Below are 57,671 nucleotides of genomic sequence, written 5' to 3'. Positions count from 1 at the left end.
TAGTGCTCAATAAAGCTATTGAAAAAGCTACAAACGTAAATGAAGCTGAACTGGCTGCTGTAGCCAAACAAGGTATGCCGAACATTCCGGGTTTGGATATGTTTAAATAAAATGAACCTGCGTTTCAGTTTTTTATTTTGGGCGCTCATCGCTGAAATCATCGGAACCATTGGCGGTTTTGGCTCGTCTGTTTTCTTTGTGCCGATTGGAAACTTTTACTTTGATTTTTATTCGGTTTTGGGCATGACGGCCGTTTTTCATCTGTCGAGCAACTTAAGTAAAATAGCTTTATTCCGGAAAGGTTTAGATAGAAAAATGTTGCTCAATATCGGTTTGCCTTCGGTGGTTTTTGTGATATTAGGCGCGCATGAGTCGGGCAAACTCGATCCGAAAATCTTAGAAATTTTACTCGGTATTTTTTTGGTGGCCTTGAGTTTATTTTTCCTTGTCAAAAAGAATTTTTCATTTGCGCCTACGCGGGATAACGCAACGGTGGGCGGGATTTTATCGGGCTTTTCGGCCGGATTATTGGGCACCGGCGGCGCTATTCGCGGACTCACGATGGCTGCTTTCAATATGGAGAAAAGCGCTTTTATTGCCACTTCGGCAGCGATTGATTTGATGATTGATTTAACCCGAACACTTGTTTATTACGATCAAGGTTATGTACATGAAAGCCAAATGATTTATGTGCCTTTTTTGTTTGCTATAGGATTGATCGGTTCCTATATTGGCAAGCGAATTTTGAATCATATTCCGCAAGAGAGATTCAAGAAAATATCACTGTTGTTGATTTTACTCATCGGAATCATCAGCATGGCCAAACAAATTGTTTTTTAAAAAGTGATTTTGCGCAAATGCTCAGCTACATATTCATGCATGACTTGTCGGTAATCTAAATGTGTAACCATGCGCAATTTTCCGTGCCCCATAGAGCTAATCATAATGCCTTTGGACTTGAGTTTTTCAATCACGGTTTTTTCGTCTAATGGCGCTCGAACAGAGAATATCAGGATGTTGGTCTCAGGCTCTTCAACTGAATCAACCCAAGAAAGTTCTTTGAGCATTTGACCGAGTTCAAAAGCTCTTCGATGATCATCAGCCAAACGAACAATGTTGTTTTTGAGCGCATACAAACCGGCCGCTGCCAAATAACCTGACTGCCGCAAATTGCCACCAAAGATTTTTCGGATGCGCAGCGCGCGTTTCATGGTTTCGGCATCGCCCAAAAGCACGGAACCAATCGGCGCTCCGAGGCCTTTTGAAAAACAAACCGAAATAGTATCAAACAATTCACCGTATTGTTTTGGGTGTTCATTTTTAACTACGAGTGCATTCCACAGACGCGCTCCATCAAGGTGATATTTTAAGTGGTGTTCTTGGCAAACCGTTTTGATTTTTTTAAGCTCTTCGATATCGTAACAAGCGCCTCCGCCTCGATTGGTGGTGTTTTCAATGCTGACCATTTGGGTTTTGGGTGCATGATAAAACTCCGGGTCGTTGATGCCGGCTTTAACCTGTTCTGCGGTAATCATTCCGCGGTTTCCATCGATCAAGTTAAAGTTGACACCACTGTTGAATGAGGCACCGCCGGCTTCATACAAGTGGATATGCGACCATTTATCGCAAATAATTTGATCGCCCGGTTGGGTGTTGAGTTTAATAGCAGTTTGGTTGGCCATAGTGCCCGACGGAAAAAACAGGGCGGCTTCTTTACCAAACCAATCGGCGACGGCTTTTTCAAAGGCATTGACTGTTGGATCTTGTTTAAAAACGTCATCGCCTACTTGGGCTTTGAACATTTCTTGAAGCATTTCAGGACTGGGTTTGGTAACGGTGTCGCTGATTAAATTTATTTCCATATCAATTGGGGAAAGTTTACTTTTGTGCTTGAATTTGTGATTTAAAAACGGTATCCCTAGCCCCGATAGTAGTGGAAATCCTTTTTGTTTGCAAAAATTCCCTCGACTGCGCTTGGGGTGACAAAAACAAAAAGATTGCAACGGATAGCGGGATTAGCTACAAAAAATCACCGCCAAAAATAATTATAATTTATGACAACTACCGAACAAATCAAAGGTATTGTAGAACGCCTTGGTGCGTTGAGGAGGTATCTTTGACATTGATGCCAAAATCATTGAAATTACCAACGAAGAAGAAAAAACGTTAGCGCCCGGTTTTTGGGATAATGCCAAAGAAGCCGAAGCCATGATTCGCAGTCTGCGCTCTAAGAAAAAATGGGTTGAAGACTACAACAAAGCGATCGTGCTTACCGACGAACTTCAGCTGGCTTTTGAATTTTATAAAGAAGGTGAACTTACTGTAGATGAGCTAGATGAGCAATATCATTTGGCTGATGTATTTATTCAAGATATTGAGTTTAAGAACATGCTTTCGGATGAAGGCGATGCGTTGAGCGCGGTGGTTCAGATTACGGCCGGAGCCGGTGGAACTGAGAGCTGTGATTGGGCCCAAATGCTCATGCGTATGTATATGATGTGGGGTGAAAAGTTTGGTTGTAAAATTAAAGAACTTAACTTTCAGCCCGGTGATGTGGCCGGAATCAAAACGGTTACCTTGGAATTTGAAGGCGAATTTGCTTTTGGTTACTTAAAAGGTGAAAACGGCGTGCATAGATTGGTGCGCATCTCGCCTTTTGACAGCAATGCCAAAAGACACACCTCGTTTGTTTCGGTTTATGTGTATCCGCTGGCTGATGATACGATTGAAATTGACATCAATCCGGCTGATATTTCTTGGGAAACCATGCGCTCAAGCGGTGCCGGAGGTCAGAATGTAAATAAAGTTGAAACGGCGGTTCGTTTGCGCCACCACCCGACCGGAATTATCATTGAAAATTCAGAAACCCGCTCACAGCTGGACAATAAAACCAAAGCCATGCAATTGCTTAAATCACAATTGTATGAAATGGAACTCAAGAAACGTCAAGCTATGCGCGATGAAATTGAAGCCAAAAAGATGAAAATTGAATGGGGTTCACAGATTCGCAATTATGTAATGCATCCGTATAAATTGGTCAAAGATGTGCGAACGGGTTATGAAACTAGTGATGTGGATGGTGTTATGGATGGTGAAATTGATCCGTTTTTAAAAGCTTATTTGATGATGATGGGACAAAAAGACGAGGAATTGTAAAATCTTATTATGATGAAAAAGTTTGCTGTAGTTTTATTTTCGTTATTTACCGTATTTGCTTTTTCGCAAGAGAACAACACAGAAAAAGGATGGATTGTTAAATATAATCCAACACATTCAATTGATTTTTTGACTTTTCCAACCATCACTTTTGCTATTGAAAAAAGAATCAACAAAAATATTGGTGTTAACCTTGAAATAGGCCATCAATTCTACAATTATAAAAATCAGTTACTCGATACGATTTATGACAAACCACGAGGATTCAAGGCTAATTTTGAAACCCGTTGGTATTGGAAGAGTACCGACAAAAGAAACAGCGGATTTTATAACGGCTTGCAACTTTTTTACCGATATAATCAATTTACCAGAACCATTAGTTATACACAAGAAAGCACTTCAAATGGTTTTGTTGATACTTTTGGTGTTCGTAAAACCGCTGCCGGAGCTATACTTGTGGCAGGATATCAATATATTATGCCATATAATTTTGTGCTGGAAGCATATTTTGGTGGTGGATATATGTATCGGAACATCAAAAATAATCATCGAGCATTTGACAAATCTAAAGATGTTGAAGTTGAAGGAGTTGATCAATTGTTTAATCGAGCTTCGGTTGATTTAAGCGAAAATTCCGGAAGCACAGTTATTCTCACTATTGGTTGTAGAATTGGATACAAATTTTAGGTATGAAAATTTACATTGCATTATTGCGCGGAATCAACGTTAGTGGGCAAAAGCTCATTAAAATGGAACGGTTGCGCGAAGTGATGACTGATGAAGGCTTTGCGAATGTTCGAACCTACATTCAAAGTGGAAATATCATTTTTCAAAGCTCAGAAAGCAACGAGCAGCAACTTGAAACAAAAATTTCTGAAGTAATACTAAAGCATTTTGGTTTTGAAGTCCCGGTGCGCATAACAACTCTTGACGAACTAGAATGGATTCGAGAGAACAATCCGTTTGCAACAGAGCATTTGCAAGACGCTACACAACCCTACATTACTTTTTTATCTGAAGTTCCACAAACGGACAGACAAAACGACTTTGAACAATTGACTTTTGCGCAAGATCGTTTTATCTTCAAGAATCGTGTGATGTATTTGTGGTATGCTGATTCTGCAGCCAATACAAAACTCAACAATCAAGTCATTGAAAGTAAACTCAAATTAAAAGCAACAAGCCGGAATTTTAAAACATTGCTCAAATTGATTGAATTGGCCAAAGATTAGATGCCAATTTCAACTTGAAAACGCAAATACCAGTTGTTTTTTGAGGTTCCGTTATAGTATTGTAATTGGTCAAAAGTGAGTTCGCTTTGCAATTTAAAAGTGTGTTCCCACAAATACTTTGTTACTCCAAAAGTGTATTGACGTGTGTTGGGGGTTAAAGATCTAATGTCTTTTGATGTATTTTGGATAGAATATCTACCGATGAATTCATAGTTCTTTTTGGTGTTGTAACTCAGCTGATAATCAAAACCGTTTCCGGTGTAAACATATTTTCTCAAAGTCGGATCAGATGCATTAACTGTAATGGCGTTATCAGGTGTCATGCGTGACATATAACTGGCCATGGCAGCCCAGCCGTTGTATTTGAACATCGCGTCAAGCAATACTGATTTCATGGTTCGGGTTTCATACAAATCATCACCCAATTGACCTTGAGTTCTACGTGCGTGATTGTTTTGTTGAAATGCACCAGAAATCATCAGTTTTGGTTTTTTTTCGCGAATCACATCGCCTTCAAAATAGGTTCCGTCTTTGGCAAAGGCACCAAATGGCAAAAGCTCAACTTTTCCGGTAAAAGCTACACCATCATCAGGCTTATCGGTTGAATTTCTACCTTCGCCGGTTGATACTGCGGCTTTGAAATTATATGAAAATTTATCCTTGAATTCATTGAGGTTGTGGATTTGAAAACCAAAATCGCGATCAATAGTGAACTTCCCATTATTGATGGTTCTGTCGGTTAATTGCAAACCTCCGGATGAATTCACACGCTGACGGTTTCCGGGTAATTTGGTTTGACCAAAACTAAAATTCCAATGTTTGTTGGGGCGATAAATGAAAACCGCATCACGAATAATGTTTATGTTTTCACCTTCTTTTACCTCACCAACATCGCCTGGCGCAAAGGATAATTGAATGGCATATAAAAATTTAGGATTCACTACAAAACCGTCAAAGCGCAAACGCAGCCTGCGAATTTCGGCTCCGTAAGCTCCTCTTTCTCCATCATTTTTAAAGTAAGTAGCTCTATTTTGCATTCTAAATCGGATGTTAAACTGAAACAAACTATCCGGTGAGGTTAGCCCGATTCCTTTTCCGTAACTGTAATACGGCAAAGTTGAAAGACGAATATCGTTGTCGTGATGTGCTTTATTTTCGGTTTTTACTTGTGCTTTTATATTAAATACAAAAAGTAAGGTAATGATTAAGCTTAGGCGCTTCATGGTATTAAAATAAAAAACTCCCAATTGTAAAATCGGGAGTTTGTGGTTATATAAATATTTTTAAAAGATAGTAAGTCAAGGCAGCAATAATGGCCGAAACCGGAATAGTCAGCGCCCATGCCCACAATAGATTAACTGTCACGCCCCAGCGAACCGCAGAAATACGTTTGGTAACACCAACACCAATGATCGAACCTGTAATGGTATGCGTTGTTGATACTGGGATTTTGAAATGCTCAGTACTAAATAAAGTAAGCGCACCGGCCGATTCGGCAACCACGCCTTCAAAAGCATTAACTTTGGTAATTTTTGAGCCCATGGTTTTTACAATTTTCCAACCACCACTCAAGGTTCCTAATGCGATAACAGAATAACAAGTCAGCGGTATCCAGCCCGGCATTTGCCCTTCAATTTTAACACCGTCTTTTTCAGAAGGCAAAACGACATTTAAGTCTAACCATCCTAAAGTCATGTTGGTGTGCGGATGTGTATTGAGATAAACGGCTACCGCAGCAGCAATAATTCCCATTACTTTTTGTGAATCGTTTCCGCCATGTCCTAAACTGAATGATGCTGAGGATATCAACTGCATTTTTTTCAGAATTGATTCAGCTTTAGCTGTTGAAAAAGTACTGAAGAATAAATTAAAAATCGCCAAAGTATAGAATATAATGGCCACCAGGAACCATTTGATATTTCCGGGTTCGGTCATAAAAGCCCAAAATTCGTTTTCAAATCTTGGTTTTTTGATGTCCTCATACGGAATCAATACCGTTGATAAAAACCAAGCTACAATCAGCATCAGCGCTATGGTAAATAACTTCGGATAAATACTTTTACGTGATGAATACATCAGCCAGAGCGAAACAAAGTAAGATATAATCATACCGATGAGTGGTGCTAAAACAATAAAAGCAACCACAACCAATACCCCTGAAGGAAACAAATCGCCTTCTTTGGCTGGTTTGAACCAGTTGACTACATTAAACCCTGCATGAGCAATAGCTGCTCCGGCAAATCCTCCGATTAAGGTATGCGATGATGACGAAGGAATTCCTTTCCACCAAGTAAACAAGTTCCAGATAATAGCGGCTATGATTCCGGCCAAAATAACTACCAAATCGATGTTCTCGGTTTTGGCTGTTTTGGCCACCGTATCGGCCACACCAAATCCAAAAACCCAGTAAGCCAAGAAGTTAAAAAAAGCAGCCCAAAGTACTGCCTGAAAAGGAGTCAACACTTTGGTAGCTACAATCGTAGCGATTGAATTGGCCGCATCGTGAAATCCGTTGATGTAATCAAAGAATAAGGCCAGTAGAATGATAATGAGTAATAAAGTCATCGTCAATCGCAATTATGAATGTTTGACAGAAATTTGCTCCATGACATTGGCCACGCTCTTACATTTGTCAGAGGCTATTTCCAAAGCCGAAAGCACTTCTTTGTATTTGATGATGTTTTTAACATCAGTTTCGTTTTCAAAAATATCAGCTACGGCTTTGTCAAAAACATTGTCGGCCTTGCTTTCAAGCTTGTTGATTTTTTTGCAAGTATCTTTAATGGATTTGATGTTTTTTAAATCTTTTAATTCTTTGATTCCAACACCAATAAGTTGGCAAGCTTCAAGATTTATTTCAGTTAATTTTCTGATAGATTTAGTAATTTTCTCAACCTGATACATACGCATTCTACTGGCTGCTCCGTGGATATTTCCGGCTACATTGTCAATTGATTTAAACAAAGAATAGATATCTTCGCGATCAAATGGCGTAATAAAATTGCGACTGAGTTCTAAGTGGGCTTTGTGTGTAATATCTTCAATCACCGCTTCGAGTTCTTCAATTTTTTTGAAATACTCTTCTCTTTCGCCTTTCGGTGCATTAACTGCTTCGTGTAAAGTTTCGGCCAAAGCAATCAAATTGGTTGATGCCATTTCAAACAAAGGAAAAAACTTGGTGTCTTTTGGTACTAAAAATTGAAAAACGCGATTTAAGTTCATGATAAGTTGAATTTTAGATGTGGCAAAACTAAAAAGTCAATGTTAAATTAATATTAACACAACAATAAGATGCGGTTATATCTTTAACATTTTATTAAAGTTGATTTAATGTTGCGTTTTAAATTTCATAACATTAATTCAAACGTTTTCGTACTTTAGCAAAGCCTTAAAAAAGCAGTTTAACCTTCAACACAATTACTACAGAAATAACATTTTTATGGATTTAAACTTCAATAAAAACGAAGATTACAACAAATTACTCCTTTCAGATCTCAAACAAAAATTTGCCAAAGTAAAACTCGGTGGAGGGCAAAAACGCATTGAAAAACTTCATTCAGAAGGCAAAATGACCGCGCGTGAACGCATTGATTATTTATTGGATAAAGATGCACAAAGCATTGAAATAGGCGCTTTTGTCGGTGACGGTATGTATGCCGAGCACGGAGGTTGCCCTTCAGGTGGCGTCGTTGTGAAAATGGGTTATATTCAAGGGAAACAATGTATTGTGGTGGCCAATGATGCCACAGTAAAAGCGGGTGCTTGGTTCCCGATTACTGGTAAGAAAAACTTACGCGCCCAAGAAATATCCATTGAAAACAGATTACCTATTATATACTTAGTGGATAGTGCCGGTGTTTATTTGCCGATGCAAGATGAAATTTTTCCGGATAAAGAACACTTTGGCCGCATTTTTCGCAACAACGCCATTATGTCAAGCATGGGCATTACCCAAATTGCGGCCGTGATGGGCAGTTGTGTAGCCGGAGGTGCTTATTTGCCGATTATGAGCGATGAAGCACTGATTGTAGACAAAACCGGAAGCATCTTTTTGGCCGGAAGTTACTTAGTCAAAGCCGCCATTGGCGAAACCATTGACAATGAAACTTTGGGCGGTGCTACAACGCATTGTGAAGTTTCGGGTGTAACTGATTTTAAAGCCAAAGACGATAAAGATGCGCTTGACCGAATTAAAAGCGTAGTCGGTAAAATTGGTGATTTTGAAAAAGCAGGTTTCAACCGTGTAAAAGCTGAAAAGCCTGCACTTGACATGCAAGAGATTTTTGGTATTCTACCCAAAATGCGCAGTGAACAATACGATATGTATGAAATCATTAAGCGTTTGGTTGATAATTCTGAATTTGACGAATACAAAGCCGGTTACGGACAAACCATTATTACCGCCTATGCGCGCATTGATGGCTGGGCCGTGGGCATCATTGCCAACCAGCGCAAAGTAGTCAAATCTAAAAAAGGTGAAATGCAGTTTGGCGGAGTCATCTATTCAGATTCTGCTGATAAAGCCACGCGTTTTATTGCCAATTGCAACCAAAAGAAAATTCCACTCGTGTTTTTGCAAGATGTGACCGGATTTATGGTGGGTTCAAAATCAGAACATGGCGGTATTATTAAAGACGGAGCCAAAATGGTCAATGCGGTTTCTAATTCAGTAGTGCCCAAGTTTACTGTGGTTGTCGGAAACTCATACGGTGCCGGAAATTACGCCATGTGCGGAAAGGCTTATGATCCGAGATTGATTTTTGCTTGGCCGAGTGCCGAATTGGCCGTAATGGGCGGAGCGCAAGCAGCCAAAGTACTTTTGCAAATTGAAGCTGCTTCACTCAAAGCCAAAGGCGAAGAAATTACGCCTGAAAAAGAACAAGAACTATTTGACAAAATCAAAGCGCGTTACGATGCGCAAGTTTCGCCGTATTATGCAGCAGCTCGATTGTGGACCGATGCCATTATTGATCCGATGGATACGCGAACTTGGATTTCGATGGGTATTGAAGCAGCCAACCACGCTCCGATTGAGAAAAAATTCAACCTCGGAGTTTTACAAGTTTAAGCTGCTTTTTCCGGGACACTTTTGCGTGAGCGATTGCAGTGAAAAGCCCGCAGTGCAGCGAGGACTTGAAACGAAAAGCGCGACCCGCAGGGGCACGCCCTAATGATCAATATTAAAATACAAAAACCATGATTCGAAGCTTTTATCTTTTTGTTTTGAGTGTCGGTTTGTGCAGTTCGCTGGCTCAGGCGCAAGAAAATTTCACGCGAAAAGATTCACTTTTTGGCGGAATGCGTTTTGAGCGCAGTTGCTATAATGTGCTTCGGTATGATTTGAATTTGCAACTTAATCCGGCCGAAAAAAAACTGTCGGGGTACAATGAAATTACTTTTAAAACGGTTGAAGATACGCCCAAAATTCAGCTTGATTTGTTTGAGAATATGCTTATTGACAGCATTGTTTTATCAGGAAAGCCACTCAAGTTTGAACGTGAATTTAATGCTGTTTTTGTAAAATTTGATCAACCTTTGCTCAAAGATTCCGAGCAAAAATTGCGCTTTTATTATCATGGACAGCCGCACATAGCCAAGCATGCGCCTTGGGATGGTGGTTTTGTGTTTACAAAAGATTCAGCCGGAAAAGACTGGGTGGGCGTAGCAGTTCAAGGCACCGGCGCTAGTTTGTGGTTTCCGTGTAAAGATTCGCAAACCGATGAGCCTGATTTGGGTTGCAGCATTAAAGTGGCCGTCCCGAATGGGCTGATGAATGTTTCAAATGGCCGATTCATGGGCAGCACCAACCTGAATAATGGTTATACGCGCTGGGATTGGGAGGTTAAAAACCCGATCAATAACTACGATATTACGCTCAATGTGGGCGATTATGTTTTGATAGGCGATTCGTATCAAGGCCTTGATTTGGATTATTATGTGTTGCGTGAGAATGAATCTAAAGCCAAAATTCAGTTTGAGCAAGTGAAGCCCATGATGGATTGCTTTCAGCGTAAATTTGGCCCTTATCCGTTTGCTGAAGATGGCTACAAATTGGTGGAAACGCCTTATTTAGGCATGGAACACCAGAGCGCTGTAGCCTATGGAAACCATTACATGAACGGTTATTTGGGCAATGATTTATCGGGTACCGGCGAGGGAATGTTGTTTGATTTTATCATCATTCACGAAAGTGGGCACGAATGGTTTGGCAACAGCATTACCTCAAAAGATGTGGCTGATATGTGGATACACGAAGGTTTTACCTGTTATTCTGAAAGTGTGTATTTAGAGTGTTTGTACGGATATGAGAAAGCACAAACCTACATCAACGGACTCAAACGCAATGTTCAAAATGACAAACCCATTATAGGCGCTTATGGCGTGGGCAATGAAGGCTCGGGCGATATGTATTACAAAGGTGCGCTGATGCTCAATACCATCCGTCATATTTTGAACGATGATGTAAAATGGTGGGCATTGATTTTAAAATATAGTACGCAATTCAAACATCAGATAATTGATACACCCACTGTAATTTCATTCTTCAATCAAGAAACCGGACTTGATTTGACCCCAGTTTTTAATCAATATCTCAAGCATAAAAATTTACCGATTCTAGAAATTAAAAGGGATCAAAATAAAATGCTTCAGTTGCGATGGAAAACTGATGAGCTTCATTTTAGTTTACCTGTTGAAATATTAAATAACGGAAAATCTAACCGAATTAACGTTTCAAACCATTGGGTCAATACCAAGATTAAATTCAAAAAGCGCCCTAAATCTGAAAATTTCAACCAACAGAAATTCTTCTATCAATTAAACATCGTTCATTAATTGGTTGGTAAAATTGTTGAAACTTTATGCTAAAATAAACCTGTATAGCGTTTATTGTGAATAACTTAGTTTTCAATTTTAAACTTATTCGCTATGAACACAACGGTAAAAAGTTTGAACAAATGGGCCAACGCTCACACCAACTATGGTTTAGACACGCTGCGAATTTCCTTTGGTATTTTTTTGATATACAAAGGAGCTTCGTTCATTACCCACAGCAGAGCTTTTGAAGATTTGATTGCTCCGGTGAGTAATTTTATGGGTGGCATGCTCACCTTTCACTACATTGCTGCGGCTCATATTATGGGCGGAATCATGATGATCTTCGGATTATTGACTCGCTGGGCTATTATGGCACAATTACCCATTTTTATGGGAGCCATAGCCATCAACTTTGCCGGAGTTATGAATGCAAACAATTTAATCACGGCAACCGCAGTTTTTTCTTTGGGCGTTTTCTTTTTGTTTTATGGCTCCGGAAAACACTCAGCCGATTATTATTTTAAAATGGAACATTAACTTTTAAAAATAAAAAGCGCTTCTCAATGGAAGCGCTTTTTTTATATCATTTCTAAAGTTTCTTTACGAATGATTTTTCCGGTTTCGGTTTCTTTGAACTTGGGTACAAAATAAATTTCTTTGGGTTTTTCATATTTGCTGAGTTCTGAAAAAACATCTTGATCCATTTCATGTTGAGCGCCTTCAACGACCAATACTAATTTTTCGCCGAGTTTGTCATCGGGTAATCCGGATACAAAAAATCGTTCAGAGATGTGCAATTTGAGTTTTTGCTCGATTTGCTCCGGAATAAGTTTGATACCGCCGCTGTTGACTACATTGTCAAATCGGCCCATAAATACAAATTGATTTTCATTGACCAGTTCAACCAAATCGTTGGTGATGATGACTTCATCAGAAATGCTCGGCGCGTGAATCACCAAACAATTGTTTTCGTTATACGAAATGGTTACCCCAGGTAAAACCGTAAAGGCCTTCTCTCCTACTTTTTTGGCTGCGATGTGTGTAATGGTCTCGGTCATGCCGTAGGTTTCGTATGATTCGGTTTTGAGTTTGACGAGTTGTTTTTCAAGATTCGGATGCATGCTTGCTCCACCCACAATCATCTTCTTAACATGTTTGAGTTGTTTGATGGAGTTTTGCGCTTGCAGCGGAACCATCGCCACAAAATCATAGTCACATTCTATTTTTTGAAGCGGATGTGCATTCGGGGCTACAAAATCCATATCTAAACCGAGGATGAAACCGCGCACAAACATCATTTTACCGGCGATGAATTGAACCGGCAAACAATGCAAAACTTTTTGGCCGGGTTCAAGCCCGAAAAAATCACCAGTGGCCAACGCTGATGCAACCATGGCTTGTTTGTTAACGCGAATTACCTTGGGTTTTCCGGTGGTGCCTGAGGTGCGCATTTCAATATACGGACGGTCATCAAACCAATCGAGAATAAAACTGCCTACCGGTTTTTCGTGCGCCTCACCTTCTTTGATAAAACTATAGGCAACTCGGCATAAATCTTCTCGATTTAAATGAAACCCATCGAGTTTAAAACTGTTGTGTACGTTGTGATAAGTCGGAGTGTTCATGTTGTGTAGTTAAGTTGCCCGTTAGTTTTTCTGTCCAATTGTTCCAATGATATTTTTTGCTGAAAACCCAAAGTAATATCGGGTAAACGACCACCACCGGAATAATGACATCAATGCCTGCTGAAGGTTCTGATAAATCTTTTAGAATTGAATTGGTCTGTAAAGCTGACCAATCTGAGGTAACCAACAAAGCTCCGATTAAATTATTCGCAGCGTGAAAACCCAGAGAAAGTTCCATTCCTTCATCCATCAAAGTCATGATACCGAGCATGAGTCCGGTTCCGATATAATAAATCAAAATAATGTAGCCCATTTTTTGAACCTCAGGATTAAAGATGTGCATGCACCCAAAAACAACTGAAGTCATCAGTAATGGAAACCATTTATTATGTGCTAAATTGCCAAAACCCTGCATGAGATATCCCCGAAAAACGAGTTCTTCACAAGTGGTCTGTATCGGAATCAATAATACGGCAATGATGAATAATCCTAAAAAAGGCCAAAGTTGAAAATTAACAACAAAATCACCCGGACTGTCAAAATAAGTCACTACCGTTGAAATAACACTGAGTAAAGCCCAAATAATGAATGAAAAGATAATGCGCTTTTTATCAATTTTTGTTCTAGAAGTAATGATGGAATGCAGGGTTTGTTTGTGTAAATAACGCATAACTAAGTATATTCCACCTACGGCAAACAAAAACGAAATCATAATTAGAAACAAAGCCATGTTTGGATCAAACATTTTCATTAAATCATTTTCACTGTCGGGCATCATTTTACCGTTACCTATAGTTTTGAACATCACACCTATTAAAAGGGGAATTTGCCCAATTAACGATGCTCCAATAATTATAATTGATCCCAATAAATATTTCCAGAATTTATTTTCGCTGTTGATGCCTTGTTCTATAAACATAAAATAATGATTGTATGTTCTAAATTTAGAAATTTAATTGGTTCTTTTGTAAAAAAATAAATATGATTATTTATCACAATCCTAAATGCAGTAAATCAAGAGAATGCTTGTTGCAATTAGAACAATTGTCAGCTGGTTTTGAAGTTGTAAAATACCTTGAAAAGCCTTTATCTGTTGATGAACTTAAAGATTTGATTCAAAAACTCAATATCAAACCTATAGAACTCGTCCGACAAAAAGAACCTATTTGGATTCAAAATTACAAAGACAAAAAAATGACACCGTTGGCCATCATCAAAGCATTGGCAAAGCATCCGGTTTTGATTGAAAGACCTATTGTTGTTAACGGGAATAAAGCTGTAATTGCCCGACCGTGGGAACGCGTTAATGAAATTATTTAACGACTGCTTTAACGTAAGATTAAGATATATTCTGAAATGCAAAACTTAATTTTACGCCTTAAATTTTGATCATGACCAAACACTTTTTTGTTGCGCTTTTCTTAGTTCTGCATAATGTAATACAACTTCAAGCTCAAAACCGACCTAGAACCGATGTTCCTAAAATTAAAATTACAGGAATCATTGTTGAAAAAAGCAACAAACAACCACTTGAATACGCAACCATTACTTTTTTTAATACCGGCAACTCTAAAATAATCGGTGGCGGCATTACCAATGCCAAAGGTGAATTTGAAGTGATGATAGTACCGGGGAATTATATTGCTAAAGCAGAATTTATTTCGTTCAAACCCCTTGAAATCAAAGCCAAAGATTATCAAAACAATCAGTTCTTGGGTATGATTCCACTTGAAGAAGATGCAGTACAACTCAAGCAAGTTGAAGTACGCGCCGAGAAAAGTACCGTTGATATCAAGCTTGATAAAAAGGTTTACAATGTTGGACAAGATTTGATGGTCAAAGGCGGAACGGTTAGTGATGTTTTAGACAATATTCCCTCTGTAAGTGTTGATGCTGACGGAAATATTCTCTTGAGGGGCAATGACAATGTAAAAATATTGATTGACGGTCGCCCATCAAATGCGATTAATATTACCGAAGCACTCAAGCAAATTTCAGCGGATGCGATTGATAAAGTTGAAATCATCACCAACCCATCTGCGCGATATGATGCCGAAGGTTCGGGTGGAATCATCAATATCTTACTTAAAAAAGGCAAAAATCAAGGTATAAATGGCACTTTGGTTTTGTCGGCTGGTTCGCCCGAAAACTCAGCAATATCAGGTAGCTTTAATATTAAAGGTGAAGAATCAAATATTTTTGGAAGTATAGGCTACAGAAAAAATGACAGTCCCGGAAATACCAAAATCAATCAAGAAAATTTTGACACAACGCACAATCTAATCAATTACATAGAAGAACGTCGCAAAAATAACCGACGTAGCGAAGGTATGAATGCAAACTTTGGCGTTGAGTTGTATACGAGCAAAAAATCGTCGTGGACCAATTCAATGTCACTCAGAAACAACAAAGGTTCAAATCCTGAAACCGTTACCTATGATATTTATCCTGCTACCGGTAGTTTTCTAAAAAATCAACGATTTAACGATGTGCGCAGCAAGAGCCAAAATGCTGAGTATGCCACCAATTTTACACAGCGATTTGCAAAAGACGGGCATAAATTTTCGGTTGACGCCTCGTTTTCAATCAATCATGACGATGATGTTTCAGGTATTTACGGCACGACCATTTTGCCGGTTCAGAGTTTTGTTTCTTCTGAGAAAACATCAAACAAACAACGTCAAAACCGTAACATGATTCAATCTGACTATGTTTTGCCATTGGGTAAAGACAGTCAGTTTGAGGCTGGTTTTAAAGGTGATTATTCAAAGATGCTTACCGAATTTCGCGTTGATGAAGATTTAATCGGAAACGGGCAATTTACACCCAATACCAATTACACCAATACGCTTGATTATCGCGAAAATGTAACGGCTGCTTACACACAATTTGGTTCTAAAATCAAGAAATTCTCTTATTTGCTCGGGCTTCGTTATGAATATTCAAAAATTGTCATTGATCAATACACTACCCAGGATTTCAATATTAAAAAATACGATAATTGGTTTCCGAGTATCTTCTTAAATTACGAAATAAGCCAAGGCAATACGATTTCGATTAGCTACAGCAAACGTATCAATCGTCCACGCGGCAGGTTCATCAATCCGTTTTCATCTTACTCAAGTAATTTGAATATTTTTCAAGGAAATCCGGATATTGACCCAACCCTTATTGATGCTTATGATGTGAGTTACCTCAAGAAATGGGGCAATAAAATTACCTTGAGTGCTTCGGCTTATACCAATATTCGTCATGATGCTTTTCAGTTTGTCCGATTTGAATCTGGGCGTTTTATTGACGGAAATCCGGTGATTATTAACACACCGTTTAACCTAACCACTAGTCAAAATACTGGTTTTGAGTTCACGGTTAATTATAGTCCGGTTAAGTGGTGGCGACTCAATACTAATTTTAATTTTTTTAATACCCAAACATCGGGTTCGTTTAGCTATAAAAAAGCAGATAATACGGTTGAAACCATTGATTTTGACAATTCAGCCGGAACTTGGTTTGCTCGCTTGGGTTCAAAAATGAATTTACCTTATAAAGTTGATTTTCAGCTCAACGCCACTTATGATGCTGCTCAAAAAACAGCTCAAGGTTCAAGTAAAGCGGTGGGCGCTCTGAATTTGGCTTGGAGCCGAGATATTTTTAAAGATAAAGCTACACTCGCACTAAACATCAACGATGTATTTAATTCACGTAAGCGAATCAATGAAGTGCAATTGCTCAATGTGAATTCGTATAGTGAGATGCAATGGAGACAGAGACAAATAACTCTGTCACTAACTTTTAGATTTAACAAACAAAAAACAGATCGCGAAAAACAACCAAAACGTGAAAACGGTGATGGCGGTGGCGATGACTTTCCGGGATAAAAAAAGGAACTCAATGCGAGTTCCTTTTTTATTTCGTCAAAATAATTATTTTATTCTGCCGCGGCTTTTTCTGCTTTTTTAGCTTTATATCTTTCATAAAGCGCACCGCCTACCCAATACTGAACGAAACCGATCAAAAAGATCATCAACCAAAAGCCAATGGTTAATACGGTTAAGAATAGCAAAAAGCCTAAATACTGTGAAAATTCAAACATGTTTCCGGAATTATTGAATTATACGCAAATGTAGCTGTATTATTCTTTTTGACCAACACTCTGCGAATCTATTTTAATAAAATAGTCAACAATTTTATTAAGATATTGTTTGATGTTTTTTCCATAAAAAAAGCCCCACATTACTGTAAGGCTTTTCAAATTTTATGAATCGGGAAATTATCCCATGATTTCTTTTACTTTCTTACCGATTTCAGCCGGTGAATCAACTACGTGAATACCACATTCGCGCATGATTCGTTTTTTGGCTTCAGCCGTATCGTCAGAACCACCTACAATCGCACCCGCGTGTCCCATGGTTCTTCCTTTAGGAGCCGTTTCACCTGCAATAAAACCAACTACCGGTTTACGGTTTCCGTCGGCTTTGATCCATTTAGCTGCATCAGCTTCAAGTTGACCGCCAATTTCACCAATCATAATGATGCATTTTGTTTCAGGATCATTCATCAACATTTCAACTGCCATTTTAGTCGTTGTTCCAATGATCGGATCACCACCAATTCCGATAGCCGTTGTGATACCTAAACCTTGTTTTACCACTTGGTCAGCTGCTTCATAAGTTAATGTTCCTGATTTTGAAACGATACCCACATTTCCTTTTTTGAAAACAAATCCTGGCATAATTCCTACTTTGGCTTCTTCAGGAGTAATCACACCCGGACAGTTCGGGCCAATTAAAACACAGTTGCGTTTTTTGATATAATCATTCGCTTTTACCATATCCGCTACAGGAATTCCCTCAGTAATAGTAATGATTACTTTAATTCCTGCATCGGCAGCTTCCATGATGGCATCAGCGGCAAAGGCAGGTGGTACAAAAATAATCGAAGTATCGGCACCGGCTTGATCAACGGCATCTTTTACCGTATTAAAAACCGGACGATCTAAATGAAGTGTTCCACCTTTACCTGGAGTTACTCCACCTACTACATTGGTTCCGTATTCAATCATTTGAGAAGCGTGAAAAGTACCTTCGCTACCCGTAAAACCTTGTACGATTATTTTTGAATTTTTATTGACTAAAACGCTCATGATATATTTTTTTGGTTGTTTTAAATTTTGCTATGCAAATGTATGCCTTTGGACGTTATTTTTTTGAATATTTTTTAAAATTATTTAGGGCAATTGACTGATCTGAAAACCGCGATATAACTTGTCATCCTTTATTTCCCAAATCACCATAAAATGCGCAAGAACCATTTCTTCACGTGGGTTTTCAATCGTTTTAATACAATGTGTATAACGCACTGAAACCAAATTCCCTTCTTTTACAATATGGCTGATTCTGGCCTTTGAACGCACATAAGCTTTACTCATTTCGGTGGTAAGCGACAAGAGTTGCTCGCGATTGAGTTGCTTAAAACCGGTGCTGCTGTTCCAATCTAAAAGAACTTCAGGATGCAGGTATTGATCCATGATTTCGCTGTTGATGAGCGCATCAGATTTGTAAAAATCCTGTATCAGTTTTTTGGACATTGTTATGATTTTAATTGATTGATTATATCTGGTATTTTCTTGATGTTGGCCAATTGTTTGAGTTTCTCACGCGATTCTTCGATCGGGGTTCCAAAGTATGATTTTCCGCCTTCAACCGATTTGGTTACGCCGGTTTGCCCCATAATCACGGCTTTGCTTCCGATAGTGATTCCACTAGTCGTGCCCACTTGTCCCCAAAGCGTTACTTCGTCTTCTATAATGACACATCCTGCGATTCCGGTTTGTGAAGCAATCAAACATTTTTTACCAATCACGGTATCGTGTCCTACATGCACTTGGTTGTCTAATTTGCTTCCTTCGCCAATGGTTGTATCGCCTGTGACACCTCTGTCAATCGTGCACAAAGCGCCAATACCCACTTTATCTTCAATTACCACGCGTCCGCCAGAAAGCAATTGATCAAAACCTTCCGGGCGTTTTTTGTAATAAAAAGCATCTGCCCCCAAAACAGTTCCGGCATGAATCATCACATCGTCACCAATTACAGTATGGTCATAAATCACCACATTGGCGTGAATTTGACAATTCTTACCAATTTTAACGTGATTTCCGATAAAAGTATTGGGCTGAATTACGGTTCCTTCACCAATTTCTGCGGATGCTGATATGCTCGCAGCGCTGGGTGTAAAAGGTTTGAAATGTTGCGTAAGTTTATTGAAATCCCGAAACGGATCATCTGAGATAAGCAAAGCTTTACCTTCTGGGCAATCCACTTTTTTGTTGATTAAAACGATGGTTGCTGCCGATTGCAAGGCTTTGTCGTAGTATTTCGGGTGATCGACAAAAACAATGTCGCCCGGTTCAACTACGTGAATTTCGTTCATACCGTGTACCGAAAAATCGGCCGGACCAACATATTCACAACCTATAAGTGAAGCAATTTGCTCGAGTGAATGAACTTTCGGAAACTTCATATTATTTTACGCGTTCAATGTAGTTTCCTGTTGCTGTATCAATTTTGATTTTGTCACCTTCGTTGATAAACAAAGGAACGTTTACTGTAGCACCGGTTTCAACAGTGGCTTGTTTGGTGGCGTTGGTGGCTGTGTTTCCTTTGACACCGGGTTCGGCATAAGTAATTTCAAGAACCACTGATGAAGGCATATCTACCGATAAAGGTAAATCAGTTTCCGTATTGATTTGTACCAAAACATTGTCTCCTTCTTTCAAGAATTCAGGCGCGTCTAGAGCATTTTTGTTCAATGAGATTTGCTCGAAAGTTTCAGTGTTCATAAAGTGAAACTCTTCGCCTTCAGCATATAAAAATTGAAATTTGTGGGTTTCAACGCGGATTTCTTCGATTTTATGACCTGCCGAAAAGGTGTTGTCAATTACTTTTCCGTTGGTAACACTTTTGAGTTTAGTTCTTACGAAAGCCGGACCTTTCCCTGGTTTTACGTGAAGAAATTCAATGATTTTGTAAATGTCGTGGTTGAACTTAATGCACAATCCGTTTTTAATATCTGATGTAGATGCCATTGTAAATTATATTGTATTGATTATTGTTGATTTGATTTTTAAATGCTACCGGTATAACCTTTCATGATTCCGCGGGATGAATTTCGGATAAAATCAAGAATTTCATCGCGTTCAGGTGTGGCTTCCATTTCAGCTTCAATAATGCTCAAAGCTTGAGAAGTATTGTAATTTTTTTGATATAGAATTCTGTAAATATCTTGAATTTCACGGATTTTATCAGTACTGAATCCGCGACGGCGCAAACCTACTGAATTGATTCCTACATATGAAAGCGGTTCTTTGGCCGCTTTGGTGAACGGAGGAACATCTTTACGGACTAATGATCCGCCAGAAATCATCGCGTGATCACCAATGTGAATGAATTGATGCACCGCTGCCAAACCACCAATTACCGCATGATTCCCGATGATAACGTGACCGGCCAAAGCTACTCCGTTGACAATAATAGCATTATCGCCAATTTCGCAATCGTGCGCTATGTGTGCCGTGGCCATAATCAGACAGTTGTTGCCAATAACGGTTTTGCCTGAAGCGACAGTTCCGCGGTTGATGGTTACAAATTCACGAATGGTACAATTATCACCAATGACGGCAAGCGAATCTTCTCCACCAAACTTTAAATCCTGCGGAACTGCTGAAATAACGGCACCCGGAAAAATATTACAATTCTTACCGATACGTGCGCCTTCCATGATGGTCACGTTTGAACCAATCCAAGTTCCTTCGCCGATAACGACGTTGTTGTGAATGGTTGTAAACGGCTCAATAACTACATTTTTGGCAATTTTTGCGCCCGGATGAACATATGCTAATGGTTGATTCATTTTATTGTTTTTTTGAGATTTGGGCCATAAGTTCGGCTTCAGCAACCAAACGTCCGTTGGCGTAAGCATTGGCTTGCATATGACAAATACCGCGACGAATCGGACTGATCAAATCGCATTTGAAAATAAGCGTATCGCCCGGTAAAACTTTTTGCTTGAATTTTACATTGTCAATCTTCATAAAGAAAGTCAAGTAGTTTTCTGGGTCAGGAACCGAACTTAGAATTAAGATTCCTCCGGTTTGTGCCATGGCTTCAACAATGATAACACCCGGCATAACCGGTGCGCCCGGAAAGTGTCCGACGAAAAACGTTTCATTCATCGTAACGTTTTTCATACCTACTACATGAGAATCAGACATTTCAATGATTCTGTCTACAAACAAAAATGGCGGACGGTGTGGCAACAAACGCATGATTTCATGGATGTCCATGAGTGGTTCTTTGTTTAAATCATAAGTTGGAACCTGATTGCGCTGCTCAATTTTGATCATTTTTGAGAGCTTTTTGGCAAACTGAGTATTCACAAAATGCCCTGGTTTGTTGGCAATGACTTTACCTTGAATACGTGTGCCTATTAAAGCCAAATCACCAATCACATCCAGCAATTTATGACGAGCCGCCTCATTTGGGTAATGCAAAGTCAAGTTGTCCAGAATACCGTTGGGTTTTACGGCGATTTCATCTTTACCAAAAGCCTTCTTGAGGTTGTTCATGGTTTTTTCTGAAATCTCTTTATCAACATAAACAATGGCGTTGTTTAAATCGCCGCCTTTGATGAGACCGCCATCGAGCAAAGTTTCAAGCTCGTGCAAAAAGCTAAAGGTTCTTGCATCGGCAATTTCGGTTTTGAAATCGCTCATGGTTTTGAGCGTTGCGTTTTGTGTTCCCAAAACTTTGGTACCAAAATCAACCATCGTGGTTACTTGATAATCATCACTCGGCATCACGAGAATTTCGCTGCCGGTGGCTTCATCTGTGTATGAAATAATTTCTTTAACTACATATACTTTTCGTTCGGCGTCTTGTTCAACAATACCCGCCTTTTCAATGGCCTCTACGAAAAATTTTGATGAACCATCCATGATCGGCGGTTCAGAAGCATCTAATTCGATGATTACATTATCAACATCACAACCCACAAAAGCAGCCAAAACATGCTCTGAAGTTTGTATTTTTACACCTAATTTTTCAAGGTTGGTTCCGCGTTGGGTATTCACAACATAATTGGCATCGGCTTCAATAATGGGTGAGCCTTCTAAATCTACACGCACAAAAGTGTAACCATTGTTTTCAGGTGCTGGTTTGAAAGTCATTTTGACTTCTTTTCCGGTGTGCAAACCAACGCCTACCAGCGAAACTTCATTTTGGATGGTTTTTTGTTTAACCATTGTAACTTTTATTTAAGATTCTAATTTCTTTTTAAGATCGTTGAGCTCGTTGACAATTTTAGGCAAATTGCGGAAATGAACATAAGATTTGTTGTAATCACCATAATTAAACGATGGACTTCCTTGTAGAACTTCATTGTCTTTGATGTTTTTTCCTATACCTGACTGAGCTTGAATGCGAACATTATTACCAATAGTTAAATGTCCGGCAAAACCAACTTGGCCGCCAATAATGCAATTTTTGCCAATTTTGGTCGAACCCGCGACTCCAGTTTGTGCGGCAATTACCGTGTTCTCGCCTATTTCAACATTGTGTGCAATCTGTATTTGATTGTCAAGTTTTACGCCTTTGCGAATAACCGTTGACCCCATTGTAGCTCGGTCAATAGTTGTAGAAGCTCCAATTTCTACATCGTCTTCCAAAACAACATTGCCAATTTGCGGAACTTTGGTGTATGAACCATCAGCATTGGGCGCAAAACCGAATCCATCTGCACCAATAATGGCACCTGAATGAATCACACAATTGTTGCCAATTACAGTGTCAGAATATATTTTAGCACCGGCAAAAACAGTAACATTGTTGCCTATTTTTACATTGTCGCCAATAAATGAATTGGGATAAATCTTAACATCGCTGCCCAATACAACGCGCTCGCCCACATAACTAAAACTCCCTAAGTATAGATTTTCACCGTAAGTAGCTGATTTAGAAATAACCGTTTGCTCTTCAATTCCCACTTTACTGGCTTTCATAGCCTGATCGTAGTAGGTAAGCAATTTGGTAAAAGCCAGATAAGCATCTGCCACTTTAATCATGGTTGTGTTTAACGGCGATTCAGGTACAAAAGTATGATTGACAATAGTTATGGTAGCCTGAGTGGTATAAATGTGTGCTTCGTATTTTGGGTTGGCCAAAAATGTAAGTGAACCTTCAGTACCTTCTTCAATTTTTGATAAGGTAGATACTTCGGCAAGAGGATTCCCTACTACTTCACCCTCAAGGATGCCTGCTATTTGCTCTGCTGTAAATTTCATCTGCGGTCTTCTGCGTGTGGCCTTAGTTCAGAATTTTTGTTATTTTAAAACAATTGGCTTTGGACGGACAAAAATATAAAAAATCGCTTTTGTTTGTTAATTTTCGACGAGTTGTTTCGGATAGCAGACGTAATATTTGGTGACTGGTTTTGAGAGCGCTTTTAAATTGAGTTGATCTGAGGCTTCAACAACATCTTCAATAGTTTTGTCTTTTTTAAGAATTCTAATCGGTTCGGCTGATTTATTATAAGCTTGATTTTTGATTTTCCCCTTAAAAATAAAGTACTGAGCCTCTTGTGCTGAGCGCTTGTTTTCTTGTGTAAATCGTCTGTTTAAATCCTCAATAAATGCAGGGTCAAACTTATCGCTGCTGAGCTTTATTTTGAGTAAATCACGATGAATAATCATTTTAGATAAGCTACTCAAAATAAAATCATCGTGGTATTGCCATGCTTTGAGGGCACTCATGATGTCAAAATCATCTAACTCTGCAAATTGATGCAAAACATCGCGGTCAAAATGCGTTAATTCAATTTTATGATTCATGAAAAAAGCCAGAGCATCGCTCGATTTGAGCACAGTGCCTTTGAGAGAAAGTTCTTTAGCTCTTTTTAAAATTTTGGTTAAAATTAGTTCTGCTACCAAGCTGGTTTTGTGCAAATAAGCTTGCCAATACATCAGTCTTCTGGCCATCAAAAACTTCTCGATAGAATAGATTCCCTTTTCTTCCATGACCAAAACATCATCCACTACATTGAGCATTTGAATGAGTCGGTCTGAATTGATATTTCCTTCAGCCACTCCGGTGTAAAAACTATCGCGTTTGAGGTAATCCATTCGATCCATATCAAGTTGGCTCGAAATTAATTGAAGCATGAATTTTCGATGATATTCTCCTTTAAAAACCTGAATCGCTAGCGACAATTGTCCGTTGAATTCACGATTGAGTTCATCCATAAACAACAAAGACAATTGCTCATGACTCACATTTTCAACAATGCTGTGTTCCATCGCGTGTGAAAAAGGTCCGTGACCAATATCGTGCAATAAAATGGCTATCAACAAAGCGTTTTCTTCATCTTTACTGATATCAACTTGCTTAAAACGAAGAACTTCAATGGCTTTTTGCATCATATGCATACAACCTAAAGCATGATGAAAGCGCGTGTGGTGTGCTCCGGGATAAACCAAATACGATAATCCCATTTGAGATATTCTGCGCAATCGCTGAAAATAAGGATGTTGAATTAAATCATACAACAACGGATTAGGAATCGTGATAAAACCGTAAATTGGGTCGTTGAGTATTTTGAGTTTGTTGAGTTGGCTCACGCTGATTTTATTTTGGCCCACAAAGATAGCAGATATGCGCTAAAGAGCTGATATATAAACAAAAAAAACACCGGCTTTTTGAACCGATGTTTTGAAAATTAAAAACCTTTTAAATTATGCTGCGAAATATATTCTGTTGATGGGAATTCCGGCGCCTTGCTTGAGTACAACTTGCTCATCAGTTAACGCCCAAACCGTGGTTTCTACCATTTTTTTGGATTGATTGTCTTCAAAGAAAATCTTAATTTTTGAATGCTCTAAATTGCCCAAAGCCAAGGCGCGTTGTAAATCAACCTTTCGCTGACTGATGGCTTGCGGATTGTCAAGAACGTCTGTGTGCGGAAATTTCAACGAGTGAATTTGCTCTTTTGCAATGTTTTCAAATGATGTTGCCATAACAGTATTTTTTTGGTTAGTAATAGATTAGGGATTGTGAATGTAGTAAAAAAATCTTACAAACCCTTTTCTTTTGTTGATTTATCGATGTATAACGTTAACAGCAAATTTTTCATATACCCTACCTCATAAATTTTTCATAACATTGAACGATTAAAAACAAACTTATGCTCAGCTTCAATTTTAGTCCTTTTCCAAATTTAGAAACCTCGCGTTTATTGCTCAGAAGAGTTACTGCTGATGATGCTCAGCAGATATTCGCTTTGAGAAGTAACCCTGAAACGATGAAGTTTATTCCTCGTCCGTTGGTAACCAATATTGATGAAGCTCTGGAACATTTTAAGATGATTGACGATAAAATCAACAGCAATGAAGGGATTAATTGGGCTATTACACTGAAAGGAAATCCACAACTTATTGGCATTATTGGACATTACAGATTGCAACCCGAAAATCATAGAACTGAAATTGGCTATATGATTTTGCCGGAATACAATGGTCAAGGCATCACCACTGAAGCCATTGATGCAGTTTTAGCATATGGATTTGAAGTGATGCAACTACACTCTATTGAAGCGGTCATTGATCCAGAAAATTATGCTTCTGAAAAAGTTTTAATCAAAAACGGCTTTGTCAAAGAAGCGCACATACTTGAAAATGAATTGTATGAAGGAAAGTTTTGGGATACCGTCATTTATTCGCTTTTAAAACGAAACTTTCGCAAATAAAAAAGCCGCTAGCTTTCACCAACGGCTTGATTGCTAATTATTTTTTTGACTATTGAACAGCCGCTGCTGCATTAATATTTCCGTAGCCTAATTCAGTATTTCTATTCGGATAAAAACTTGCTGACTGACGCATTTTTGCCAAAACCTGATCGCGCGTCCAAGTGGTGTTTTTTGACCAAACCAAAGCGGCTATTCCGGCTGTAGTTGCGGTTGCTACTGATGATCCGCCCACATAATTGGTTTGATTGTCGTAATAACTGTTTACCGGTACGGTATTGCCAGAAGCTGAGCGTTGCATTACCACGGTAAAATCAACTTTACTACCACTGTGACAAACATCGCATTTTTGAGGCGTAGCTCCTTCTTTAACACCCGTTACCGCAACCGTTTCAGGCATCCAAGCCGGAAAAATAACCCCCACAAAAGTGGTAAAACTCGTTGAAGTTCCCGCTGCGCAAAAAATCAACTTTCCTTTGCTGTAGGCATATTTAATTGCATCTTCAATTTTTCCTACTGAAAAAACATAACCCATTGACATGGATATAATTTTTACACTGCTATTGTTGCCTAAAGCAGTAAAAGCTTTTTTCACGCCTTCTTGTTCTTGATAACCATCTAAAACTACATTCGAAGCAGCTCTATAGGTGACCAAATTGGCATTGTAAGCAACCCCTACCGGCATGCCTCGATTATTTCTCGGAGCTGCTGCTACCGAAGCCATACTCGTTCCATGGCCACATTGATCATTCGGCCCATCAGTAGTAGTACTCCAAGGCCAAATAGAATCTACATAAACCCCAAATTTTTGAATGGTTCGTCCGGCAGAATCACCGTTGTTAAAATTAGTTCCGAGCAAAGTCTGATTCGGAGAAACACCAGTATCCACAACGCCAATGGTTACGCCACGACCGGAGCTATAATTCCATGCTGTGGGAATTTGATGCTGATAAAAAGTCCACGGAGCTTTGGCATTAGGTGTTACCGTGGTATAATCGGCAGAACTCAAAGCCACCGAATCAAATCCACAACCTGACGAACCAGATGAACTCGCAGCTGCCGAGCGATTGGCGTTGTTTTTTAAAGCCACATAGCGATAATCTGCGGGTTCCATATATCGGATAAATGGGCTTTTACGCAAAGCAATAATGGTTTCTTGGTTGTGGATGATTACATTCAGTTGGGTTAGATATCGATCAGCCGAAACCAAAACTTTGTCTATCGGCTGATTTTCATATTGAACAATCGTTTGCAGTAATTCGTCTTGAATTCTGGCCTGATTGGCTGATTTGCTTCGGTCAAAATCAGCAGCATTGTTCCCGAAGCCAATACTGACTATAAAGTTGCCTTGTGTGATAGCGCTCCAAAGCATATGAGAAGAAGCTGTTTTCCATCTGAAATCTTCACCAATCATGGTTTTCTTATCAATTTCAGCATTGATTTGGGCGGTAGTTAATGGCTCTTTTTGTGCCGAAGGAATTGAAATTTCTGATTCTGAGTTGTGGTCAGAACAAGCCACCGCAAAGGCCAGAATCAAACTGAATTGAGCTAGTTTTTTCATCATAAGTCATTGTTTTATTGAAGGTTGAAAACGAATGTACTCAAATATTTCATCTAAAACAATCATCACAAACTAGTTTATTCACTATTTATTTAACAACAATTTACCGCCGGGCATTTTGGCAAAGCCTGATTTGTATTAACTTTGGCGGCCAATGCAAAAAGCTGCCAACATACTCAACAAACGCGCTCGTTTCGATTATGAAATTCTCGAAACATATACTGCCGGCATGGTGCTCAGCGGAACTGAAATTAAATCGATTCGTTTGGGTAAAGCCAATATTGCTGAAGGTTTCTGTGAATTTAGCGGTCATGAACTTTTTGTGATCAATACTTATGTTGAAGAATACGCTTTTGGCAACCAATTCAACCACAAAGCCCGAAGTGAGCGTAAATTATTGCTCAACAAACGCGAGCTTAAATCACTGCACAAAAATGTTCAGGTCAAAGGTTTGACGATCATTCCGCTCAGATTGTTCACCAACGAAAACGGCTTAGCCAAACTTGAAATTGCGCTATGCCGCGGAAAGAAAACCTACGACAAACGCGAATCACTCAAAGAACAAGATACCAAACGCGATCTGGACCGACTTAAAAAGAGTTTTTAATTTTGGATTGACTAAATTTATCTTCAGATAAGTCAATATGAAAAATCTGCTCAAAAATGGCCGCGAAAAAACCGGATATTCTACCCGAGAAGTATCCATGCTTCTGAACATTGACCAAGCTTTGATCAGCAAATTTGAAAACGGACAACGCCTGCCCACACGCACGCAAATCAACCAACTTTCTGAACTTTTAAAAATTGATTTAGAATTGCTTACAGTAGCGTGGTTCAAGCAGAAGATACTCAAAGAAGTCAATAACGATGCTCTTGGTTTGCGCGCGCTCAAAGAAATCGAAAAAGAACTTTCGCCTACAGATTCATCAGCCTTAGACGAACTGTTTCATGAAATGGAATCGCTCAAAAATAAAATGGAAAGCCTGCGCCAAAAAGGAGTTTAATTTTTGTTTTCTAAAAGCGGAACAAATCTAAATTCACCAAATTCGTGCTTTTCAAATTGAGTGGCATTTTTGCGAATAAGCATGGTCATGATTTGGTGTTTTTCACCCAGCGGAATCACCAAACGTCCACCAATTTTTAGTTGCGCCATGAGCGCTTGCGGAATAATCGGAGCGCCGGCCGTAACAATAATACTGTCAAAAGGTGCGTGATTCGGCAAGCCTTTATAACCATCACCAAAAGACAAATGTTTGGGGCGAATATTCAGTTTCGGAAGCAAAATAGACGTTTGTTTGAACAACTCATTTTGGCGTTCAACGCTGTACACTTTAGCGCCCATCACACACAAAATAGCGGTTTGATAACCCGAGCCCGTACCAATTTCAAGAATTTTATGATCTTTTTGCACTTCAAGCAATTGGCTCTGAAAAGCTACCGTATAAGGTTGTGAAATAGTTTGACCCGCGCCAATCGGAAATGCCTTGTCTTGATAGGCAAAATCTTCAAATCCTGAATTCAAAAACAAATGGCGCGGCACTTTGCGAACCGCTTCTAGAACGCGTTCATCGGTGATGCCTTTCTCTTTGAGCTGGTTAGCCAATTGATTCCTGAGTCCTTGATGTTTACTGGTATCTCTCACCTTTTCTGAATATTTTTTGGGCGTAAAATTCTGTCGGCAAATATAATTTTTTGAAGCTTTTTCCCGCCATTCGCTCTATCTTTTTTTTTCGTTCCTCCAAAAAAAGGATGCTGCTGCTGTCGGGGCTAAAATATTCAGCTTGGCAGAATCATTCCAATCCAATTAATTTCTATTTTTGCTCAAAACTATAGTATATGTTAAAAGTCGGCGTACTGGGTGCCGGTCATCTCGGTAAAATTCACCTGCGTTTATTACAACAATCTGAAAAATATGAATTGGTTGGTTTTTATGATGAAAACCCGGAATATGCCGAAAAAATAGCTGCCGAATTTGGCTACAAGCGTTTCGATACCATCGCTAAACTTATCCATGCCGTTGATGTTATTGATATTGTAACACCTACCCTTTCACACTACAAATGCGCCAAAGTAGCCATCAAATCGGGCAAGCATGTATTTATTGAAAAACCCATTTCAAATACGGTTGAAGAAGCCGAAGAAATCATCGCGTTAGCTAAAGAATACAACGTCAAAGGACAAGTTGGCCACGTAGAAAGGTTCAATCCGGCTTTTATTGCCGTCAAAGATCAAATTGAAAATCCGATGTTTATTGAAACGCATCGTTTGGCTGAGTTCAACCCGCGCGGCACCGATGTTCCGGTGGTTTTAGATTTGATGATCCACGACATTGATGCCATTTTGAGCGTTGTAAAATCAAAAGTAAAAGCGGTGCACGCCAGCGGCGTATCGGTTTTGAGCCAGTCTCCTGATATTGCCAATGCGCGTTTAGAATTTGAAAACGGCTGTGTGGCCAATATTACTTCAAGTCGTATTTCGATGAAAAATATGCGCAAGTCGCGCTTCTTTCAAAAAGATGCCTATATCTCGGTTGATTATCTCGATAAAATCTGCGAAGTGGTTAAAATGAAAGACGCGCCTGAAGTGCCCGGTGATTTTGACATGATTTTACAAAATGCCGAAGGTGAGCGCAAACAAATCTATTTCAACAACCCTGAGGTTGCGCCCAACAATGCTATTTTAGATGAACTCGAAACTTTTGCCGATGCCATCAACAAAAACACCACACCTATTGTTACGCTCGAAGACGGAACCGAAGCTTTGCGCGTAGCCTATCAAATCATTGAATCTTATCAAAAATAAAATACACACTTTATGAAAAATATTGCAGTTATCGGCGCAGGAACTATGGGCAACGGAATCGCTCATACTTTTGCCCAAAGCGGATTTACCGTAAAACTCATCGACATTTCTGAAAAATCACTCGACAAAGGCATGGCTACCATTGCTGCCAACCTAGACAGAATGGTTGCCAAAGGAACCATCACCGAAGCCGACAAGCATCAAACCATTGGCAACATCATCACCTATACCGACATTAAAGACGGCGTAACCGGAGTTGATTTGGTGGTGGAAGCCGCTACCGAAAATGTCGATTTAAAACTCAATATTTTTAGACAACTCAGCGAAGTTTGCGCGCACAATACCATTTTGGCAACCAATACTTCATCTATTTCTATTACCCAAATTGGTGCTGTGGTGGTGCATCCGGAGCGCGTGATTGGAATGCATTTTATGAATCCGGTGCCGATTATGAAATTGGTTGAAATCATCCGCGGATATAATACTACGGATGAAGTCACCAAAATCATCATGGAATTATCGGTAAAATTGGGCAAAGTTCCGGTTGAAGTAAACGATTATCCCGGGTTTGTGGCCAACCGTATTTTGATGCCGATGATCAACGAATCAATTGAAACTTTATACAACGGAGTAGCCGGCGTTTATGAAATTGACACTGTGATGAAGCTTGGAATGGCACACCCGATGGGCCCGTTGCAATTGGCGGACTTTATTGGTTTAGATGTTTGCTTGGCGATTTTAAATGTGATGTACGACGGATTTAAAAACCCAAAATATGCGCCTTGTCCGCTACTGGTAAACATGGTGCGCGCCGGTAAATTAGGCGTTAAATCAGGCGAAGGTTTTTATGACTACAGCGAGAGCAAAAAGGCCGAAAAAGTAGCCAAAATGTTTGCTAAAAACTAAATCAAAAAGTGTCACAACTCATTCCATTTAAAGCAGTTCGCCCTACGCCCGATAAAGTCGGATTGGTGACTTGTCGTACGTACGATGATTACAGTCCTGCTGAACTAGCAGCTTGGCTTGATTTTAATCCGTTTTCATTTTTACATGTGCTCAATCCGGCTTATGTAAATGCACAAAAAATCGGATTAGAAAAACGCTTTAAGAATGTTGCGCACAAATACCACGATTTTAAAGCTGAAGGTGTTTTTGTTCAAGATGAAACGCCTTGTATTTATTTATACGAAATCAAAAATAAGCTACAAAGTTTTACAGGTTTTGTAGCCGGAACTTCGATTGCTGATTATCAGAACAACATCATCAAAAAACACGAAGATACGTTTCAGTACCGCGTTGAATTGTTCAAGGATTATTTACACCAAACGCGTTTTAATACTGAACCTGTTTTGATCATGTATCCAGACCAATTTGAACTTAATCATTGGATACAACAAAAAAAGACAACAAAGTCATTATACGAGTTTTCAACTACCAACAAAGAAAAGCACACGCTCTGGAAAATAGAGCAAGCTGACGAAATCTTCTGGTTGCAAAAACAGTTTGAGCAAATTCCTGAATTATACATTGCCGATGGTCATCACAGATCGGCCTCGGCTGAAATGCTCTACGAACAAGACCGCGCTCAAGGCGATGAACGACTTGATTTTTTCATGAGTTTTTTAATTGCTGAATCAGACATTAAAATCTACGAATTTAACCGTATGGTGCGCGACCTCAATGGTTGGTCAGCAGAAGCTTTTCTTGAAAAACTCAACGAAAATTTCATTGTCAAAGAAAAAGGTCACGAAGTTTGGAAACCCGAGAGCAAATACGAATTTGGTATGTATCTGAACGGAACTTTTTATGCCTTGTTTTACAGACAATCAACTGAAAATTCCACTGAAATTCTAGATAATCTCGATGCGCAGATTCTGTATGACCAAGTGCTCAAACCGCTGTTGGGCATCTATGATTTGCGCAATGATGAACGGATTGATTATTTACCTGGAAAACAATCTATTCACACCCTCAAAGAAATCATTGACGAAGGCGAGTTTGATGTAGCTTTTATGCTCTACCCGACTGCTGTTTCTGAAATTAAAGCTTTGGCAGATGCTTCACTGATTATGCCTCCAAAAAGTACTTATATCGAACCTAAGTTCAGAAGCGGACTTTTGATTTATGAACTTTAATTATAATCAGATGTCAATTGCACAAAACCTACAAAAAATAAAAGCCGAACTGCCTGAACAAGTTACTTTGGTAGCGGTCTCAAAAACCAAACCTACTGAAGATATTCTTGAAGCATACCAAGCAGGTCAGCGTATTTTTGGCGAGAATAAGGTTCAAGAAATGACCGATAAATGGGAACAATTACCCAAAGATATCCAATGGCATATGATTGGTCATTTACAAACCAACAAAGTCAAATATCTCATCCCTTATGTACAACTGATTCACGGGGTTGACAGTTTGAAATTGCTGCAAGAAATGAATCGTCAAGCGGCGCGATTCAACAAAAAAATCAACTGTTTGTTGCAAGTACACATTGCACAAGAAGATACCAAATTTGGTTTTGACGCCGCTGAAATAGAAGATTTATTACATAGCGAAGAATTCAAATCATTTCAGAATATTGAAGTGCGCGGTTTTATGGGCATGGCCAGCTTTACAGACAATGAAACGCAAATCAAAGCTGAGTTTAATTCACTCAAAAATATTTTTGACCAATACAAAAACTTGACTTTACCCCATTTTAAAGCCGAAATTTTATCCATGGGCATGTCAGGCGATTATGCCTTAGCCATTGAATGCGGCAGTAATATGGTGCGCATTGGCAGCAGTATTTTTGGCAGCAGATAAATTTAAGAAACAGATAAGTGTACGCAATCCTCGACATAGAAACTACCGGTGGCGCCTACAACGAAGAAGGCATTACTGAAATTGCCATCTATCGTTTTGATGGGCACCAAGTCGTGGATCAGTTTATTAGTTTGGTCAATCCTGAAATTCCGATTCAGCCGTTTGTGGCCAAACTCACCGGAATCAACAACGCTATGTTGCGCTCGGCCCCGAAGTTTTACGAAGTAGCCAAACGCATCATCGAGATTACGCAAGATTGCATCATCGTGGCGCATAATGCCTCGTTTGATTACCGCATTCTCAGAACCGAATTCAAAAGATTAGGCTATAAATTTGAGCAAAAAACACTTTGCACGGTTGAACTTGCCCAAGAATTAATACCGGATCAAAAATCATATAGTTTAGGAAAACTCGTTCGCGCTTTGGGCATTCCGATGGCCGATCGTCACCGAGCCAGTGGTGATGCTATGGCTACAGTAAAGCTATTTAAGTTGCTGCTTGATAAAGATGTAGAGAAAAATATTTTACAAAAATATATTCAGACTGAAGTTATCAAAGGCATGGCACCTAAACTCGCTGATATCGTTGAGAGTTTACCCTCGGCCACCGGTGTTTATTATATGCACCGCGAAGACGGAAAAATCATCTACATCGGCAAAAGCAAAAACATTCGTCGCAGAGTGAACCAACATTTTACGGGCACAACCAACAAATGCAAAAAAATTCAGCTTGAAGTGTTTATGGTTACCTATGAAGAAACCGGAAGCGAGCTCATTGCGCTACTCAAAGAAAGCCAAGAAATCAAAGTCAATCAACCTATTTATAACCGTTCGCAGCGCAAAAGTATTTTTCAGTGGGCGCTTTATGCCGAAACTGATGCGCAAGGATATATCAATTTAAAACTGCAAAAAGCCGACGGTCGCAAAAAAGAAATCACAGCTTTTACTACTTTTCAAGAAGGTAAAAATGCTTTGTTCAGAATTTCGGCCCAGTATAAATTGTGTCAAAAACTAACCGGAATTTACAACACTAACAGCCATTGTTTTCAGTATACCATCAAAGAATGCAACGGCGCGTGTATGGGTCAAGAATCTCCTGAAGTGTACAATCAGCGCGTGATGGAATTCATCAACAACCATCAGTTTGAAAACAAAACTATGGTCATCATCTCGCGCGGGCGAAACGTCAACGAGCGCTCAGCGGTTTTGATCGAAAACGGCATCTACAAAGGCTACACATTTTACGATCTCAACTACCAAATTCGCAACATCAAAATCCTCAAAAACATCTTAATTCCGATGCAAAACAATCGCGATGTGCGCATGATTATTCAAGGCCAATTGCGCAAAGACAAGCATTTAAAAATGATGTATTTTTAGGCAGCTATTCCCGCTGTTCGTTGTATCTTTGGCGCTTCAGAACGCCGCCAAAGGATGCCACTTCCATCGGGGCTGATTGTTGTATATGAAACACCTCATTGTTATTGTTGGGCCCACAGCCATCGGAAAAACTGCTTTGAGCATTCGTTTGGCTCAGGTGTTTGGTGCCGAAATTCTCTCTTGTGACAGCCGACAATTTTTCAAAGAAATGAACATCGGTACAGCTGCACCAACTTCAGACGAGCAAGCTGCTGCTCCCCATCATTTTGTACAACAATTGTCTATTCACGAACAGTACACCGTGGGTGATTACGAAAAGCAAGCTGTTGCCCTACTCGACCAATTATATCAAAAAAATGATGTTGCCATTATGGTAGGCGGCTCAGGTTTGTATGTAGATGCGGTGCTCAAAGGTTTTGATACTTTTCCGGAAATAGCTTCAGAAGTTCGTCAAACTGTACAACAACAATATCAAGAAAAAGGATTGGCCTATTTGCAAGAACAACTCAAGGTTTTAGACCTAAAATATTACGAAAAAATAAGCGCTAAAAACCCGCAAACACTACTTAACCCACAGCGTATGATGCGGTTTGTAGAAGTTTGTTTGGGCACACAAAAACCGTATTCGTCTTTTTTGAATCAAAAGCAAACGCAAAGAAACTTCACGCCTATCATCATAGGTTTAGAGGCTGAACGCTCGGTTTTGTATGACCGCATCAACCATCGCGTTGATTTGATGATCGGGCAAGGTTTGTTAGATGAAGCCAAAAGTTTGTATCCGTACAAAGATTTGAATGCGCTGCAAACAGTGGGTTACCGCGAATTGTTTGCTTATTTTGATGGTCAAGAATCTTTAGAAAAAGCTGTAGAAAATATCAAAACCAACACACGTCATTTTGCCAAACGTCAACTTACTTGGTTTAGACGCACGCCAAATGTTGTTTGGTTTGATTACACCACCGATGCAGAAAAAATAGTAGCATTAATTCAGCAAAAAATAAAAGAAAATGCCCATAGTGCCTGATTTTAGTTCTATTTTAAAAGTTGATTGGGACATTAATTTTATACAGTGTATGCCCAATGGTTTGCTCAAATACACTGAATTGTGTCAACTCATGCAGCTTACAGCCGCCAGACATTCAGAATTGGGCGGTATTAGTTTTACTGATATGCAAGTGCATGACCAAGCTTGGGTACTCAGTAGAATGCGTGTTGAAATTAATAAACTTCCGCGTTGGAGAGATCAGGTAACCATTAAAACTTGGATTAATTCATTAGAAAATTCACGTTCAGTTCGCGCATTGGAATTGTGGGTAAACAATGAAAAATATGTGGGCGCTGAAACTTTTTGGGCTGTATTCAACACGCGTTCACGCCGGCCTGAAGGTTTGATTTTGCCGCATGAGCATTTTGAAAAATTCCCTGATTGGCGCGCAACGCAAAATACTTTTGACAAAGTTTTACCGGTTTCTGACACGCCAGTTTTATACAAACACCGTGTGGCCTTATCTGATTTGGATATTGTCAACCATGTGAACCACGTAAAATATTTGGAATGGTGTTTAGATGTTTTGCCTAAAGAAATTTTACTGGAACAAAAAATCAAAGCTTTTGATATGAACTTTATCAAAGAATTATCGTGGGGCGATGAAATTGTTGTGCGCGGAAATTTAGATAATCATCCTGTGAAGATGAGCATTCATCGCGGTGATTCGGCGGTATTTAGTTTGGCTTTGGAACAGGATTGATGAGTTATTCGTGCTGCCCTAGCCCCGATTGAAGCAAAGTGCCGTGCACTGCGAAAAGCGGGATTAAGCTTCTCATAAAAAAAGCCCTGATTACTCAGAGCTTTTATATTTAACTGGCCATTTTGTTTTTGACTACTAATCTAAAACCTTCACCATGTATGTTGAGGATTTCTACGTCTTCATCAAGTTTGAGGTATTTGCGCAGCTTGGCAATGTATACGTCCATGCTTCGTGAAGTAAAGTAGTTGTCGTCTCTCCAGATTTTGGTAAGTGCCAATTCGCGCGGCATGAGATCGTTCTCATACATAGCGAGCATTTTGAGCAACTCGTTTTCTTTGGGCGACAATTTAATCGGTTCGTCATTTTTGAAGGTCAAAAATCTCAATTTTGAATTCAGATGGAATTGACCAATTTGGAACTCAAATTTGACATTCTCAGGTTTGGCATCAGAAGCTTTACGCTGAATAATCGCTTTGATTTTCATGAGTAAAACTTCAGAATCAAACGGTTTGTTCAAATAATCGTCTGCGCCTACTTTATAACCTTTAAGCACATCTTCTTTCATCGATTTAGCCGTTAAAAAGATAATGGGCACTTCTTTGTTTTTCTCGCGGATTTCTTTGGCTAAAGTGTAACCATCTTTATAAGGCATCATGACATCAAGGATGCACAAATCATAGGTGTCTTTTTTGAATTTTTCAAAGCCTTCCATGCCGTTTTTGGCTAGAGTGACTTCAAAATCATTGAGCAATAAGTAATCTTTTAGGATGGCGCCGAAGTTTTGATCGTCTTCGACTAATAGGATTTTTTTGGTTTCGGTGTTCATAGCAAATATAGTTTTAGTTGATTAGTTGCGTTTGTTAGTTGATTAATGGCAGCTTTAAAATAAAAGTACTGCCTTTTCCTTTTTCACTTTCTACGAATATCTGACCGTTGTGGTCATCGACAATTCGTTTAACGTAAGCCAAGCCTAAACCGTGGCCTTTTACGTTGTGTACATCACCGGTGTGTTCGCGGTAAAACTTCTCGAAAATTCGTTTTTGAGCTGCTTTACTCATACCCACACCTTGATCTTTAATTTTAACAATAACGTAATCTTTTACGTTTTCAGTATAAATATCAATTTTGGGTGCGTCGGTTGAATATTTAATGGCGTTGTCCAGAATATTCACAATCACATTGGTAAAGTGTACATCGTTGAGCAAAACGGTGGTTCGGGTTGCTTCAAAATGTGTTTGAATAGTTCCTTGTCTGTCTTCAACAATTAAATGAACGTGTTCAATGGCTTCTTCTATGATTTCATCGAGCTGATAAGTTTCTTTGCTTATATCTAATTCTTTCTTCTCGAGTTTAGAAATGCGCAATACATTTTCAACTTGAGCGTGCATGCGTTTGTTTTCGTCGCGAATCATTTGCAAATAGCGCTGAACTTTTTCTTTATCATCAATCACTTTTGGACTTTTTATGGCATCTAAAGCCAAGTTAATGGTAGCAATCGGTGTTTTGAATTCGTGCGTCATGTTGTTGATGAAATCAGTTTTAATTTCAGAAATCTGACGTTGACGAATAAGCTGATTGAGCGCACTAGCATAAGCAATTATAATGACCAATGTAAATATGATGGACAATAAAGTGATACCAACGAGTTCAGAAAACAAGAATCTTTCTTTGTGCGGAAAACTCACCAAAAGCTGATATTTAGTTTGCCCCTCGTTATCTGTAAAAACTGGTATAGAATAAGTTTTCTCTTTCTGGTAATTAAAATTATCAGATTGAATTTTGGTGGCCAATCCGTCGCTATATATACTAAATTCAAAAGGAGTTTTTACAGAATACTGACGGAGTTCATCGTGCAACAATTGCTGAAGACGCTCTTTAGAGACACGGTCTTGCAATGGTTTGGAGGCTGCAATGTCTCTGAAGAAAATTTCAAATTGGGCGTTATCTAAAATATCCATACTTCCGGCTTTTTTGATTTTGACATCGGGCGCAATGGTTTGTTGCATGCCTGATTTATCAATGTTTGAGCGGTTGTATATTTCAGTAACTCGTTTTGAAGTAAAATTCTTGAGTTTGATACTGTCTACTTTTTTGTCAAAGAGCGTTGAAGATATGTTGTAATCTTCAGAAATAATGTTATTTGAATAAATAATAGTTTCGTTTGTTCTGGAATCGCGTTGGTAATAACCGAATTCTAAAAAATCGCTTTTTTGGGGTTCTTTACCAATACTGTCTTTGAGTTTTTTGTATTTGTCAATAAAACTCAGAGCTTCGTCTTGTTCAAGCTTATCAGCCACATTGCCAATCACTTGTTTGACATGAAACCTAAATTGTTCTTCATTATTTTTAAATGAAGTATTGAACCAATAAACTTGTACGAGTATGATGCCGATTAACGACAAGCTCATGAGTAATACAAGCAATCGAAAAAACAATTTATTCATCGAATCAAAATTAACATTTTAACATTTAGCCAATAAATAGATTAACCAAACATTAACATCAGAAATAAATTTTAAACAATTGTCAGTTTTTTTAGAATTTCACTGACTTGTTTATAGGTATTTTCAGGGCTGATATTTTCAATGACAAAGTTGCTTTTTTCAATGCGTTGCTCGTCTGTCCATTGATTGTTAATTCGCGACAAAACAGCAGCTCTATCTACATGATCGCGCTTCATAACTCGACTAATCCGGTCTTCAATGGGAGCAACAACGGATATAATCAAATCGCAATCTTGATATGTTCCGCTTTCAAATAAAATAGCAGCTTCACGAATCACATAAGGTTCGTTTTGTTTCGACTTAAGCCATGTTAGAAAATGTTCTTTAACAGCCGGATGAATAATCGCATTGAGTTGCTTTAATTTTTGAGGCTGATTGAAAACAAGTTGTGCCAGTTTTGAACGCAATACTTTTTCATCCTCAAAAACTTCAGTTCCAAAAACGCTTTTAATTTGTGATTGAATATCTGAACTGTCAAGTAATTTCTTGGCTTCTTCATCGGCAATGTAAACAGGAATTCCAGCATCCATAAACTGTTTAGCAACGGTTGTTTTTCCGCTGCCAATTCCGCCCGTTAAGCCAATTATTTTGGTCATTTTTTAAAAAATAATTCAGGAAAAGCTTTTTCTGGTTGTTGCTTTAATAATCTGATTTTTATGAATGATTGCATATAACCTAATCCATAACCTTGAAATTGATTCCATGTTGCGCGAATGGATAGAAAACCAATCACCAAACTCTTATTCTGAAAAGTTGAAACCAGCATCAAAATCAAAAAGTAAATAAAATAGAATTTGAGTAATGCATCTTGCGCAAAAATCAAAAGAAATAAAGCTCCGTAAAATCCTAGAATAAACAAAGTAGGAAATACATAAGACCATTTTTGATATGCCGGATGCCAACTATCGAGTATAGGCCTGGCTTTACCAAACTTGTTGACTTGTGTATAAAATCTATCCCAATCAATTCGACGCTTGTGATAAACATAAGCTTCAGAAAACAATCTAGTTTCAAAGCCTAATTGCCATAATCTGATGGATAAATCCGGATCTTCTCCCGGATGAATAGAGCCAAATCCACCGGAAGCTTCAAAGGCTTTTTTTGAAATACCCATATTAAAACTGCGCGGTTGAAATTTATTTACTTTTTCAGAACCACCCCTAATTCCTCCGGTCGTCAAAAAAGACGTCATTGAAAAATTAATGGCTTTTTGAATGTTTGAGAATGATTTTAATGCTTTATCTGGCCCACCAAAACAATCGACATAATTGATTTGAAAAGCTTTTTCAACTTCTGATAAATAATTATTGGGGATAATACAATCTGAATCAAAGAGTATAAAATAATCACCATTGGCATGCTTCATTCCGTAGTTTCTGGAATCTCCTGGACCAGTATTAGACTTTGATAAATAAGTCATCTGAAGTTTGCCTTTGTATTTTTCAAGTACTGAAAGCGAAGGTAAGGTGGATCCGTCTTCAATAATAATGACTTCAAATTTTTGCTTATAATCTTGCTTGGTTAGGCTATCGAGTAATTCGTCAATTTCATCTGGACGATTGTATACCGGGATGATGATAGAAAACTGCATTCAAATAATTTTTAACAAATATAAATCATATTAAAAAGAAAAGCCACCCTTATGAGGTGGCTTTTAAGATGAAACGAATTAATTATCGTTTGTTAATTTTAATAGTTTTAACTTGGTTGTCAGAAGTTACTTTTACTAAGTAAGTACCGCTTGCCAATGCAGACATATCAACTTGAGTTAAATTATTGCTTGCTTTAGCCATTACTTCTTGACCCAATAAGTTGAAAACTGAAACTGAAGAAATGTTTTTCACATAGTTCAAATTCAATACAGTATCAACCGGGTTTGGATAGTATGTAAAGTTTGCATTGTCAAATGAGCTGGTCGCAGCTGTTGGATCATAAACAGATAATTGGTATTCACCATCATTACCTGTTCCGTATGTCCAAACTCCAATGTATAAAGTATCTCCAGGGTTTTGCCCAGTTACAGATACTTTAGAGAAGTTACCGTTTCCGGTATCGTCATCACAACCAACTTCAGTCAAAGCACCACAAGTTCCGCTAAATACACTCACAACAGAATCAGTCATTGCAGTTCCTGTATTGGTATCTGTCTCAACTGTGAATGAACCTGATGCAGGAACAGTAAAGCTGTACCAAACATCATTTTTACGATTGGTTTGGCAGTTGAAAGTTAATCCGGCAGTTGAACTTGAAAAAGCATTAGTTCCAACAATGGCAAAATCAGCAAAAGCAGTTCCAACTGTAAGAGGTTCAGCTCCTGTACAATCTTCATTTGCAGGAGGAGGAGGTAATGTACCTACACAAAGGTCAAATGTTGTATCAGCTAGCGCAGTATTTCCGTATGTATAAACACGAACATAATAAGTATTTCCAACAACTAATCCGGTTGGTGTACTAGTGTTGGCATCAGAACATGAACCAGCGACTAAAGTCAAACCTGAGCAATCTCCTTCCCAAAGTGAGTGGAACATATCCGTTACTGTAGTTCCAACAACGTTTGTCAAACTAATTTGATGTCTTGTATCAGTAGCGACAAAAGAGAACCAAACATCATCATCTTCAGTACCTCCACAAGCAGTATCATCAACAGCTGAAGCAGTAGAACCTAAAATTGAACCAGAAGTTACAGAGCCACATGACAAGTCAGGGTTAACTGTTACAACATAAGCCCCTGAGCATTCGTCATTATCAGGTGCTGTAGGTGGAGCTTGACAAGTAAGTGATAGGTCAAAAACAGTTGCAGGATCACCATTAATCCAACTACCAATATGCACAAAATATGTTGTTCCGTCAGTAGTATTAAATGTTAATGTTGTTGTCAATGAACCAGATCCAGCAGCAGCATAACAAGTACCCGCACTAAATCCATCACACGAACCATCAGTACTTTCGTACACCTCTACCTGAGGGCCTTCATCATTAGTTGCTGTTGCAGTTAAAGTGAAAACTTGTCCATCACCGGTAAATCTATACCAAACATCATCGCCAATTGTTCCTACACAAGAAGTAGAAGTTCCTCCTGAAGCTCCTTCAGTTGTTTGAGCAGTAAGTGTATCACCACAGCTAAGTGCAACAGCGTTTGAACAATCGTCATTAGCCATTGGACAAGCATAAATAACTAAAGCTTGACTATTTACAGTACACAAAGTATTGTCGTCATTAGCAACAGAGACAACTACTGTAGTTCCAAAAGCATAAGGTCCAAAAGTAACTAAACCCGGTGCAGAAACTGATTGTGTAGGGCTTGATTGGTCATCAGAAATAGTCAATGATGGAGCCGAACCTAAACTACTAATATCCGCAGTTACAGTAAAAGTTGAGTTGTCGCAATCTCTTTCAGTGTTAAAAACTACTGAAGAAGGAACACATGGTGGAATTCCGCAAACATATGATCTTGTTCTCAAATTTTGATTACCACCACAACTTGCATCTGTGTGGGTATAAAAACGTACCGGTCCGTCAATATCTGCTACCCAAACTACTGGTGAAATTCCAAAAGCAACGGCACTAGCACCATCGTCAGAGCTGATGGTGATGTAATCTGATGTAATTGAACTACTAAATGTGTAGGTTTCTCCGGCAGTAACATTTACTAAGGAAAACTCACTAGCATAACCAGCTGTAGTAACGGTAGTGACAGTCAAACCGTCACAGGTAGTTGCTGTTGAAGTGGCAGTAGGCCATTGACCTTCAATAGCATCTAGACATTGAGCTTGTGTTGCAGCGCTAAGCAATAAGCCGATGCCTAAAAAGATTTTTGTAATTTTTTTCATATCGATATATTAAAGTTAATACCCGCTAAAAATAGTAATTATTAGTAAAACAAAAAAGCCACCCGTATAGGTGGCTTTAATTTTTTTAAACAAAATATTACAACTTGTTGATTTTGATAGTTTTTACTTGATTATCCGATGTTACTTTAACTAAGTAAGTACCGCTAGCCAAGTGAGACATATCAACTTGCGTTAGATTATTGCTAGTTTTTGTCATTACTTGCTGACCAACTAAATTGTATACTGAAACTGAAGAAATGTTTTTCACATAATTCAAATTCAAAACAGTATCAACCGGGTTTGGATAGTATGTAAAATTAGCATTATCAAATGAGCTGGTAGCAGCAGTTGGATCATACACTGACAATTGGAATTCGCCATCAGCTGAAGTTCCCCAAGACCAAACACCAATATATAATGTATCACCAGGGTTTTGCCCAGTTACAGATACTTTTGAGAAGTTTCCATTTCCGGTATCGTCATCACAACCAACTTCAGTTAAAGCACCACAAGTACCGCTGAAAACACTAATAACTGAATCAGTCATAGCTGTTCCTGCATTTGTATCTGTTTCAACAGTGAAAGATCCTGAAGCTGGCACAGTAAAGCTATACCAAACATCATTTTTACGATTGGTTTGACAGTTAAAAGTCAATCCGGTAGTTGAGCTGGCTGAAGCATTACTTGACACAATAGCGAAATCTGCGAAAGCGGTTCCTACAGTAAGCGGTTCAGCTGCTGTACAATCATCATTTGCCGGAGGCGGAGGTAATGTCCCAACACAAACATCAAATGTAGTATCTGCCAAGGCTACAGTACCAAATGTATTAACACGAATATAGTATGTATTTCCAACTGTTAAGCCAGTAGGATTACTTGTATTTGCATCAGAACAAGAGCCTGCTACTAATGTCAAACTAGCACAATCACCTTCCCATAATGAATGATACATATCGGTAGTTGATCCAGTAACATTATTCAAGCTGATTTGATGTCTGGTATCAGTAGCAACAAAAGAAAACCAAACATCATCATCTTCAGCACCACCGCAAGAGGTATCATCAACTGCAGATGCAGTAGCACCCATAACAGTTCCTGAAGTTACAGAAGCACAAGATAAATCAGGGTTAACAGTAACTACGTAAGCACCAGAACAGTCATCATTTGCTGGTGGGGTTGGCGGAGCTGAGCAAGTAAGTGCTAAATCGAAATCAACAGCAGGATCACCATTGATCCAGTTACCAACATGTGCATAATAAACTGTACCATTAGTAGTGTTAAATAGAAGTGTTACAGCTGTTTCTCCAGAACCACCAGCAGCATAACAATTTCCTGGTGTAAAACCAGAACATGAACCATCAGTGCTTTCATACACTTCTAATTGTGGACTTTCTGTTCCTGTTGCAGTAGCTGTCAAAGAAAAAATTTGACCATCACCCACAAAAGTATACCAAACATCGTCACCAATTGTACCTACACATGAAGTACCAGTTCCTCCACTAGCACCTTCAGTAGTTTGAGCTGTAAGCGTATCTCCACAAACTAGGGTAACAGCATTAGCACAATCATCATTAGCCATAGGACAAGAAACACCTTGAGTAAAAGTTGCACTTTCTAAAAAACATGCTGTACTTTGATCGTTTGTAACAGTCAAAACAACTGAAGTTCCTCCTGGATATGGTCCAAAAGTCAACATAGATGGTGAAGAAATAGTTTGCGGAGCACTTCCTTGATTGTCAGTTACTGTAACTGAAGTTGCAGATGCCAGACTGCTTACGTCAGCAGTAACAGTAAAAGTAGCATCAACAGGACAATTTGAAATTTTTTCAAAAGTAGCTACCGGCATACAAATCGATGGATCTGTAAGAGCAATGCTAAAGGTGCCTTGCTCAGCACCATTACTCCATACTTGAACATAATAAGTTTCTCCAGCTGTCAATGTTGTCATTGATTGAGTTGCAGCCACAGTAAAATTTGAAAGACATGACATCTGTGTCAATCCTCCTAAACAATCTCCGGAATAAATAGCCATGTTTCCTGAGGTCATACCATTTGGAGTTACAACACAGTCAACTGTAGCAGACGGAGCCGTAAATGAGAACCAAACATCTTGAATGTTTCCAAATGTATCACATGTGGGTTGATTCGGGCTCACATCTCCATAAGAATTGTCTGAATCAGTTGAAGACCCATCAACATTCAAAGTCAAAGCTGTGTCACAATTTTGGTTGTTAACTGCTGGCGGATTTACCGCTGTACAAGTTACATCCATAGTGTAAGTTCCTGTTGAAGTTGCATTCCAACCCTCAATAGCAATGTAATACGTTGTTAAACCATCTGAATTAAAACTCAATCTTGAACGCGTAGTTAAAGCCGCTCCACAAGTGTTGTCATCGTCATTTCCGGCAATTAAAGTCAAGCTGCCTGATGAACCTGTGTAAACCAATACCGAAGAATCATAAGCCGAGTTACACAAATTAAGCGTAATGGTTTCTGCAGATCCGGTTCCTGTATATGAGTACCATACGTTTGGCGCGTCCATATCGGCACCAAATCCATCAGGAGCTGAATCTTCGTCAAGGGTTGCAGTTGCGGTACTTCCGGTGTAGTTACCACCACAACTGATGGCTTCTGCATCGGCGAAATTGTCATTCGCTTGCCCGAAAATCAAAATCGGAAACAACAATGCAAACCCCAACATTAAGTTGAATGTAGTTTTTTTCATTCTGTTTTTTTTTTAGTTAATAAATAGTTTGGCCTAAAATTATTAAAAATATCTTAATAAAATTAAAAATATAGGCTCCTAGTTTAGGATTTAACAAATAAAAAAAAAATCGAATACTAAGATTCGATTTTATGATGTTATTTAGGTATAAAATTTTACTATAAAATACTTTCTATAGGCACTACTTCTTGCGAATCTGATAAATAATCTACACCTTCAAAACCAAAACCAAATAAATTTAAGAAATCTTGTTTATATCCAGCTAAATCACCTATTTCAGAGAGGCTATCAGTTGTTGCTTCTTGCCATAATGCAGCAACTTTTTCTTGAACATCATCGCGCATTTCCCAGTCATCAATTCTGATTCTTCCTTCAGTATCAGTAGGAATTTCTTTGCCACTGAAAAGTCTGTCGGCAAACAAACGCTGCATTTGTTCAATACAACCTTCATGAATCCCTTTAGCTTTCATGGTTTTATACAAAAGTGAAATATATAATGGTATAACCGGAATTGCCGAACTAGCTTGGGTTACTAAAGCTTTGTTTACAGAAACGTATGCCTTACCTCCTACTGATGAAAGATTTTTGGTAATCTCAGCTGCCGTAGCTTCGAGGTGGTCTTTGGCACGACCAATCGTTCCCTTGCGATAAACCGCTTCAGTAACCGCTGGTCCAATATATGAATAAGCAATCGTCATGGCATTTGGAGCCAAAACTCCGGCTTCTTTCATGGTATCCATCCACATAGACCAATCTTCACCACCCATTACTACGACAGTATTTTTAATATCTTCTTCAGTAGCCGGCTCGATAGATACTTGACTCACTACTCCGGTATGAAAATCAACCGTTTTATTGCTAAAAGTACTACCAATAGGCTTTAAAGCAGAGCGATATAAAACACCAGTTTCAGGATGCATCCTCACCGGCGAAGCCAAGCTGTAAATGATTAAATCAATTTGACCTAAATCAGCTTTGATCATATCGATGGTTTGCTGTTTTACTTCTTTTGAAAAAGCGTCACCGTTGATACTTTTAGCATACAATCCCGCAGCATGGGCTTCTTTTTCAAAAGCGGCACTGTTGTACCAACCAGGAGAGGCCGTTTTGCCTTCAGAGCCTGGTTTTTCAAAAAACACTCCAATGGTTGATGCTCCAGAACCAAAAGCAGCAGTGATACGTGAAGCCAATCCAAAACCGGTTGAAGCACCAATAACCAACACTCTTTTCGGACCGTTGATGCTTCCTTTAGACTGTACGTATTTGATTTGATTTTTTACGCTTTGTGCACAACCATCAGGATGTGCAGTCAGGCAAATAAAGCCTCTCATTCTTGGTTCAATAATCATAACTATGGATGTATTTGTATGTTAAAATGTAATCTTAAAAATGCGAAACAAATATAACTCAAATAATTAGTTGAGCAAGGATTTCGCGTGATTTAAAGCAGACTCTGAAACCTCTGCGCCTGATAACATTTGTGCAATTTCAACTATGCGTTGCTCATCATCTAAAACTTTAATTTCAGTAGTGGTATTCAGGCTGTTTATGGTCTTAAAAACTTTAAAATGACGATTGCCTTTGGCTGCTATTTGCGGCAAATGTGTGATAGCAAAAACTTGCATTTTTTGGCTCATTTGTTTCATTATTTCTCCCATTTGGTTGGCAATTTCGCCCGAAACACCTGTATCAATTTCATCAAAAATAATGGTCGGAAGCTGAGTATATTTAGCTAATGTTGCCTTTGCCGAAAGCATAATTCTTGAAAGTTCTCCACCTGAGGCTACTTTTCTGAGCAGCCCAAAATCACTGCCTAAATTGGCCGAGAATAAAAATTGTAGTTCGTCTTTTCCGTTGTTGAAATACTGAGTTGTAGGTTCTATAACAATTTTAAAGCGGGCATTGGGCATGCCCAAATTTGAAAGTATTTCTTGAAGCTGTATGGTTAATTCAAGAGAAGCCTTTTGCCTATTTTTACTTATGCGCTGTGCAATTTCATCCAAATTGCTTTGAGTTAAATTTATAGCTGTTTGCATGGCTTGTATTTGTTCATTTGCTTGATCAACCACCAGAACTTTTTGTTCTAAGTTTTGTTGAATTTTGATGAGATCTTCGACAGTTGAAACTTGGTGCTTTTTTTCTAAAGCATATAAGATTTGTAGTTTTTGCTCAATAGCTTCAGCCTTTTTTGGATCTAAAACCAACGCATCAACTGATTGTTCTATTTCAGCAGTTATATCTTTGAGTTCGATATTAATACTTTCAATTCGCTCATACAAAGATTCATAACGAGTAGAAAAACCAGAAATTTTTTGAATAGAAACTTTTATCTCATTCAATAATTGTAAAACACCAAATTGTTCATTTTGAGATGCTGAATATGCTTTATGCAGATTTTCTTTGATAAATTCAATATGTGTTAATTGCTCTAATTGTGATTCTAATTCAATTTGATTGATATCAGTTAGTTGCAGCTGTTGCAATTCATTTAACAAAAACTGATGATAATCAAATTCTTGCTGTAATTGCCTTAAATTTGATTCAAACTGTTGTAAACTATCTACCTGATTTTTATAAATCTTGAGTTGCTCTTGGTATAAAACTAGGTTAGCTTCATTTGCTGAAAATGCGTCAAGCATCTTGAACTGATAATGATTTTCTGAAAGTTCTCTGGTTTCGTGTTGAGCATGAATATCAAGAAGTTTCTCGCCTAAATTTTGTAACTCTTGAAGATTAACAGGAGTATCATTAATAAATGCACGAGATTTACCGGTTGGAAGAATTTCACGTCGCAAAATGCTTATATGCTCATAATCAAGGTTGTTTTCGGAGAAAAATGATCTTAAATCATAACCCGAGATATCAAAATGTGCCTCAATAATACATTTTTCTTCTTTGGTTTTTAACGACGATAAATCAGCTCTTTTTCCAAGAACTAATTCTAAAGCTCCTAATAAAATTGATTTTCCGGCACCAGTTTCTCCGGTAATGATTGAAAACCCAGAAGTAAAATCCATCTTGAGATGCTCAATTAAAGCAAAGTTCTTAATGGATAATGATTGAATCATATAAGCTTATTCAATGAATAAATTTAAATTTTAATTTCAGACCATTTTGCTGAGTTCAATGGTGAAATTGTGAATAATTTATCAACTAAAGTTGCATTGTCAACTACAGGCCCGCCTGTAAAAATTGAAACAATCTCATCTGCTTTAGCATCAAAAAAAACACGAGTCAAAAATGAATTTGGTTTATTCAACTCCATGTAAGAAAGCTGAGTTATGGCAGAAATAATACGTTCCTTAGTTGTCTTTTGATCTTTATGCATTTGGTCTAAACCTTCAAAATGATATTGATAAAGAGCATCTCTGAACTGAACATATAAGTTTGACAAAACATTATTAATTAAAAAATATCTATTCTGGTTGGTGTCTCCCATGTTCCACCCAGGATAACCGCTTGACTGTGCAGTTGTTGCAATGTCTTGTGCAATTTCATAATATGCAGTTCCACCATCTTGACTAAAGGTATCCGCATCAAAACCAATTATCATCAAACAATAAAATGATACTACCGAAACCAAATTTGACTCAAATGCATTGGGATTGTAATTAAGAATTTGAAATTCTGTATAATCAAAACTAAAATCCTTGTCATTATAATTAAAAATCGGAGAACTATAGGCTGAGTTGTATATAGGTCTTGATGATTGAACCTGAATGGAACCTTTATAAATGCTTCCGTTAACTTCGTCAATGGTTATAAACATTGAGCATGTGATTCTCTCATTGTTTTTGAGTTTCAAAGCATTGTTGGTCCAAGAAGTTTTATTGACAAAATCATTCAATGAACGTTCTAAAGTTTTAAAAACTTGAGCATTGCTACCTCCTACTTTAGCAGAATTGACCTTAACGGTACAATTAAGTTCCTGTGAATGAAGAAAACCCCACGAAAAAAACAAACAAATGAAAAAAATATTACGCATGGTAATGAGCTATTATTTTGTTGATGATATCTAGCGCTACAAGCTCTTTTGATTGCAACGGTTTGGGTTCAATATTATTTTGTTTATCAATAAATGTTACTTGATTTGTAGCTACTCCAAAACCGGATCCGGGATCACGCAACGAATTTAAAACAATCAAATCTAAGTTTTTTTTCTGGATTTTCAACTGGGCATTTTCTATTTCATTTTCGGTTTCTAAAGCAAATCCGATTAAAAACTGATGCTGTTTAATTTTTCCGAGTGAAGCCAATATATCAGGAGTTTTTTCAAGTTCTATATGAAACTCAGAGGCATTTTTTTTGATTTTTTGACGAGCAATAGTTTTAGGACGATAATCAGCAACAGCCGCAGCACAGATAGCAACATCAACAGATGAATAAAATTCATGGCAGGCTTGATACATCTCTTGTGCGCTGATTACTTTGATTAATTGAATATGAGCATGATTGGTTTCAAATTGAGTTGGACCTGAGACCAATACGACTTGTGCCCCTAAATCAGCTGCGCATATTGCGATATCAAAACCCATTTTGCCTGAAGAATGATTTCCGATAAATCGAACCGGATCAATGGCTTCAAAGGTTGGTCCGGCGGTAACCAGTATTTTTTTTCCTTTAAGCGGAAGTCTTGAAGATAAATCTTGCTCAATAAATGCAAGAATATTTTCGGGTTCAGCCATTCTACCCTCGCCTGATAACCCACTAGCTAATTCGCCTGACTCGGCAGGAATGATGATGTTTCCGAATTGTTGCAATGAGTGAAAACTAGCCAGAGTTGAGGGATGCTTATACATATCTAAATCCATGGCTGGCGCAAAATACACCGGGCATTTAGCTGACAAATAGCACGCAATTAAAAAATTATCGCAATTGCCATTGGCCATTTTTGATAGCGTGTTGGCTGTGGCCGGGGCAATAAGCATTAAATCTGCCCACAAACCTAACTCAACATGATTATTCCACATAGCATTATCAACAGTTTGCTCATCTTCATTATAAAAGGAAGAGTAAACTGGATTTTTAGAGAGTGTGGATAAAGTGAGCGGAGTAATAAAATCTTTAGAAGCCGGAGTCATGACCACGCGGACATGAGCACCGGCTTTTATAAAAAGACGAACCAAATGCGCAGTCTTATATGCGGCAATCCCGCCAGAAATTCCCAGCAATATTTTTTTTCCGCTTAAGACCGACATGGTTATAAATTATTTTTTTTCGTTTCGGTGGTAAATTTTACCATCCATCCATTCTTGAACTGCTAAAGCATGAGGCTTAGGAAGTTTTTCGTAGAATTTTGAAACCTCAATTTGCTCCTTATTTTCAAAAACTTCTTCAAGGCTGTCGTTATAGGTAGCAAATTCTTCGAGTTTTTCAGTCAATTCTTTTTTGATTTCAGAATTGATTTGATTGGCTCTTTTGGCCATGATGGTAATGGCTTCATAAATGTTTCCGGTAGGCTCTTCAAGTTGAGACTTGTTGTATGTAATAGTGTTTACCGGAGCATTGGTTTTCTTCAAATCCATGACGTTTTTATTTTTCGTATTTTTTTAATTCTTCTTCAATTCTTGCCAACATTTGGTCGGCTTTGACTTTATATTCTGTATTGTCCTTAAATTTCATCAATCCGGTGTAAGCCATTTTAGCATTTTTAAAACGTTCTTCCATTTTGGATGGAATACTGTTGATGGCAAGCTTGTAGGCAGAATCTAATTTTAAAAACAATGCTTCTTCTTTGTATTTGGTACCCGGAAAATCTGAAACAAAATTATCTAAAACAACCAAAGCTGATTTATAATCTGAAATTGTATTGTATTGCTTGGCAATTTCAAAGTACTTTTTTTCAATTTTATCAGTCAATTTTTTTAGCGTAGCATTGGCTTCAGGTAAATAGGTAGAATTTGGATATGTATCAATAAAAGATTGTAACTTATTGATCGCCTTATATGTATCAGCTTGATCTAAACTGTATGTTGGTGACAATTTAGAAAAACATAAACCTTCTAAAAATGCAGCTTCTTCAACCTTTTCACTTTTTGGATAGCTCGAAACAAAGCTCTCAAATTGATAACCTGCTAAATAGCATTGTTCTGTTTTGTAATAAGACTGAGCATACATGTAGAACATTTTTTCAGACTGTGGTTTTCCTCTAAATGCCGGAGCCATTTGCTCAAACAAACGAATTGCTTTGCTGTACTTTTTGGCTTCGTATTTTTGGACTGCGGCTTCATATTTAACAGCCATATCTTCAGACTTTAGTGCCTTCTGATATTGACCACATGAAACCATTAATAATGGCCAACTGAATAATAGAAAAAGTTTCTTCATAAAAATGTCCAGAACAATGCTCTAGCCTCGTCTTTAAAAACGAACTGCAAATGTAGTTATAAATTGGTTACGACAAAATATTTTTTATTAGCTCAAATACTAAGTGATATTTAGATTTTTAACGATTAGTTTGATTCTATCAGCTAAATCTTGATTGACGTTTACCAATGGCAATCGGACAGTATTTTCAGACAATCCAAGTGATTTGAAAACTTCTTTGATTCCGGCCGGATTACCTTGTTCAAAAATCATATCAATCAAGTCGGCATAACGATAATGCAATGCATAAGCTTCATCTACTTTTCGCTGTAAACCAAGACGAATCATTTCTGAAAAATCTTTCGGACAGCCTTCGGCAATTACAGAAATCACTCCGCTTCCACCGGCCAAAACCATGGGCAAAGCAATCATATCATCACCTGAAATCACCAAGAAATCTTTAGGTTTATGTTGAATGAGTTGCATGGCTTGAACCAAATCACCAGCCGCTTCTTTGATAGCAACGATGTTTTTAAAGTCTTGTGCTAATCGAATCACTGTTGAAGGCAACATATTGCTTGAAGTTCTACCGGGAACATTATACAAAATAATTGGTTTTGGTGAAACTTCGGCAATGGCTTTGAAGTGTTGATATATACCTTCTTGCGTTGGTTTGTTGTAATATGGAGAAACCGATAAAATAGCTTCAAAAGCTGACAAATCGCTGGTTTTTAACTCTTCAACAACCTCGGCAGTATTGTTGCTTCCGACGCCTAAAACCAGTGGTAATCTACCCTTGTTGGCTTCAATAACGGTTTGAATAACCAGCTCTTTCTCGGCTTTTGAAAGTGTAGCACTCTCAGCGGTGGTTCCTAAAACCACTAAATATTCAATTTTGTTTTCAACTTGAAAATCAACGATTCTTTTGAGTGCCGCAACATCTACAGAAAAGTCATTTTTAAACGGTGTGACCAGAGCTACTCCGGTGCCAATAAGAGATTGCATGTTATATTTTGTTTAATATTTTTAAATACTTGAAAAGTTCTTCAACAAAAACTTGAAAATTTTCGGCATTGGTGTTAATCATCAAATTGTTTAGTTTCTTGTCAATTGAAGCAAATCCGACTTTAAAAGCTGCTTTAGATTGATTTGTTGCCAAAAGCAAAGCAGCCTTTTCTGTATCATAATAATTAATCAATAAATCAAACTTCTGAGCTGTAAAATTCTTTACTTCTGATTTGTCAAACGTAGCCTTCCAGCTTAAGTCATTGTGACTAAAAACCGGATAGTCAAAAGTTTCTTTTTTTTTGATTTTGTCTTTGAAAACCAATACGCTAATATTGTTTTCTTGAATTCCGTTTTTAACTAATTGGTCAACTAAAGCTTGACGCTCGTAAAAGTAGGTTTCGTCAAATATAATCCCAACGGTTTCAATAGCTTTGGGTGAATCAATATGTTTTACATTAGAGAGATTTTTCTTAACGGTTTTTTGCGTAAAAAAATTCTTCAAATAATTTAAAAACATACTACTTTTACTTGGTTCACAAATTTAATTAAATAAGTTTCATTCAGGATGCCAAAACTAAAAAACTATAACGCTCTTACGGTTTATTTTGTTTTATTCTTAACATTTTTACTGGGCATTTCTTGCGGTCATCAAAAACTTTATGTTGACCAAGTTACCGGTAAAGAAATTGGTATTACTGACCAACAAAAAGAAGCTGCTGAAATTGAGCAATTTATCAAACCTTATCGAGAGCATATTGATCAGGATTTGAGTGCAGTTTTGGCATTTGCACCCCAAACATTAGACAAAAACGGTCAATGGCAAACTCCGATGGGCAATTTGTTTGCCGATGTGGTCATGCAAAAAGGCAATCCGGTTTTTCAGAGCCGAGAGAAAAAATCAATTGATATTGTTTTGCTCAACCACGGCGGAATTCGCTCTATTATTCCGCAAGGAAATGTAACAGCCAGAACCGCTTTTGAGATCATGCCATTTGAAAATAGTTTGGTGGTAATTGCCCTCAAAGGCGAACAAATTGAAGAAATGCTCCAATATATCATTACTGAGAAAAAGCCACATCCCATCAGTGGAATTACTTTTACTATTGGAACAGATAATAGACCCAAAAATATTCAAATTCAAGGAAAACCATTTTATTCGAACCAAATTTATTACGTGGGCACCAACGATTATTTATCCAACGGTGGTGATAATATGAACTTCTTTAAAAAAGGAATTTACAAATACGATTTAGATTATAAACTCAGAAATATCTTGATTGACTATTTTAAAGATGTTGACACCATTCCGCTGATTCAAGATCAACGAATCACGATTGAAGGACAGCAGCCCTAGCCTCGATTCCTTCGGCTGTCACTTCGTTCGAGTGAAGCCGGCATCCTCGCGGAGTTTACGCAGCGAGATAAAGGCGAAAAGCGGGATTAGCTCTAAATTAAAAATCAATTTGTACTGATTATTCTTCATATGAAAAGACGCGATTTTATTGAAAAAACATTGGCATCGACCGCCTTGGTTGGTTTGGGACTCGGTTTGAGCAGTTTTCAATCGGCCAAGAAAAAGCATTTGACCATTTTGCATACCAATGATGTGCACAGTTATATTGATCCGTTTCCGCCGACGCATCCGAAAAACCCGAATATGGGCGGTGTGGCTCGTCGGGCAGCTTTGATTGAATCAATTCGGGCTGAAAGTTCAAATGTGCTCTTGCTGGATGCCGGTGATATTTTTCAAGGAACGCCTTATTTTAATTATTATGGTGGCGAGCTTGAATTTAAGCTCATGACTATGATGAAATATGATTTGGCCACACTCGGCAACCATGATTTTGACAACGGAATTGATGGCTTTCATGCGCAATTGCACAATGCTGGTTTTGGATTTGTATCGGCCAATTACGATTTTAAAAACACAGTGCTCAACGGATTGATTCCGCCGTATAAAATTTTCAATAAAGACGGAATTAAAGTGGGTGTTTTTGGTTTGGGCGTTCAGCTAGAAGGCTTGGTAGACAAAAAAAACTCAAAAGAAACGGTTTATAACGATCCGGTAGAAATTGCTCAAGATATGGCCCGAATTCTGAAACAGGAACAACATTGTGATTTAGTGATTTGTCTGTCGCATTTGGGTTATCAGTACAAGAATGAACCTGATAAAATTTGCGATGTAAAATTGGCGGCTTTAACCCAAGATATTGATTTGATTATTGGCGGGCACACGCATACATTTTTAGACAAACCTACAGTTTTAAAAAACGCAGTTGATCAAGAAGTCTTGGTGAATCAAGTGGGCTGTTACGGTATCAACTTAGGGCGAATTGACTTTTATTTTGATTCTGACAACCAAAAAGCCAATCACGGAAGATCGATCATCGTTTGATTTTCATCAGATTCGGTTTCTTTCATAAACATGTAAAACGCATAATGTCCAAGCGAGAAAACCAAAGCTGAGACAGGCTGAAAAACTATGTTTGAAAGATAAAAATGTTGAATCATAAAAACCACCACCAAAAAAGTAAACAATAATGTACTGATGATGAGCCAAGAGTTTTGCTTGTTGTCATACATTACGTATTGAGACAATCCCAAACCACTAAAGATTGAAATAATCAAATCGTTGATAATACTCGGATAAAAGTTCGGATTATCAGGCGGAATGATGATGTAGATTAAATACGAAAAAATAAAAATAAAGGGCAATGTTGCCAATACCAACGGCAATAGTAAAACAGGGCTTCCCACTTTTATAACTGTAATAATGGTTGCTATACGATAAAATAAAAACGAAATAATGGCCAACATTACACACTCTGAACTATATGACAATAGGAATAAATTGGATAAAAAGGCAAATACGAGTGCTATTACATACCAATAACAAACTTTTTTGGCTGTCTTAAGATATTGCCACAATATAAGCGGAATTAAAATAGGTTTAAATATATATAAAGCAAGCTCCCATTGATTATATTCAGAAATAATCAATACAAGGGTAACCCAAAAAAATAAAATGCTAACAATATGTGATTTAAGAGTTTGCATGATTTGATTCGTTGGCTGTCTGTACAAATTTATAAAAAGAAAATGTTGCCAACGACGATAAAATAATTTCAATAGGTTTATAAACGATGTTAAACTCTACGTTCAAAAAATAATGCTCTATAAAAACAATAAATCGAAATCCTATATATAGCAGCGTACTTATCAGGAGTAATGAATGAGTTCTGTTGTCATTTTTGAGATAGTTTACTACTGATACTCCGCCTAAAATTGATATCAAAATATTTTGGAGAATAAGTATGTCAAACTCAATATCTGAAACATCGCTGGTTACCGAAGCTAAATAAAAAAAGACAAGTAAAAACGGAAAAGTAGCCGTAAGTATGTATAAGTAGTTTCGGTTAGTTGTATTCTTAAAAACCAAAATCAAAGATAAAATTCGCAAGAGAATAAAGCTAACCAGAGTATAAACAAATAGGTTGGTCATAGCAAAAAAATAATAAACATTACTGACAATTTGTACCAGTAACAATACCAACATTAGGGTAGATTTTGATTTGAACTCATTAAAATACAAACCGAGTAATAAAATGGGTAATGCTACATGAGCAGCAAAAATCAGTGGTTGATAATTGATTATTGAAGCTAATATTTCAACAAGAATCATCAAAAAATAAGCACTGGTGAGTACTCGTGATCGTATATGTTGGTCGAATAAAATCATCACTTATCAAGCCTTCATTCTTCGGCTTTGATTAACAATTGAGTAACGACGTCTCTTTCGTTCATCACGAACCATAAACTTATACAAAAGGTATTGGGCTGCAGCAAAAAACAGCATAGCTACCGCTTGTAATTGATCCAAACTAGAATGAAAACCTTTGATAACTACAATAAATTGAGTAGCAGTAAAAAGCATCGTACTTACAAGCAAAAAAGTGTTTGAAATAGAAGACTTTATAACATAACTACTCAAACAAAATCCTCCAAAAAGAATCATGAAAATACCTTGAATCAAGTACAATATAAAATGATTTGAGAGCTGATGATAGGCAACATTAGCTACAAATAAAAAAATAAATAAAAATGGTAAACATCCTAAAACAAAAGGAACGTAACCAGGAAATCTTACTCGTCTCAATACCAATGACATCACCAACAAACGATAGATAAGAATAAAAGAAGCGCCAATAATAAAATGGGTTGGGCTGCTTTTCATCAAAAATAAATTGGCCAACCAAGCCGAAACCAAAGCTGATACAAAATATAAGTCAAACCTTTTAGATGATAGGTAATAGATTAAAATTAATAAAGGCATCAAAAAAGGCTTTGACAACGATATATAAAATGAATCGTTGTAATACTCAGCTAGCACTTCAACTAGCGAAAGGAAAAAGTAAATGGCTATAAATGGTTTGATCAATCTTTTTTTGAACAAAACCTCGCTTTTCTTTTTCATGATGCGTGGTGTGGTTTTTCTCGGCTAAATTTACATAAATTATTAAATAATGTTTTGGGAATTAGCAAAAAACCAATTATTTACTTCTTAAAACGAAATACTTTACCAGAAAATAGTAAGAAAATAACTGTGCCGCAAACTCAAAATAATTCAAAAATGAAATTTTATATATAAACTCAAATAACATATAAAACACATCTGAGACCACGCTGGTCAAAACAAACATCAACATGAAAAAAGCATGAACTGATATTTTGGTTGCATAACAATACACCGACAAAGAGGATAACCCACCCAAAAAAATTCCATAAATTATTACCGGCCAAACCAACTCAGGATTAGTATCGGCAAACATACCTATGAGCTCTGATAAAACATACATCAGAAAAAGAAAAATGGCAACAGCAATAAACCCGCCTGTTCTATCCCATTTTAACTTAAGAACATCAATAATTATGCATCTCAAAATAAGCACATAAGACATGAAAAACGGAATCATCAGCAGTAAAGTCTGATTTTCAAATCTAAGTAAAGCAATGGTGTCACCTACAAAATTGAATAATAAAACAGCAATATATACAGGCTCAACGGATGACTTTTTGATTGTGAGATAGTAATAAATAATGGCTGGAATAATAGCTGGTTTACTAATTAGCATTAATAATTCATTATCAATTATGGATGCCAAAACTGATAATGAACAAGCTATTAAATATAAAATTAACGCTACTTGCCTAGTTTTCATCAATCATGTTTTGATACTCTTGTTCGGTAATAATGGGTATGTTCAACTGATTGGCTTTTTCAAGCTTGGCCGGACCCATATTATCTCCGGCAATAACATAATCAGTTTTTGCTGAAATTGAACTTCCAACTTTCCCGCCATTATCTTCTATCGATTTTTTGAG

59 protein-coding genes (2 of these 59 running past the window's edge) are annotated in these 57,671 nt (G+C 38.0%); 22 read left to right on the top strand and 37 right to left on the bottom strand.

The features are described 5' to 3' along the window. Together KIH23_RS05655 and KIH23_RS05650 are read left to right on the top strand one after the other, a co-directional pair. Window positions 1-110, top strand: partial view of a YbaB/EbfC family nucleoid-associated protein gene (locus tag KIH23_RS05655; RefSeq protein ID WP_213211870.1) — the 3' end only. Its footprint begins 214 nt before the window's first position; only the last 110 of its 324 coding nucleotides appear in the window; the start codon falls outside the window, past its left edge; its stop codon occupies window positions 108-110. Between the two features lies 1 nt (window position 111). Further along, complete coding sequence (locus KIH23_RS05650; RefSeq protein ID WP_213211868.1) at window positions 112-840, top strand: sulfite exporter TauE/SafE family protein; 729 nt, start codon at window positions 112-114, stop codon at window positions 838-840. Here the strand turns inward: KIH23_RS05650 and KIH23_RS05645 are convergent. Beyond that, window positions 837-1,862, bottom strand: a complete 1,026-nt coding sequence (locus tag KIH23_RS05645; protein WP_213211866.1) for a threonine aldolase family protein — start codon at window positions 1,860-1,862, stop codon at window positions 837-839. The two genes, KIH23_RS05650 and KIH23_RS05645, sit on opposite strands and share 4 nt — an antisense overlap. A 192-nt stretch (window positions 1,863-2,054) precedes the next feature. Between KIH23_RS05645 and prfB the strand changes: the two genes are divergently transcribed. The 3 genes from prfB to KIH23_RS05630 all read left to right on the top strand — a co-directional run bounded on the left by prfB (window position 2,055) and on the right by KIH23_RS05630 (window position 4,388). Then, a protein-coding gene (gene prfB, locus KIH23_RS05640) for a peptide chain release factor 2 (RefSeq protein WP_213211864.1) occupies window positions 2,055-3,156 on the top strand; the annotation gives its coding sequence in 2 pieces (ribosomal slippage) (window positions 2,055-2,117 and window positions 2,119-3,156; 1,101 coding nt in all). A gap of 9 nt (window positions 3,157-3,165) precedes the next feature. Further along, the gene (locus KIH23_RS05635; RefSeq protein WP_213211862.1) at window positions 3,166-3,843 is read left to right on the top strand and encodes a DUF3575 domain-containing protein; all 678 of its coding nucleotides are present in this window, start codon (window positions 3,166-3,168) and stop codon (window positions 3,841-3,843) included. Window positions 3,844-3,845: 2 nt separating this feature from the next. Further along, window positions 3,846-4,388, top strand: coding sequence for a DUF1697 domain-containing protein (locus tag KIH23_RS05630; protein ID WP_213211861.1), 543 nt, complete (start codon window positions 3,846-3,848; stop codon window positions 4,386-4,388). On the opposite strand, the gene KIH23_RS05625 is transcribed toward KIH23_RS05630, so the two are convergent. Genes KIH23_RS05625 through KIH23_RS05615 form a run of 3 tightly spaced genes read right to left on the bottom strand, consistent with a single transcriptional unit; the run spans window position 4,385 to window position 7,610 of the window. Beyond that, window positions 4,385-5,611 (bottom strand): porin, encoded by a 1,227-nt coding sequence (locus tag KIH23_RS05625; protein WP_213211859.1) that lies wholly within the window; start codon window positions 5,609-5,611, stop codon window positions 4,385-4,387. The genes KIH23_RS05630 and KIH23_RS05625 overlap by 4 nt on opposite strands. Before the next feature lie 46 nt (window positions 5,612-5,657). Beyond that, window positions 5,658-6,953 carry an inorganic phosphate transporter gene (locus tag KIH23_RS05620; RefSeq protein ID WP_213211857.1) on the bottom strand — a complete coding sequence of 432 codons (1,296 nt, stop codon included), beginning with the start codon at window positions 6,951-6,953 and terminating at the stop codon, window positions 5,658-5,660. A 12-nt stretch (window positions 6,954-6,965) separates the two neighbouring features. Further along, complete coding sequence (locus KIH23_RS05615) at window positions 6,966-7,610, bottom strand: DUF47 domain-containing protein (RefSeq protein WP_213211855.1); 645 nt, start codon at window positions 7,608-7,610, stop codon at window positions 6,966-6,968. Window positions 7,611-7,827: 217 nt separating this feature from the next. Between KIH23_RS05615 and KIH23_RS05610 the strand changes: the two genes are divergently transcribed. From KIH23_RS05610 to KIH23_RS05600, 3 genes are all read left to right on the top strand, one after another. After that, window positions 7,828-9,456, top strand: coding sequence for an acyl-CoA carboxylase subunit beta (locus tag KIH23_RS05610; RefSeq protein ID WP_213211854.1), 1,629 nt, complete (start codon window positions 7,828-7,830; stop codon window positions 9,454-9,456). Window positions 9,457-9,584: 128 nt separating this feature from the next. Beyond that, window positions 9,585-11,222, top strand: coding sequence for a M1 family metallopeptidase (locus KIH23_RS05605; RefSeq protein ID WP_213211852.1), 1,638 nt, complete (start codon window positions 9,585-9,587; stop codon window positions 11,220-11,222). A 93-nt stretch (window positions 11,223-11,315) separates the two neighbouring features. Continuing rightward, entirely contained in the window at window positions 11,316-11,741 is a 426-nt protein-coding gene (locus KIH23_RS05600; protein ID WP_213211850.1) for a DoxX family protein, read from the top strand. Between the two features lie 41 nt (window positions 11,742-11,782). Here KIH23_RS05600 and KIH23_RS05595 read toward each other — a convergent pair whose 3' ends face one another. Both KIH23_RS05595 and KIH23_RS05590 read right to left on the bottom strand, forming a co-directional pair. Then, window positions 11,783-12,829, bottom strand: coding sequence for an AMP-binding protein (locus KIH23_RS05595; protein WP_213211848.1), 1,047 nt, complete (start codon window positions 12,827-12,829; stop codon window positions 11,783-11,785). Then, a complete protein-coding gene (locus KIH23_RS05590; RefSeq protein ID WP_213211846.1) occupies window positions 12,789-13,748 on the bottom strand; it encodes a CPBP family intramembrane glutamic endopeptidase in 960 nt (319 codons plus the stop codon). Before KIH23_RS05590 ends, KIH23_RS05595 begins: the two co-directional genes overlap by 41 nt. A 62-nt stretch (window positions 13,749-13,810) precedes the next feature. Between KIH23_RS05590 and arsC the strand changes: the two genes are divergently transcribed. Both arsC and KIH23_RS05580 read left to right on the top strand, forming a co-directional pair. Further along, window positions 13,811-14,149, top strand: coding sequence for an arsenate reductase (glutaredoxin) (gene arsC / locus KIH23_RS05585; protein WP_213211844.1), 339 nt, complete (start codon window positions 13,811-13,813; stop codon window positions 14,147-14,149). A gap of 71 nt (window positions 14,150-14,220) precedes the next feature. Next, a complete protein-coding gene (locus KIH23_RS05580; RefSeq protein WP_213211842.1) occupies window positions 14,221-16,707 on the top strand; it encodes an outer membrane beta-barrel family protein in 2,487 nt (828 codons plus the stop codon). A gap of 50 nt (window positions 16,708-16,757) precedes the next feature. On the opposite strand, the gene KIH23_RS05575 is transcribed toward KIH23_RS05580, so the two are convergent. The 10 genes from KIH23_RS05575 to KIH23_RS05530 all read right to left on the bottom strand — a co-directional run bounded on the left by KIH23_RS05575 (window position 16,758) and on the right by KIH23_RS05530 (window position 24,896). Then, window positions 16,758-16,922, bottom strand: coding sequence for a hypothetical protein (locus KIH23_RS05575; protein ID WP_213211840.1), 165 nt, complete (start codon window positions 16,920-16,922; stop codon window positions 16,758-16,760). A gap of 177 nt (window positions 16,923-17,099) precedes the next feature. Next, window positions 17,100-17,972 (bottom strand): succinate--CoA ligase subunit alpha, encoded by an 873-nt coding sequence (sucD, locus tag KIH23_RS05570; RefSeq protein ID WP_213211838.1) that lies wholly within the window; start codon window positions 17,970-17,972, stop codon window positions 17,100-17,102. Between the two features lie 84 nt (window positions 17,973-18,056). After that, window positions 18,057-18,416, bottom strand: coding sequence for a nuclear transport factor 2 family protein (locus tag KIH23_RS05565; protein ID WP_213211836.1), 360 nt, complete (start codon window positions 18,414-18,416; stop codon window positions 18,057-18,059). Between the two features lie 2 nt (window positions 18,417-18,418). Beyond that, complete coding sequence (gene lpxD / locus KIH23_RS05560) at window positions 18,419-19,351, bottom strand: UDP-3-O-(3-hydroxymyristoyl)glucosamine N-acyltransferase (protein WP_213211835.1); 933 nt, start codon at window positions 19,349-19,351, stop codon at window positions 18,419-18,421. Between the two features lies 1 nt (window position 19,352). Beyond that, complete coding sequence (efp, locus tag KIH23_RS05555; RefSeq protein WP_213211833.1) at window positions 19,353-19,916, bottom strand: elongation factor P; 564 nt, start codon at window positions 19,914-19,916, stop codon at window positions 19,353-19,355. A gap of 38 nt (window positions 19,917-19,954) precedes the next feature. Beyond that, a complete protein-coding gene (lpxA, locus tag KIH23_RS05550; protein ID WP_213211831.1) occupies window positions 19,955-20,740 on the bottom strand; it encodes an acyl-ACP--UDP-N-acetylglucosamine O-acyltransferase in 786 nt (261 codons plus the stop codon). Between the two features lies 1 nt (window position 20,741). Beyond that, window positions 20,742-22,130 carry a bifunctional UDP-3-O-[3-hydroxymyristoyl] N-acetylglucosamine deacetylase/3-hydroxyacyl-ACP dehydratase gene (locus KIH23_RS05545; protein ID WP_213211829.1) on the bottom strand — a complete coding sequence of 463 codons (1,389 nt, stop codon included), beginning with the start codon at window positions 22,128-22,130 and terminating at the stop codon, window positions 20,742-20,744. 12 nt (window positions 22,131-22,142) lie between these two features. After that, the gene (lpxD, locus tag KIH23_RS05540) at window positions 22,143-23,168 is read right to left on the bottom strand and encodes a UDP-3-O-(3-hydroxymyristoyl)glucosamine N-acyltransferase (protein ID WP_213211827.1); all 1,026 of its coding nucleotides are present in this window, start codon (window positions 23,166-23,168) and stop codon (window positions 22,143-22,145) included. A gap of 96 nt (window positions 23,169-23,264) precedes the next feature. Then, window positions 23,265-24,500, bottom strand: coding sequence for an HD domain-containing protein (locus tag KIH23_RS05535; protein ID WP_213211825.1), 1,236 nt, complete (start codon window positions 24,498-24,500; stop codon window positions 23,265-23,267). A gap of 114 nt (window positions 24,501-24,614) precedes the next feature. After that, window positions 24,615-24,896 (bottom strand): hypothetical protein, encoded by a 282-nt coding sequence (locus KIH23_RS05530; protein ID WP_213211824.1) that lies wholly within the window; start codon window positions 24,894-24,896, stop codon window positions 24,615-24,617. 167 nt (window positions 24,897-25,063) lie between these two features. Here KIH23_RS05530 and KIH23_RS05525 point away from each other — a divergent pair, with 167 nt between their 5' ends. Then, window positions 25,064-25,624, top strand: a complete 561-nt coding sequence (locus tag KIH23_RS05525) for a GNAT family N-acetyltransferase (protein ID WP_213211822.1) — start codon at window positions 25,064-25,066, stop codon at window positions 25,622-25,624. Between the two features lie 49 nt (window positions 25,625-25,673). Here the strand turns inward: KIH23_RS05525 and KIH23_RS05520 are convergent, their stop codons facing one another. Beyond that, window positions 25,674-27,185 (bottom strand): S8 family peptidase, encoded by a 1,512-nt coding sequence (locus tag KIH23_RS05520; RefSeq protein WP_249684801.1) that lies wholly within the window; start codon window positions 27,183-27,185, stop codon window positions 25,674-25,676. A 151-nt stretch (window positions 27,186-27,336) separates the two neighbouring features. Between KIH23_RS05520 and smpB the strand changes: the two genes are divergently transcribed. Both smpB and KIH23_RS05510 read left to right on the top strand, forming a co-directional pair. Next, complete coding sequence (gene smpB / locus KIH23_RS05515) at window positions 27,337-27,789, top strand: SsrA-binding protein SmpB (protein ID WP_213211820.1); 453 nt, start codon at window positions 27,337-27,339, stop codon at window positions 27,787-27,789. Window positions 27,790-27,826: 37 nt separating this feature from the next. Then, on the top strand, window positions 27,827-28,186 hold the full coding sequence (locus KIH23_RS05510) for a multiprotein-bridging factor 1 family protein (protein WP_213211818.1): 360 nt from the start codon (window positions 27,827-27,829) through the stop codon (window positions 28,184-28,186). Here KIH23_RS05510 and KIH23_RS05505 read toward each other — a convergent pair. Continuing rightward, window positions 28,183-28,824, bottom strand: coding sequence for a protein-L-isoaspartate(D-aspartate) O-methyltransferase (locus KIH23_RS05505; RefSeq protein WP_213211816.1), 642 nt, complete (start codon window positions 28,822-28,824; stop codon window positions 28,183-28,185). The genes KIH23_RS05510 and KIH23_RS05505 overlap by 4 nt on opposite strands. 194 nt (window positions 28,825-29,018) lie before the next feature. Here KIH23_RS05505 and KIH23_RS05500 point away from each other — a divergent pair, with 194 nt between their 5' ends. The 7 genes from KIH23_RS05500 (at window position 29,019) to KIH23_RS05470 (ending at window position 35,916) form a co-directional block, all read left to right on the top strand. Then, window positions 29,019-29,984, top strand: a complete 966-nt coding sequence (locus KIH23_RS05500) for a Gfo/Idh/MocA family protein (RefSeq protein WP_213211813.1) — start codon at window positions 29,019-29,021, stop codon at window positions 29,982-29,984. A gap of 12 nt (window positions 29,985-29,996) precedes the next feature. Continuing rightward, window positions 29,997-30,890, top strand: a complete 894-nt coding sequence (locus tag KIH23_RS05495; protein ID WP_213211811.1) for a 3-hydroxyacyl-CoA dehydrogenase family protein — start codon at window positions 29,997-29,999, stop codon at window positions 30,888-30,890. An 8-nt stretch (window positions 30,891-30,898) separates the two neighbouring features. Beyond that, window positions 30,899-32,119 carry a DUF1015 domain-containing protein gene (locus KIH23_RS05490; RefSeq protein WP_213211801.1) on the top strand — a complete coding sequence of 407 codons (1,221 nt, stop codon included), beginning with the start codon at window positions 30,899-30,901 and terminating at the stop codon, window positions 32,117-32,119. A gap of 10 nt (window positions 32,120-32,129) precedes the next feature. Beyond that, complete coding sequence (locus tag KIH23_RS05485; RefSeq protein WP_213211799.1) at window positions 32,130-32,789, top strand: YggS family pyridoxal phosphate-dependent enzyme; 660 nt, start codon at window positions 32,130-32,132, stop codon at window positions 32,787-32,789. Between the two features lie 17 nt (window positions 32,790-32,806). Next, window positions 32,807-34,168, top strand: coding sequence for an exonuclease domain-containing protein (locus KIH23_RS05480; RefSeq protein ID WP_213211797.1), 1,362 nt, complete (start codon window positions 32,807-32,809; stop codon window positions 34,166-34,168). Window positions 34,169-34,253: 85 nt separating this feature from the next. Then, the gene (gene miaA / locus KIH23_RS05475; protein WP_213211795.1) at window positions 34,254-35,192 is read left to right on the top strand and encodes a tRNA (adenosine(37)-N6)-dimethylallyltransferase MiaA; all 939 of its coding nucleotides are present in this window, start codon (window positions 34,254-34,256) and stop codon (window positions 35,190-35,192) included. Further along, the gene (locus tag KIH23_RS05470) at window positions 35,176-35,916 is read left to right on the top strand and encodes an acyl-[acyl-carrier-protein] thioesterase (RefSeq protein WP_213211794.1); all 741 of its coding nucleotides are present in this window, start codon (window positions 35,176-35,178) and stop codon (window positions 35,914-35,916) included. Before miaA ends, KIH23_RS05470 begins: the two co-directional genes overlap by 17 nt. Before the next feature lie 109 nt (window positions 35,917-36,025). Here KIH23_RS05470 and KIH23_RS05465 read toward each other — a convergent pair whose 3' ends face one another. The 14 genes from KIH23_RS05465 to KIH23_RS05400 form a co-directional block, all read right to left on the bottom strand. Beyond that, window positions 36,026-36,742 (bottom strand): response regulator transcription factor, encoded by a 717-nt coding sequence (locus KIH23_RS05465; protein ID WP_213211792.1) that lies wholly within the window; start codon window positions 36,740-36,742, stop codon window positions 36,026-36,028. Window positions 36,743-36,776: 34 nt separating this feature from the next. Continuing rightward, entirely contained in the window at window positions 36,777-38,360 is a 1,584-nt protein-coding gene (locus tag KIH23_RS05460) for a sensor histidine kinase (protein WP_213211785.1), read from the bottom strand. A gap of 71 nt (window positions 38,361-38,431) precedes the next feature. Then, a complete protein-coding gene (coaE, locus tag KIH23_RS05455) occupies window positions 38,432-39,016 on the bottom strand; it encodes a dephospho-CoA kinase (protein ID WP_213211783.1) in 585 nt (194 codons plus the stop codon). Beyond that, entirely contained in the window at window positions 39,013-40,011 is a 999-nt protein-coding gene (locus KIH23_RS05450) for a glycosyltransferase (RefSeq protein ID WP_213211781.1), read from the bottom strand. The genes coaE and KIH23_RS05450 overlap by 4 nt, the downstream gene beginning before the upstream one ends. Before the next feature lie 82 nt (window positions 40,012-40,093). Next, window positions 40,094-42,250 carry a T9SS type A sorting domain-containing protein gene (locus tag KIH23_RS05445; RefSeq protein ID WP_213211779.1) on the bottom strand — a complete coding sequence of 719 codons (2,157 nt, stop codon included), beginning with the start codon at window positions 42,248-42,250 and terminating at the stop codon, window positions 40,094-40,096. 97 nt (window positions 42,251-42,347) lie between these two features. Continuing rightward, complete coding sequence (locus tag KIH23_RS05440) at window positions 42,348-44,975, bottom strand: T9SS type A sorting domain-containing protein (RefSeq protein ID WP_213211777.1); 2,628 nt, start codon at window positions 44,973-44,975, stop codon at window positions 42,348-42,350. Window positions 44,976-45,133: 158 nt separating this feature from the next. After that, window positions 45,134-46,324, bottom strand: coding sequence for an enoyl-ACP reductase FabV (gene fabV / locus KIH23_RS05435; RefSeq protein WP_213211776.1), 1,191 nt, complete (start codon window positions 46,322-46,324; stop codon window positions 45,134-45,136). 66 nt (window positions 46,325-46,390) lie between these two features. Further along, complete coding sequence (recN, locus tag KIH23_RS05430; protein ID WP_213211774.1) at window positions 46,391-48,043, bottom strand: DNA repair protein RecN; 1,653 nt, start codon at window positions 48,041-48,043, stop codon at window positions 46,391-46,393. 23 nt (window positions 48,044-48,066) lie between these two features. Further along, entirely contained in the window at window positions 48,067-48,960 is an 894-nt protein-coding gene (locus tag KIH23_RS05425; RefSeq protein WP_213211772.1) for a DUF4835 family protein, read from the bottom strand. Beyond that, window positions 48,953-50,173 carry a bifunctional phosphopantothenoylcysteine decarboxylase/phosphopantothenate--cysteine ligase CoaBC gene (gene coaBC / locus KIH23_RS05420; RefSeq protein WP_213211770.1) on the bottom strand — a complete coding sequence of 407 codons (1,221 nt, stop codon included), beginning with the start codon at window positions 50,171-50,173 and terminating at the stop codon, window positions 48,953-48,955. The genes KIH23_RS05425 and coaBC overlap by 8 nt, the downstream gene beginning before the upstream one ends. A 9-nt stretch (window positions 50,174-50,182) precedes the next feature. After that, entirely contained in the window at window positions 50,183-50,500 is a 318-nt protein-coding gene (locus tag KIH23_RS05415; protein WP_213211768.1) for a DNA-directed RNA polymerase subunit omega, read from the bottom strand. A gap of 7 nt (window positions 50,501-50,507) precedes the next feature. After that, a complete protein-coding gene (locus KIH23_RS05410; RefSeq protein WP_213211761.1) occupies window positions 50,508-51,302 on the bottom strand; it encodes an outer membrane protein assembly factor BamD in 795 nt (264 codons plus the stop codon). A gap of 99 nt (window positions 51,303-51,401) precedes the next feature. Then, entirely contained in the window at window positions 51,402-52,286 is an 885-nt protein-coding gene (dapA, locus tag KIH23_RS05405; protein ID WP_213211759.1) for a 4-hydroxy-tetrahydrodipicolinate synthase, read from the bottom strand. A 1-nt stretch (window position 52,287) separates the two neighbouring features. Beyond that, complete coding sequence (locus tag KIH23_RS05400; RefSeq protein ID WP_249684799.1) at window positions 52,288-52,791, bottom strand: DUF6913 domain-containing protein; 504 nt, start codon at window positions 52,789-52,791, stop codon at window positions 52,288-52,290. Window positions 52,792-52,854: 63 nt separating this feature from the next. Between KIH23_RS05400 and KIH23_RS05395 the strand changes: the two genes are divergently transcribed. Together KIH23_RS05395 and KIH23_RS05390 are read left to right on the top strand one after the other, a co-directional pair. Continuing rightward, a complete protein-coding gene (locus KIH23_RS05395; protein ID WP_213211755.1) occupies window positions 52,855-53,643 on the top strand; it encodes a 5'-nucleotidase C-terminal domain-containing protein in 789 nt (262 codons plus the stop codon). A gap of 129 nt (window positions 53,644-53,772) precedes the next feature. Next, window positions 53,773-54,684: a bifunctional metallophosphatase/5'-nucleotidase gene (locus tag KIH23_RS05390; RefSeq protein WP_213211753.1), complete on the top strand. Its 912-nt coding sequence runs from the start codon at window positions 53,773-53,775 to the stop codon at window positions 54,682-54,684. Here the strand turns inward: KIH23_RS05390 and KIH23_RS05385 are convergent. The 5 genes from KIH23_RS05385 to ligA form a co-directional block, all read right to left on the bottom strand. Next, the gene (locus tag KIH23_RS05385) at window positions 54,660-55,346 is read right to left on the bottom strand and encodes a lysoplasmalogenase family protein (protein ID WP_213211752.1); all 687 of its coding nucleotides are present in this window, start codon (window positions 55,344-55,346) and stop codon (window positions 54,660-54,662) included. The two genes, KIH23_RS05390 and KIH23_RS05385, sit on opposite strands and share 25 nt — an antisense overlap. Continuing rightward, a complete protein-coding gene (locus tag KIH23_RS05380) occupies window positions 55,333-56,031 on the bottom strand; it encodes a hypothetical protein (RefSeq protein ID WP_213211750.1) in 699 nt (232 codons plus the stop codon). Before KIH23_RS05380 ends, KIH23_RS05385 begins: the two co-directional genes overlap by 14 nt. Window positions 56,032-56,034: 3 nt before the next feature. Further along, window positions 56,035-56,763: a lysoplasmalogenase family protein gene (locus KIH23_RS05375; protein WP_213211748.1), complete on the bottom strand. Its 729-nt coding sequence runs from the start codon at window positions 56,761-56,763 to the stop codon at window positions 56,035-56,037. Between the two features lie 76 nt (window positions 56,764-56,839). Next, on the bottom strand, window positions 56,840-57,508 hold the full coding sequence (locus tag KIH23_RS05370) for a hypothetical protein (RefSeq protein ID WP_213211747.1): 669 nt from the start codon (window positions 57,506-57,508) through the stop codon (window positions 56,840-56,842). After that, window positions 57,498-57,671, bottom strand: the end of a protein-coding gene (ligA, locus tag KIH23_RS05365; protein ID WP_213211746.1) for an NAD-dependent DNA ligase LigA. It continues 1,833 nt past the right edge of the window; only the last 174 of its 2,007 coding nucleotides appear in the window; the start codon falls outside the window, past its right edge; it ends in the stop codon at window positions 57,498-57,500. The genes KIH23_RS05370 and ligA overlap by 11 nt, the downstream gene beginning before the upstream one ends.

It is taken from the genome of Flavobacterium sp. CYK-55 (genome assembly GCF_018413465.1).
Classification (GTDB): Bacteria; Bacteroidota; Bacteroidia; order Flavobacteriales; family Flavobacteriaceae; genus Flavobacterium.
Note: the sequence above shows the minus strand (reverse complement) of the source record. Positions and strands in the feature narration are given on the sequence as shown.

Bases quoted from the DNA above. Each gene is read 5' to 3' on its own strand.
- KIH23_RS05650 (WP_213211868.1), top strand. From the start codon at position 112: ATGAACCTGCGTTTCAGTTTTTTATTTTGGGCGCTCATCGCTGAAATC.
- KIH23_RS05645 (WP_213211866.1), bottom strand. From the start codon at position 1,862: ATGGAAATAAATTTAATCAGCGACACCGTTACCAAACCCAGTCCTGAA.
- KIH23_RS05635 (WP_213211862.1), top strand. From the start codon at position 3,166: ATGATGAAAAAGTTTGCTGTAGTTTTATTTTCGTTATTTACCGTATTT.
- KIH23_RS05630 (WP_213211861.1), top strand. From the start codon at position 3,846: ATGAAAATTTACATTGCATTATTGCGCGGAATCAACGTTAGTGGGCAA.
- KIH23_RS05625 (WP_213211859.1), bottom strand. From the start codon at position 5,611: ATGAAGCGCCTAAGCTTAATCATTACCTTACTTTTTGTATTTAATATA.
- KIH23_RS05620 (WP_213211857.1), bottom strand. From the start codon at position 6,953: ATGACTTTATTACTCATTATCATTCTACTGGCCTTATTCTTTGATTAC.
- KIH23_RS05615 (WP_213211855.1), bottom strand. From the start codon at position 7,610: ATGAACTTAAATCGCGTTTTTCAATTTTTAGTACCAAAAGACACCAAG.
- KIH23_RS05610 (WP_213211854.1), top strand. From the start codon at position 7,828: ATGGATTTAAACTTCAATAAAAACGAAGATTACAACAAATTACTCCTT.
- KIH23_RS05605 (WP_213211852.1), top strand. From the start codon at position 9,585: ATGATTCGAAGCTTTTATCTTTTTGTTTTGAGTGTCGGTTTGTGCAGT.
- KIH23_RS05600 (WP_213211850.1), top strand. From the start codon at position 11,316: ATGAACACAACGGTAAAAAGTTTGAACAAATGGGCCAACGCTCACACC.
- KIH23_RS05595 (WP_213211848.1), bottom strand. From the start codon at position 12,829: ATGAACACTCCGACTTATCACAACGTACACAACAGTTTTAAACTCGAT.
- KIH23_RS05590 (WP_213211846.1), bottom strand. From the start codon at position 13,748: ATGTTTATAGAACAAGGCATCAACAGCGAAAATAAATTCTGGAAATAT.
- arsC (WP_213211844.1), top strand. From the start codon at position 13,811: ATGATTATTTATCACAATCCTAAATGCAGTAAATCAAGAGAATGCTTG.
- KIH23_RS05580 (WP_213211842.1), top strand. From the start codon at position 14,221: ATGACCAAACACTTTTTTGTTGCGCTTTTCTTAGTTCTGCATAATGTA.
- KIH23_RS05575 (WP_213211840.1), bottom strand. From the start codon at position 16,922: ATGTTTGAATTTTCACAGTATTTAGGCTTTTTGCTATTCTTAACCGTA.
- sucD (WP_213211838.1), bottom strand. From the start codon at position 17,972: ATGAGCGTTTTAGTCAATAAAAATTCAAAAATAATCGTACAAGGTTTT.
- KIH23_RS05565 (WP_213211836.1), bottom strand. From the start codon at position 18,416: ATGTCCAAAAAACTGATACAGGATTTTTACAAATCTGATGCGCTCATC.
- lpxD (WP_213211835.1), bottom strand. From the start codon at position 19,351: ATGAAGTTTCCGAAAGTTCATTCACTCGAGCAAATTGCTTCACTTATA.
- efp (WP_213211833.1), bottom strand. From the start codon at position 19,916: ATGGCATCTACATCAGATATTAAAAACGGATTGTGCATTAAGTTCAAC.
- lpxA (WP_213211831.1), bottom strand. From the start codon at position 20,740: ATGAATCAACCATTAGCATATGTTCATCCGGGCGCAAAAATTGCCAAA.
- KIH23_RS05545 (WP_213211829.1), bottom strand. From the start codon at position 22,130: ATGGTTAAACAAAAAACCATCCAAAATGAAGTTTCGCTGGTAGGCGTT.
- lpxD (WP_213211827.1), bottom strand. From the start codon at position 23,168: ATGAAATTTACAGCAGAGCAAATAGCAGGCATCCTTGAGGGTGAAGTA.
- KIH23_RS05530 (WP_213211824.1), bottom strand. From the start codon at position 24,896: ATGGCAACATCATTTGAAAACATTGCAAAAGAGCAAATTCACTCGTTG.
- KIH23_RS05525 (WP_213211822.1), top strand. From the start codon at position 25,064: ATGCTCAGCTTCAATTTTAGTCCTTTTCCAAATTTAGAAACCTCGCGT.
- KIH23_RS05520 (WP_249684801.1), bottom strand. From the start codon at position 27,185: ATGATGAAAAAACTAGCTCAATTCAGTTTGATTCTGGCCTTTGCGGTG.
- smpB (WP_213211820.1), top strand. From the start codon at position 27,337: ATGCAAAAAGCTGCCAACATACTCAACAAACGCGCTCGTTTCGATTAT.
- KIH23_RS05510 (WP_213211818.1), top strand. From the start codon at position 27,827: ATGAAAAATCTGCTCAAAAATGGCCGCGAAAAAACCGGATATTCTACC.
- KIH23_RS05500 (WP_213211813.1), top strand. From the start codon at position 29,019: ATGTTAAAAGTCGGCGTACTGGGTGCCGGTCATCTCGGTAAAATTCAC.
- KIH23_RS05495 (WP_213211811.1), top strand. From the start codon at position 29,997: ATGAAAAATATTGCAGTTATCGGCGCAGGAACTATGGGCAACGGAATC.
- KIH23_RS05485 (WP_213211799.1), top strand. From the start codon at position 32,130: ATGTCAATTGCACAAAACCTACAAAAAATAAAAGCCGAACTGCCTGAA.
- miaA (WP_213211795.1), top strand. From the start codon at position 34,254: ATGAAACACCTCATTGTTATTGTTGGGCCCACAGCCATCGGAAAAACT.
- KIH23_RS05470 (WP_213211794.1), top strand. From the start codon at position 35,176: ATGCCCATAGTGCCTGATTTTAGTTCTATTTTAAAAGTTGATTGGGAC.
- KIH23_RS05465 (WP_213211792.1), bottom strand. From the start codon at position 36,742: ATGAACACCGAAACCAAAAAAATCCTATTAGTCGAAGACGATCAAAAC.
- KIH23_RS05460 (WP_213211785.1), bottom strand. From the start codon at position 38,360: ATGAATAAATTGTTTTTTCGATTGCTTGTATTACTCATGAGCTTGTCG.
- coaE (WP_213211783.1), bottom strand. From the start codon at position 39,016: ATGACCAAAATAATTGGCTTAACGGGCGGAATTGGCAGCGGAAAAACA.
- KIH23_RS05450 (WP_213211781.1), bottom strand. From the start codon at position 40,011: ATGCAGTTTTCTATCATCATCCCGGTATACAATCGTCCAGATGAAATT.
- KIH23_RS05445 (WP_213211779.1), bottom strand. From the start codon at position 42,250: ATGAAAAAAATTACAAAAATCTTTTTAGGCATCGGCTTATTGCTTAGC.
- KIH23_RS05440 (WP_213211777.1), bottom strand. From the start codon at position 44,975: ATGAAAAAAACTACATTCAACTTAATGTTGGGGTTTGCATTGTTGTTT.
- fabV (WP_213211776.1), bottom strand. From the start codon at position 46,324: ATGATTATTGAACCAAGAATGAGAGGCTTTATTTGCCTGACTGCACAT.
- recN (WP_213211774.1), bottom strand. From the start codon at position 48,043: ATGATTCAATCATTATCCATTAAGAACTTTGCTTTAATTGAGCATCTC.
- KIH23_RS05425 (WP_213211772.1), bottom strand. From the start codon at position 48,960: ATGCGTAATATTTTTTTCATTTGTTTGTTTTTTTCGTGGGGTTTTCTT.
- coaBC (WP_213211770.1), bottom strand. From the start codon at position 50,173: ATGTCGGTCTTAAGCGGAAAAAAAATATTGCTGGGAATTTCTGGCGGG.
- KIH23_RS05415 (WP_213211768.1), bottom strand. From the start codon at position 50,500: ATGGATTTGAAGAAAACCAATGCTCCGGTAAACACTATTACATACAAC.
- KIH23_RS05410 (WP_213211761.1), bottom strand. From the start codon at position 51,302: ATGAAGAAACTTTTTCTATTATTCAGTTGGCCATTATTAATGGTTTCA.
- dapA (WP_213211759.1), bottom strand. From the start codon at position 52,286: ATGCAATCTCTTATTGGCACCGGAGTAGCTCTGGTCACACCGTTTAAA.
- KIH23_RS05395 (WP_213211755.1), top strand. From the start codon at position 52,855: ATGCCAAAACTAAAAAACTATAACGCTCTTACGGTTTATTTTGTTTTA.
- KIH23_RS05390 (WP_213211753.1), top strand. From the start codon at position 53,773: ATGAAAAGACGCGATTTTATTGAAAAAACATTGGCATCGACCGCCTTG.
- KIH23_RS05385 (WP_213211752.1), bottom strand. From the start codon at position 55,346: ATGCAAACTCTTAAATCACATATTGTTAGCATTTTATTTTTTTGGGTT.
- KIH23_RS05375 (WP_213211748.1), bottom strand. From the start codon at position 56,763: ATGAAAAAGAAAAGCGAGGTTTTGTTCAAAAAAAGATTGATCAAACCA.
- KIH23_RS05370 (WP_213211747.1), bottom strand. From the start codon at position 57,508: ATGAAAACTAGGCAAGTAGCGTTAATTTTATATTTAATAGCTTGTTCA.